Raw genomic sequence first — 51,894 nt, forward strand, 5'->3', positions numbered from 1 at the left:
AAATTAGTGGTTCGGAACTGTATCTGAAAGCCGGGACAACCCTGGATTTTGCTACTAAGTCCAGTTATGACGTAACAGTAGAGGTGGATGACACCACAGTGGGTGCGACTCCCGATGCGACGACGGCTTATAGTTTGGGCGTTACGGAAGTGGCGACGAATAATGCGCCAGTTGTCCAGACTCAGATAGCTGACCAAAGTCTGGAAACTGGGAACAGTTTCAGTCTGGATGTTTCTGGGAATTTCAGCGATCCTGATGCTGGGGATACCTTAACTTATAGTGCAACATTGGCTAATGGCTCGCCGTTGCCCGGTTGGTTAAGTTTCGATAGTGTAACAGGGCAATTCAGCGGCACTCCGACTGATAGCCATTCTGGTGAGTTCGGGGTTCAAGTTACGGCCACAGACAGCAGCGGGGAAAGCATTAGCGATTCGTTTGGGGTGGGTGTTCAAGCGGCAGTGCCAACTCCCACACCAACTCCCACACCAACTTCCACACCCATACTACCTCCAGGACTGGCAAATTCTATAACAGTCACACACCCATCAGGCTCCACCATCACATCATTCACAGACCCATCAGGCAACACCTTCAGGTCAGCCACATACCCATCAGGCCGCACCATCACATCAGCCACAGACCCATCAGGCCGCACCATCACATCAGCCACAGACCCATCAGGCCGCACCATCAGTTCAGTCACAGACCCATCAGGCTTCACCTTCACATTAGGCTTCACCTCCCTCTTGCGCGCCCGCCAGCACTCCCGCAAGCGCTCCTTGCGCTACTTCAGGATAACCTTGGGCGACATGGTAAGGTACAAATTAACCGGCACAAGAAACTTAGGCCCCGGGGGAGGACAGCCAATCCGGTGGTACTTCGACCGCTCGCGCATGAGCAGTCAAGACGGCCCCATTGCTGGAGCCACCGCCTTCCTGGATACCAACTTCAACGACATCCAAGACAGCGATGAACCGGGTGCAACCACCGATGATGCGGGCAACTTCACCCTGAATATCTCCGGCGACTTAGACCTCAACGGCAATGGTACGCTCGACTTCGATGAAGGACAATATGTGGTCGTCGGCGGAACTGATGCCATCACTGGCCAACCCTTTAGCGGTACACTACGGTCACTTCCGGGTTCCACTGTGGTGACTCCCCTAACGACTCTCGTTTCTGCCCTGGTAGACCAAGGACTCAGCCCAGAAGTGGCACAAACCCAGGTGAAAACCGCCCTGGGACTCCCCAGCAACATCGACTTATCCACGTTTGACCCCATCGCAGCAGCCCAAGCGGGTTCCAGCGAAGGGTTGCAGGTGTTAGCTGCCCAGGTAGCGGTGCAAACCCTGATTAGCCAAGTCAGCAACGTCATAGGAACCAGCCTCGGTATCACAGGCAATGGCTTAGATGCCCTGGTGACTGCTAACTTAGCCATTGTTTTAGAATCGGGTAGTTTCAATCTGGGCGACTCCAGCGCTATCCAAAGCCTGGTCAATAGCACCGCCAATATCTTTACTGTGTTTGATGAGACCTTAAACGTTGAATCAATCACCAACAACTCGGCACAACTAGCGCAAGTCATTGCCGCTAGTAACGAGCAAATTCTCACCGCCACCAGTGCCGAGGACATCTTCCAAGCGCAAAAAGTGGCTCAAACCAGCGTCACCGAAGACCTAAGCGCCGCCTTCAGTGGCACGAAATCCTTTGACGAAGTGGTTGCCGAAAATACTGGAGACGCTTTAACGGCGCAAATTGATGCCGCCACGATTAACACTTCCGTCCTCACGGAAAACCAGAGTTTCTCCTCCTTATTCTTTGACTCGGACTACTACCTAGTCAAAAACCCCGATGTGGCCGCAGCAGTCGAAAACGGCACTTTTGCCAGTGGTTTAGAACATTTCGGCTTATTCGGCGCTAAAGAAGGCCGGACTCCGAGTTACTTCTTCGGGGAAACCTATTTATTCGACAACCCCGATGTAGCCGCAGCGGTTTCCGAGGGGGCCTTTTCCAGTGCGGTGGAACACTTCCTCCAATACGGATACAAGGAAAATCGCTTCCCCAGCGACAAGTTGGCGGACTTCGAGACCTTCTATCTGTCCCAAAATGCCGATGCTGCCGCAATGGTGGCTAATGGCACTTATGGCAACGTCCTGGAATATCTGATGACCGAGGGATTGTCCCAAGGAGAAACTCTACTATCCCAATTCGATGTCGTTGCCGAAACCTTTAACTCGGAAGACTATCTGGCCAAAAATCTCGATGTGGCTGAGGCTGTCACTAACGGTCTCTTCCCAAATGCCTTAGAACACTTTATATATTATGGAATGTCCGAGGGTCGCGACCCCGGCGAGAAATTCAGCAATGGCGACTATCTCACCGAAAATGCTGATGTGGCCGTAGCGGTCGAGGGTGGGGCATTCCGTAGCGCTTACGAGCATTATATGATGTACGGCTTCAAAGAAGGTCGCCCGGGGACGGTTGAATATGACCGACTCACGGGTGAACCGGGAGTCGTGGATACTTTCACTCTCAATCTTGAGAGCGAGAAAGATTATACGATGATTTCTAATTTTGATGCCGCTGAAGATATCATTCAGTTGCCCGGTACTGCCGCTGACTATCAGCTTGCTGCGTCTCCCGCAGGGTTGCCTCCGGGAACGGCGATTTATCGGCTAGATGGGGAGTTAAGTGACCTGGTTGGATTGGTTCGGGATGTTTCGTCTTTGAGTTTAGGAGAGGGTTATTTTAGTTTCGGGTAATCCCCCCAACCCCCCTTGGAAAGGGGGGCTGTTTCATTGAACCCTTGGGCTGTAAAGCTTACGGTGCAAGGAAAATTTTAGAATGAAACAGCCCTACCCTTGTCAAGAGGGGCTAGGGGGGATCGATATAGATGTACCTCATGGATGTGAAAATTGCTAGAAGAAACCGGGCCCCTGCGACAAAAGCGAAAATCGTAGAGAGAAACCTGGTTTCTCCAGAAATAAGACATTGGGTTTGTGCGTTTGAGGCTGGAACTGCGCGATCGGCTTGCGCTTCCTGGGCGCTGCACTGCGGGGAATCCCTTGCACATTAGCACTAATCACCTCAGCGACCTATTCACAATCAATCGCCGAACTGAAGCAATAGAACCTGCTAGTCGATATTGTTGTCAATCTGCAATATCTCTCTCATCCCCTAACGCCACCGGGAATCTCCTCAGTCTTGATACTGTTGTTAACATACAATCGCAAATCTCAAGGTTGCAATCCGGAGAAATTACCCCAATTGCCTACATCCAGCGGTGAATTCCTCCAGTCTTGATACTGTTGTTAACATACAATCGCAAATCTCAATATTGCAACTCTATAACCACCCCCCAATCCACCGAAAGATTAGCCCAATCGCGCAAATCCATAGAAAACTATTAAATCTTTAAATCAAAAACCCTGAATTTCCCTAAAAATTGCCAAAATTGAGCAACGCAGTGACAAGGGTTATAGGCTATAATCAGAGGTGGAAACCAAGGGCTTATTGTGTCTAATTTCAGGAAGACACCGATCGCAACAGCCAAAACCCTTGAAAAATCGTTGTCCAATCCTCGGCAACCGCAACCATTCCACTCCCTGCCATCCCTCGGCTTGCACCAATTTTTGAAGCAGTCCCAATCCCCCACTTGACAAATCTCCATAACTATGATATGGGAAGACCAGAGAACCAGGGACAACCCTTTCCAGGGACAAAAGAACCCTCTAAAATAGAGGAGATTGGCGCATAGCAGCGATCGCGAAAGTCGAGACTTGTTGTTTGAGGGGAACCCGTGTTTTTTAGCATCATTATTCCAACCTATAATCGCCGACCGATTTTAGAGAAATGCCTGCGAGCATTAGAACAGCAAAAACTCAGAGACCCGAGTCAAATTAGCGGCTATGAAGTTATTGTCATCGATGATGGTTCAACCGATCGCACCTTAGAATGGTTAGGGGAAAATCGGGAAGAGTTTCCTCATGTGCGGTGGTTGGAACAAGCGCATCAAGGACCGGCAACGGCGAGAAACCGAGGGATAGAAGCAGCCCAAGGGGAGATAATTATTTTTATTGATAGTGATTTAGTGGTGACTGAGAATTTCCTCCAAGCTCATGCCGATGGGTTGAGGGAGGGAGAGGAGAAAATAGGAAGCGATCGCCTGTTTACTTATGGTCATGTGATTAATACCTGCAATTTTGATAATCCCACGGCAGAACCCTATAAAATCACTGATTTTTCTGCTGCTTATTTTGCTACAGGCAACGTGGCGATCGCCCGCAAATGGTTGCAGCAAGCGGGAGGATTTGACCCTTCCTTTTCCCTGTATGGGTGGGAAGACTTAGAATTGGGAGTTCGCCTGAAGAAATTAGGCTTAAAATTGATAAAATGTCCCCAAGCTGCCGGATATCATTGGCATCCGCCCTTTACCTTGGATGATTTACCTCGGGCGATTAACCGAGAAATTGAACGGGGGAAAATGGGAGTGATATTCTACAAAAAACATCCGACTTGGGAAGTGCGGATGATGATTCAGATGACTGGATTGCATCGAATCTTGTGGGGAATGCTGTCCTTGGGGGGAAGATTAAATGAACGGACAATGGCTGGATTGTTGCAGTGGTTAATCAACCAAGGAAAATCCCAGTTTGCTTTAGAAGTATCCCGAATTTTTTTGAATTGGTACAATGTTCAAGCGGTTTATGCGGCAGCGAATGGAGAGGGGAAAAAGTAACGGTTGAAGAGGCGATCGGGATAAAGCAAAAATCCGCGATGAAGAGAAATTTAAAGTATTGCACCCGTCCTAAAAATGAGTGGCAGTCAGTAGGAAACTGCGGATAGCCCGAGGGACCTGATAGAGGGGCCAGTTGGTACTAGACCTCTTGCAAAAAAAAGGATTGATCCCCCCAACCCCCCTTAAGAAGGGGGGCTTTAAAGAATGAGGCAAGAGGTCTACTCAATCCGGTTGATAAAAGCATTAAAAATTGTAGGCCCTTCGACGAAGCTCAGGAGGCATTGCCCACCTCGATTCGGTGGGAGCATCTCAATTTCGCCTCAAAGGGGAATTTATACGTCTTGCTCCCCCTTCCCTCGTAGGGAAGGGGGCTGGGGGGTTAGGTCTCTTTGCCTTCTTGAGATGCTCCCGATTCGGTGGGCAATGCCCACCCTACAATTGCTCAACTTGTTTTTCAAGACCTATTCCAACCGCATTCCGTATGAGACCCTGGAGACGGGTAAAAATTAGAACGGTGGAAAAGGCAAGATCGTGTTATTCTAGTAAAGTTGTCTAATCTCGCACATCCGGGGTTTCGGGTGTTTCCAAGGCGCGATCGCGACCTAGAAATCCGCTCGGATGGAGGATTAACCCGAATCAGGAGAAAAAAATGGGAGTAGTTTCGCTGGCTCAACTGTTAGAGTCAGGGGTTCACTTTGGGCATCAGACCCGACGCTGGAACCCCAAAATGTCGCAGTATATCTTCACCGAACGCAACGGCGTCCATATCATTGACCTGGTGCAGACCGCCCAGTTAATGGAAGAAGCCTACGACTATATGAGAACAGCCTCAGAGCGTGGGGAAAAAGTCCTATTTGTCGGAACCAAGCGTCAAGCTGCCGGAATTATTGCCCAAGAAGCCTCCCGTTGTGGGGCTTACTACGTCAACCAACGGTGGTTGGGTGGAATGCTGACCAACTGGACGACGATCAAGACCCGAGCCGATCGCCTCAAAGAATTAGAACGCATGGAAGACACCGGCGCAATGGATCGGCGTCCGAAAAAAGAAGCCTCCATGTTGCGGCGAGAACTGAGCAAGCTGCAAAAATATCTAGGCGGCATCAAAAACATGAGAAAGATCCCCGACATCGTAGTGATCGTGGATCAGCGCCGAGAATATAACGCAGTCCAGGAATGCCAGAAACTAGATATTCCCATCGTCTCCCTGTTGGATACCAACTGCGACCCCGATTTTACCGATATTCCGATTCCTGGTAACGATGATGCCATTCGGTCGATTAAATTAATCGTCGGAAAACTTGCCGATGCCATCTACGAAGGTCGTCATGGAGAAGTCGATTCCAGTGGTCAAGACGAAGAGTTTGACTACGACAGCCTAGAGGGTGAGTACGACGATGAAGAAGGGGAAGAAGCCTATCAACCCGATAGCGAAGCAGAAGGAAGCGACGAGAAATAAGAGCGATCGCCCAGAACAGCTTGATTAACTAAGCAGCAACTTCACCGATAGGGTCAAGAGTAAACCCGGGAGATTAACCCGCAATCCTCTCCTATCGCTGAAGTTGCACAAAAAGCTGAAAATAAAGTGTTCCGGCGAGACTTCAATCGTCTATTCTAAGGCTAAAGGCAGATGGCGAAACCCCAGAATTCTGGGACAGTGTAAATCGAGAAAAACGAAGAGAAAATGGCGGACATATCTGCAAAAGTGGTCAAAGAACTGCGCGAAAAAACCGGCGCAGGCATGATGGACTGCAAAAAAGCGCTCAAAGAAAACGACGGGGACATGAACAAAGCCGTAGAATGGCTACGGCAGAAAGGGATTACCTCTGCGGAGAAAAAAGCAGGACGCTTGGCAGCCGAGGGACTGGTGGATAGCTACATTCACACCGGAGGTCGAATTGGCGTCCTGGTGGAAGTCAACTGTGAAACCGACTTCGTAGCGCGTCGTGAAGAATTCCATGCGCTGGTTCGCAATATTGCCATGCAAGTTGCAGCCTGTCCCAACGTCGAATACGTCAGCATCGAAGATATCCCCGAACACTTAGTCGAAAGCGAAAAGGCGATCGAAATGGGACGGGACGATTTAGGCAACAAGCCGGATAACATCAAAGAAAAAATCGTCCAAGGACGGATCGATAAGCGCCTGAAAGAACTGACCCTGCTGGATCAGCCTTACATTCGCGATCAGAATATCACCGTCGCCGAGTTAATCAAACAGGTGATCGCCCAATTGGGTGAAAACATTCGGGTTCGTCGCTTTACCCGCTTCGTTTTGGGTGAAGGGATTGAAAAAGAAGAAACCAACTTTGCCGACGAAGTAGCCGCGCAAACCGGCGCAAAATAGCCCCGGTTTAGAGTGGGGGTGGTATCCCCTCATTCCGGCTTTCTCCCGAGAGATGAAAAAAGACTGCTAGAGACAGGGGCAGGTCAAACCATAGCATGACCTGTCTTCTGTTTTTCTAGCCGCTATCGTTAGAAAAGACCTTCATATTGCTATCGGATCCAAATCATAGGCTATGGCCAGACCCCTCGAACTCATTGACCAGGACATTGCAGAGCTAGAACAGGCAGCGCAAGACTTGGCGGGACAATTTCAGAAGACCTACAGCCATTATTTGACGGCCTTGGGACAAGCGGTGCGACAGCAGATGATCTTAGCCGGATATCATATTTGTACCCAAGGATATCCCGAGCATTTTCTGGACTTATCCTTAACCCAGAAACAAGAACTGCAATCCCAACTCCGGTCCATCGTCAAGAAAGCAGAAGCGGAGGCGATCGCCCTCGTGGAAGACCCCAAACCCGAAGACAGCCCAGTGGTCCTCGTTGTCGAAGGACTTTCCGATGAGGGAACCCCGGCGCAGGACATTAGCCTCGTCGAAGAGGAACTCACTCCCCTCGAAGAAATTGCCGACCCCGAAAATTTAGCCAAGTGGCAAGATCGGATAGAATCGGGAATTGTTAAACTGTTGCAACAAGTCTCCCATGAAACCAACCAGGTCCTACACGCTGCTGGAATCGGGTCTAAAAACGTTCCCCCTATGTTGCTAGAAGCTGCGGAAAAACTGCCCAATAACGAGGCGATCGGAGGGCCACCGAATCTAGTCACCCTGACCTTAGAAGCTCAAGGGACCGAAGATTTACCCCAGATGCCCGGTTTAGCCTCCCTGCTCAAAGGGCCGGTTCATATCATGGCCGTTCATTTAAGATTAACGGATCTGGAATTTGCCGACTCCCGTCTGAGTGCATCCCGAGGACAAATTCGCACCCTCTCAGGACGGTTAAATTCACTCAAACGAGACTATCATCAAAAACAACGGGAACGAGCGATCGCCCAAGCAGAATCTGCATGGCGTGCAAGCTGGTTTGAAGATTAATCAGGTAGGGGGGAAACCGTGAACGCAGAATCATTAGATTGGGGTCGATTGCAAAAAGCCTTGTCTGTCGAAGCACAACGCGGATTTACCGATGTTGTCGGGAGTCAATATCGCTTTAGCGAATTTCTTCAAATTAGTTTACAAAACTCCCCTGCCAATCTCGTATCGGCAGATCTGCGCCGTTGGCAAAGCATAGCGGCAGAATTTGGACGCTATCCAGAACTGAACCTCGAAAAGCGACAAGCCTTGGTGTCACATACTCGCTTGTTTCTTCTGGATATGGAACGAATTTGTACAAACACACCACCCCCTCAAAACGGCACCGGGAAACAACACAGACTGGTAGAACAACCCCCCACATCAGGGATGCGATCGCCTAGCATCTCCCCCAGAGAAACCCTCTCAACCACCCAATTTAACACCACCCGTTCCACTTCCCCAGTCTCCCTCAACCAAGCCTTAAGCCAAGTTAGCGGCATTGGAACACGCAACGCCGACAAGTTAGCCAAATTGGGGCTTTATACTATCTACGACCTCCTCTACAACTTCCCTCGGGACCATGTTGATTATGCCCGCCAGGTGAATATCAAAGAACTCGAAGCGGGAGAAACGGTCACCATTATTGGTACTGTCAAACGATGTGATTGTTTTAGCAGTCCACGCAATAAGAAATTAACTATTTTAAATCTGGTTATTAAAGATAATACCGGGCAAATCAAACTAAGTCGATTTTTTGCCGGACGCCAAAGCAATCGCGGGTGGCAAGAAATCCAAAAGCGAATGTATCCGACAGGTGCAGTAGTTGCCGCCTCCGGGTTAGTCAAAACTAGCAAATATGGCGTATCCTTGGATAATCCCCAAATCGAAGTGCTAGATGAAAGCGGCACTATCGAATCCCTCAACGTCGGACGAGTTGTTCCCATTTATGCCTTAACCGAAGGAGTCACCGCTGATATTGTGAGAAAAGCGGTCAAGAGTGTGATACCTCATGTCGGCTTATTGGGCGACCCTCTGCCGGACAGCCTGCGATCGCGCTATCAGTTAATGGGATTACAGGAAGCAGTTTCTCAAATCCACTTTCCGGGCGATCGGGACATCCTCGAAGAAGCCCGTCGCCGCCTCGTCTTCGATGAATTCTTCTACCTACAACTCGGACTCCTCCACCGTCGCCAAGGACTCCGAGAAACCCAAACCGGCGCAGTCTTATCCGGCAAAGGCAAACTCATCAATAAATTTTATAAACTCCTCCCCTTTAAACTCACTAATGCTCAACAGCGAGTCATTGCGGAAATCCTGGAAGACTTGCAAAAACCCAAACCCATGAATCGACTCGTCCAAGGGGATGTGGGTGCCGGTAAAACCGTCGTAGCCGTCGTCGCCATCTTAGCCGCCATTCAAGCCGGATATCAAGCCGCATTCATGGCACCCACGGAAGTTTTAGCCGAACAACATTATAAAAAATTAGTCAGTTGGTTTAACCTCCTACATCTCCCCGTCGAACTCCTCACCGGGTCAACTAAAACCGCCAAACGAAAACAAATTCTTCCCCAATTAGAAACCGGAGAATTGCCCGTTTTAGTGGGAACCCATGCCTTAATTCAAGACCCGGTAAACTTCCACAAACTCGGACTAATCGTCATCGATGAACAGCATCGATTTGGAGTCGGACAACGGGCAAAACTGCAACAAAAAGGCGAAGACCCCCATGTTTTAACCATGACGGCAACCCCCATTCCCCGAACCCTGGCACTTACCTTACATGGGGATTTAGATGTCAGTCAAATCGATGAATTGCCTCCCGGGAGACAAGCGATTCAAACCACCATTTTTTCTGGCAAAGAACGCACCCATGCTTATGATTTAATTAAGCGAGAAGTGGTGCAAGGGAGACAGGTTTATGTGGTGTTGCCATTAGTGGAAGAATCGGAGAAATTAGATTTAAAATCGGCAATAGAAGAATATCAAAGACTGCAAGAGGTGATTTTTCCAGAATTTAAGGTGGGATTGCTGCATGGGAGGATGTCATCAGGGGAAAAAGAAGAGGCGATCGGGCTGTTTCGCGATGGACATACCCAAATTTTAGTCTCCACCACCGTAGTTGAAGTGGGAGTAGACGTTCCCAATGCCAGTGTCATGCTCATCGAAAATGCCGAACGATTTGGATTATCGCAATTGCACCAATTGCGAGGAAGAGTCGGACGGGGTGCAGACAAATCCTATTGTATCTTAATGACCCATCCTAAAGCCACTACCGATGCGCGCGATCGGCTCAATGTCATGGAACAATCACAAGATGGGTTTTTCATTGCCGAAATGGACATGAGATTGCGCGGACCCGGGGAAGTCATGGGAACGAAACAATCGGGCGTCCCAGATTTTGTGTTAGCGAGTTTAGTTGAGGATAAAGAGATATTAATTTTAGCGCGGGATGCGGCAGAAAAGGTGATTAAGAAAGACCCAACTTTGGAGAGATGGCCGGTATTAAAGAGTGAGTTAGATAAGCGGTATCAGAAGTTATTGGGTGGGGCGATTTTGACGTAGAAGAAAAGAAATGGGGGAGGAGGGCGATTAAGCTCTCCTCCTCCCTTAACTTTCAAAATTCTAGAACCCCTTATTATTCCTCAGTTTCAACGGTCTTGAGAATTGCCACTTTTTATGGTTTCGGGGTACGTGGTGTATCTATACCACCCGGCGAGGGGGCAGGTGGTGTATCTATCCCACCAGGCGAGGGGGGACCATCAATCGGATTGCCCATCATCATAACATCCTGTGAGTTCTGCATCAGAATAGTATCGATTGTCGGACCAGAGCCTGATCGAGGAATGATAATTTGGGGCTGTGATGCCTCTGGACAATCAAGTGGGTTTGGGCATTCTTTTGAAGGATAAATTTGTAATTGGAACGTTGATTCCCCTTCTAAAAGATTTAATGATTCCTGTGTTCCTTCCCCTAACTTGTATTGGAATCCTTCTGGTCCTATGATTTTTACGCTTTTGATGCTTGAAATTACCATCAGGGATAAAGCTGGCAACTGATTAATACCTGGAGAAGAGTCTTCTAAGGTCTGACTAAATTTCTCCATAATTCGGTTGGTGACCACTTCATCTATTGCCTCGTCTTCTAGTAATTCATGAAGTAGCGCAATGGCTACCGTTTTGCTGATATAATCTTGAACGGGAATCGTGTCAACGGAAGGATTAAATGAATCAGGCATGATTTTAGTCCTTATTTTTATGAGAGTGTGAACGGAACTGACAATCGAAAGGGAAATTATCTTGTGTTACTTCTATTCGGTTCTACCTCATGATTTTCAGGATACTAGAACAGAGATTTTTGTCTTCTGCCCTAACCGAGGGGTTATGCTGTAGATAGTCCTGTAGTTCTGCACAACCGGACTGAATTAACGTAGAGAGAGTCGCTGACTCCACATTTTGCCAATTCCACAGAATTATCGTTCTGTCTTGACTGGCCGATGCTAGGGTCTGACCGTCACCACTGAAACTTAAGCTATAGACACTTTCTTCATGCTTGGCAAGAATCTGGTACGGACTCTCTTCCCACTTTTCAGAATCCAATTCGCGACGCCATAATGAGATCGTACCATCCTGGTGAGCTGAGACAAGAGTGCGATCGCCCGGACTAAAGATGGCATCATACACCGCCACATTCGTAGTATTTAAAGTTTGAATCAAGGTACCATCTCGCCGCCAAAGTTTAATGGTTGTATCTGCACTAGCTGTCGCAATCCACTGACCATCGTGGCTAAAACTAATGCTATTAATTCTTTGACTATGCCCATCAAGTATTGCGAGTCGCTTGCCATCCAGTTGCCAAAGGCTAACCTCATTTCCACTACCGACAGCTAGGATCTGACTATCGGGACTGAAATTCACGACGGAAACAACCTCACTAAAATCCTTCAAGGTCAGCATCAAGTTGCCGTCCCTTTGCCAAATTTTTACAGTTTTATCATAACCAGCAGACGCAATTCGTTGCCCATCAGGACTGAAACTGACACTCTGGATTACTCCTTTATGACCTTCTAATGTTTTAATCAGCGTTCCGTCTCGCTTCCATAACTTTATCTTTTCATCATAACTCCCAGACGCAATCATTTCATTATCAGGACTGAAACTGACGCTAGAAATTTCTTTATTATGAGCAGGAATTTCTAGCCGAGAATTGCCGTCTCGGTCCCAAATCCGGAGAGTTTTGTCATAACTACCAGAAGCAATTAATGTACTATCAGTGCTAAAACTAACACTGGTCACTCCATTAGTATGTCCTGCCAGGATTTTTAACCAGGGACTGTCGAGTCGCCAAAGTTTGATAGTGCGATCGCTACTCGCAGAAGCTAGGGTATTTCCATCCGGACTGAAACGGACATCCCACCCAAAACCATCGTGTGCTTTTATAGTTGAGCGTAAGATGCCAAATTGTGTGTCCCATAGATTCACAGTTCTGTCATTACTGGCAGAGGCAAGGGTTTTTCCATCGGGACTGAAGCTGATACTATTGACTCTATCCCGATGGCCTGCCAGAGTCGTGATAAGTGTCCCATCAGACTTCCATATTTTAATGGTTTGATCCATACTGGCGGAAGCTATTTGCTGACCATCTGGACTGAAAATTATCTGATAAATGCGATCATTATGCCCTTGAAAAGTTTGACGTAAAGTTCCATCTACTCGCCAAAGTTTAATCACTCCACTATAATCCGCAGACACTAACGTTTGTCCATCAGGGCTGAAACTACTATCCGTCACCCAATTTTTATGTCCTTCCAGGGTGCGAATTAAAGTACCATCCTCCGTTCGCCAGAGTTTAATTCGATTAGTAAACGAGGTCGTTGCTACTACTATCTGGCTGTTAGGACTAAAACTCACACTGTTGAAAACCTCCTTTTCTCCAGCCATCGAATTCACTAACGTCCCATCGGGTTTCCAGAGTTTGATTGTTCCATCAAAGCTGGCCGAGGCGATTTGTTGACCATTAGGACTAAAGCTAACATCAGTGACTGAATTAGTGTGTCCTCTAAAAGTATTAATTATAGTCCCATCCAGTCTCCACAGTTTGATAGTTTTATCAATACTCGCAGAAGCCAAACTCTGGCCGTCAGGACTGAAACTGAGCCGTATAACTCCATCTTTATGTCCGACTAGAGTATTTCCTAATTGAATGTCAGTCAAAACTATCTTTTGGAGTTGCTGGAAGATTTCTTGTTTAAGATTATCTGGCAAGGCTTTTGTTTGTAAAACTATTTGGCTTGCATTGATACTTGCTATTAAGGCTCGAACGCGATCATTTGATAGCAATAGTGCCTTTGATTCAGAATTGAGGGATTGAATCTGTGCACGTTCAGCTTCTTGCATGACTGTAAACAAGAAGGTTCCAGCGCCCAGGGATATGAGTGCAAATCCAATTAGCCCTAATCGGACTATTCGTCTTGCTTTCTTGTGTGCTTCAGCTAATATCTGATTGGCCTGTTGTAAAAGTAGTAGACGTTCTTCACTTTGCTTTCTTTTGGTCCGCTCCTCTTCTAGTTCTTTCTTAGCTTGCTTCCCTTGATTTTGGCGGATAAAAGCCACAACATAATCATGGACTAATTGATACCGATCGCTCGGACATTCTGGCAACAAAAACACTAACCCCGAATTCACCAAAACATAAAGAACTAAATCCACTCGTTCGGGTTCGTTCAGTACATCAGTCACTAAAACTTTCAGGTCCGTTTCTAAGTCGGTCCGAGTTTTCAGAGGCCGGGTATTATTCTCATCGGTGAGCAAATACAAAATCAGTTCGGCTAACTCTTTGTTCTGAGGGCCACAATCGGCGACAACTTCTTCTAAATAAGCACGGACCAATTGCTCTTTAGGTTGGGGTCCGAGTTCTCGATACTCGGCTAGGGTATTAATATTATCCGTTTGCAGTTGTGCGCCGACAATTTGTAACTCAATCGGACGCACGGCGTTTAAATTTTCGGCTAAATCGGTGACTACTGCCTGAATTAATTCCGGTTCTAAGGGAAAATGCGCCCGATCGCTCAAACTGCGAATAATATCCACCGCATCTGCCGATGAAAAATTCCCAACGGCATACAGCGTATTCTTACTCAGGATATCCGAGTCGATCGCCCCAAATCCAGGCAAGGAATTATACGCCAACAAATAATGGATATAATCCTCACGCAAGGATAGCACCACCTTCACAAAACTAATCTGAAAACAATCCCCCAAAAACTCAAAGAACTTTAAGCGCTTTTCCGGTTCCTTACAAACAAAGAAAAACTCTTCAAATTGGTCAAAAATTAACACAGTTCGCAAATAGCTGGCTTCATTTTGACGCAACCGTTCCAGGACCTTATCCACCGAATCGGGAATAGTATCTACTTTGATACCCCGTTCTGCTAAAGCCTCACTTAATAATTGACCCAAAGTTTTCGCCCAATCGGTGTATAGGCGTTGAGCCACAGGTAACAGATCCCGATCGCCAATAATAGTTTTCTTCAATGCTGGCAGTAATCCCGCTTGCACCAAAGAACTTTTCCCCACCCCTGACTGACCGTGAATCACCGTCAGTTTGTATTGATTCGTGCCGATCCGTTCAATTAACCGTTCCACATCTTTTTGCCGTCCCGAGGCGAGAATCTCTCGGGCGATGCTTCCCTGAGATTCCGTTGGCGTCGGTTGCGATCGCGCTTGTCGTTGGGATTCCAACCGTCCCGCACCAATGAACGCCCGTAAGCCAAACTGCTGCTCAATCGACAGTCTTTCTTGCTTCCGATTAAAGGCTTTCGCATACTGGGATTGCTCGTAGTATAGCGATCGCAACTCCTCCAAAACCTCAATATATAACTGCGGATTATCCTCCGGGTCACCCTTCGCCGCCTCTTCCAGGCGATCAATGGCCTCCCCAGTCTCCCCTAACTGGTGCAAACTCCGCGCCAACAGCAGCAAATATAATCCCTGATGCTGTTGTTCTTGTTGGGGGTCAGTGGCTAAAATTTCCAGAGCCTTTTCTGCAAGTTCTTGCGCATGGTTCCACTCCTGTTGATGGAGGGCCACCTGTGCTAAAAATCCATAATCTCGGGCTAAGAGTACCGGATTCCCTGATTTTTCATGTAATTTTATGGCAGTTTGTGCCAGGTCCTGCAAGCTGGAATAGTCATTCAACTGCCGTAACGTTTCCCCAAGCTGACCGATAAATTGGGCCACCAAATCTGGTCTTCCCGCTGCCTCAAAAGACTCTAGGCACTGTTGGAACGCAGACTGGGCTTGCTTCCAGAACCCTTCACTATTCCCTCGGTCCAGTTCCGCCTTGCGAGCGTAACATAATCCAATGTGATAAATCACTGCTGCCGCACATTCGCGCACCCCTTCGGCATCCAGTTTCTGCCACAATTCTAAGCTGTGGTGATAGTAGCCTAATGCCTCTTCCATGCGATCGCAGGTATAAGCCTCACGACCCCAGACAAACGGCAAGGTTGCGTCCAACTCCGGGGTCAACCGTTGACCCGCCTTTTCCAAATCCTGCAACGCTAAGGTCATTTCAAACGGATAGCGCTTTCCAAAAATCTCTTTATTGCTCACAAAGCGCTGATTTCCAGCGGCGAACACCTCTGCAAATAGGTGTTCGCTCTCCTCATTGAGGGCCGAAAGTAAATCAGTAGGGACGATCGCAAATTGAGTCAAACTCGCCCAACTCTCAAAATCCGGGGCTAATCGGGTTAACTGTACCGACACTTCGTCATTGATCCAAAACACCACCGGAAAGGGGTAGTTCTTTCTAAATTCATCTCGCACTTGATTCAGGGAAGTGAGTACCGCATCCAAGGCCGTTACCGAATCCAACCCAAATACCATCAAGGCATCTGGAGTTTCCCCACCCAGGCGATCGCCCAAGGTGGAATACACCTGTTTAACCTTGGGTTCTAGGACCATTTCCCGAATATTCAACGAACAGTCTCGATGCAATTGTTGCACCAACATATCGCGCAATGTGTCATAATTACACCGCACCAACATCAGCTTAAATTGTCCCTGGGACATTTCCATCGCCCAGATCAGTTCAGCCAATGTCCGCTGATTTTGATTCATGACATCCGCATCAGATATATTCTCACTCATGAGTTTCACTCCTTTGCTTATGCCAAAATTGGATTAATATCGAACCAAGACCCGGCGGCATCTCGATACTCGTAGACGAACATACTCCGAATTAGGGTGTGATAGCCGTCGTCTCCCGCCACCTTTTTTCGTTCCATAACCAGCCGGAGTAATTCCCACTCTTCATCGGTTACGGCTAAAGTGCGTTCGTTGCGATAGGCGCAAATCACCTCTTCTAGAGTTTGACGGGCGATGGGGAGTCCCCGTTGCTTTTTAATGCTATCGTTGAGCATTCGCAAAATATTACGGACATGACCCCCACTGACTTGGCACAAGCGGTCAAGAGTCTGTGCATCTTCAAAGAGTGCGGTAATTTTTTCCAGGCGCTGTTCTGGCTTTAACTCAGGAAAAGCTCGGGCGAGGACCATTTGGCGCAGGAGTTCCATGCCTTCAGTGTTCTCACTCCCATCTCGACACTGCACCGGGACCATCGGCAGCATCTGGGGTTTGATCAGAAAGCGTTCCATCAGGGTGCCGAAGTCGTTGGAGAAGCGCAACGCCAGAGGCATGGTATAAACCAGGTGGCAGTGGAGCGATCGCAACTGTTCACCGCGATCGACAAAGAGGTACTCTTGTTGAAGACGGCCCCAAGGTTTGCGCGAACTATCCACCTTGTCCAGATTATCCACGATCGCCACCAATCCTTTTTTGCCATGCTCTTTTAGCTTGGCGATCGCCGGTTCGAGGATTTCTTTATTAATCGCCTCAATAATCCCATTGGTTTGGGGTTCCAGATATCCTCTTAATTTACTGCGCAGATCGGGACTGGCTTTCACCTTGGCGGTAATTTTAGCAATCCCCATTGCTACAACCGTAACCCCTTCTTTACCTGCGCTGAATTGATTGCCAAAGCTATCAACCGTTATCCCTTCTTTACTGGCGCTAAATTTATTGCCCAAAGCTTCGAGTTCAAACTTGTCAAACTCCATTTCTGTTTGTAATAGTTTGGCTGCGCCTTGGAGGATGCTTTTCAGGCGTTTGGGTTCTTCTAGGGTGAGGCGATCGAGACTTTCACTGACTCGTTTGGCGATCGCCAGTAAAATATCTCCCACATCCACATCGCCCATTTCCAAATCTTTGGAGGACTCAAAATAGACCACGTGAAAGCCTTCCCGTTCTAATTCCGCCTTGAGACGCAGTAACTCCGTGGACTTTCCGCAGCCAATATGTCCGGTGAACAGTTGACAGGTGGGTTGTTCTGGGGACCAGAGGGTAATGTTATCCCTTAAATCCTCAATAATTTTGCCCCCACGCACGGAGGAAAAATCAATATAATATTGCTGATCCAATTCCGAATCTTCGACAAATAGAGTCTTACTCGGATTGGTCGCATCAAAGAATTGCTTTAAATTAACCATCATAATGCTGGCCCTGTTAATGAGGGATGAAACCCGCCTGATGCGGGTTAGGGGCTAGATGCCGACCTGATGGTTATTTCAGCCTGATGTCTGAGTCTTCGGGAGAGTTTAAATTAGATTAATTTAAACTTTTGTATGTTTCTGTCTTACTCGATTCCCACTCCAATTGTCAAGAGCTAAATGAATAAGTTTTAATAAAAATAAGCGGAGTGAATGCGGTGAGAAAAAGCAGTTTTCAGATGAGATATTGTATCAAATCCAGACCCGGTAAAGATTCTCCAGAGGCGGAACCTGAACAACGGGCGGAATTGAAATGTGAAGAATGGATAAAGCCCTGACACGGGTCTCCTCAGCCCTAAAACAGTTAGGGGCCAAAGACTAAGAATTATGGTTTAGGTTGCCACAACTTCCCAGACTCTAGCCCCTAACTTCAGGGATGAGGGAATTACCTTGCTCAAGAGAGCAAACTGCAATTACTTCTTACGGGGAACCAGCGCTTCGTAATTCAGATTGAACGTAGAAACGCGGCTGGGGGGGTTACCTTTCCCGTTGTTGAGGTTACGCGCCATATCCAGATAGAGGGACGGATCGCCTGCACGAGCCACCTTGTCTTGGGGAACGTAGCGACGCACTTGGCTTTGCCAGATGATTTGTGGGAAGCCCAACTGCGAACGGTGGTACTCACCATAACGGGGAGTCTTCAGGTTAAAGGGAGTTTCGCCTTTAGCCTGTTGGGGTAGAATCCGGCGACGCTGATAGGGAACCGTATTGTACCCAAAGTTGTTTAGGTACTCTTCGCTATCGAGCACAGCACTGATAAACCCTTCGACACCCTTGGTGGCGATCACGATGGACCATGCAATTTTTTCGCGTTCGTTGTAAACGTCGCGGCCTAAAATGCGCTGGACGCAGATTTCGGCGAAACGGTAGTTGCTGTTGGTCTCGTAGTTGAGCCGCATGAAGGCATCCGAAGTAGCCAAAGCGCGAATGAAATCGCGAACCGTGATTTGACCGTATCTCAGTTGAGATTCCGAGAAGGTTTGGCGGTTGCTCTTGAGGATTTGGTGTTCGCTGAAAATTTGGCGATAGGCTGCCCAAATCACCTCATCCATCTCGGTGGGAGAGGGAAGGTTTTCGGTGGTATAGATTTTGGGTTGCTCATCGCTTCCCACTTCATATCCAGCAACCCGCTGGTTTTGGCTCTTAGGAGCGTACTGTAACAAAGGTAATGCCACGTCAGAATCTCCGTAAGTTCAAATTTTAACTTCTGCTTTCAGTGGCAGATGCAGCGAATTGGCCCTTAAGGTATGGGAACCCCCTAGAAAGACAAATTGGGTCTGTTCTAGGGATGGCTTGAACCCGTAGCGCTCAACGGTCACTGCTACCGACTGACTGCCGATTTCAATAAATAGACATCCTTCAGATTACGGGATGACGGTCAGATCAGTCTCATTTTTCTCACCGAACGCAACAATCTGTAATATTTCGCCACAAAAAGTATTATCCGTTACCTCGCCAAAAGGCTAGGGGTTCAGGAGTTGCGTCACAGTGTGGCCAATTTCTTAACATCTGATCCATTGCCCTCTCATCCATGCCTGTGGCATTCGGGGGTTCAAGTCCCAGTCCCAAACACAGATGAGTCAGGACCTCCAGGAGTCGGGCGTTATGTCCTGGGGAACTCAAATAGGCATGAGCATATTCATGGACGACAATGCTTAACCAGTCCTGGGGTGCAGTCCGACCCACATCAATGACGATCGCCACCGGATCCACCAGGATATTGCAGAGGGCATCAATCCCATATTCCGGGGCGATCGGGGCGGCAAAAATCACGACCTCCCGCCGTTCAGATGCTGGGAAACACTGATGGCAGGCTTCCAGATACTCCCCCAGTTGTTGGTTAATGGTTTCGATATGCTCTCCAATCCAGGTACAGACTTGGATCCGCTCGATAATATCCTCCCCGGACCAAATGGTGCTCGGGTCGATCGCAATCTGACGCACCGCATTTAGATAATCAGACCCCCGGACCAAGGGGTCGGACATGATGGGGGGGATGGGGGAGGTGGGGGGGATGGGGGGGATGGGGGGGATGGGGGAGTTTTCGGGACTCCCCGGGTCTTCCTTTTGATTACCAGCCGAAGGCGGATTGGAATTGGGGGGTGGTTCTGGCATTCTCTTCCGAGTCAGAGGGGGAATCACTGCTACTGGAGTTGGATTCGACCTGGATCCGGCTTTCGCTACAGAATGAAGCTGTGCTAAATCCCCCAAACCGGGTGACGGTGCTCGTTCGCAGTCGCAGATCCGGGCTGGCAAACCAGAACCGTTCTACGACACTCATGGTTTCATATTCCGTCACTAGAATCAGACCTTCTTCCTCATCCATTTCATACAAACCCGCCACGGGCACGATCTCGGCATAACCCCGCTCTCTGAGGAGTTTTCCAGCTTTGGGGTTATCCTCTTCCGGGACCAAGGCAAACACGGTGGAGCCAGCGTGATTTTCATCATTCTGGTCCCATTCCATGGAACCCGCCCAGGAGACCAGGGCCCCCCCGACTGCCCGTTGCGGATCGATTTGATGTAACTCGCAGATTCCGACAACTTGGGGATGATCCTTGTCTAAGGTTTCCACCAGGATTTCTGAATCTCCTAGTTCGGCTCGTCGGAAAGCAAGGTGATGGGTCGTGCGCTGCGATCGCCACTTCCCTGCACTCCGGCGAAAAAACTCCATTGCGTCCATTAGGCTTATCTCCGTTGGCTGATGTTTCCGCGCTTTTTCCCTTTTATAATAAGGCTTACAGGGCTTTGATAAACTTTTGTAGCGAAAATAAATCTTAAACTGTACAGTTTGGACAGTTTGTCAAGCAAACTTAATGATAATTTACAATTACCAGGACCAAACCAAACGGATCACCCGTCTATTCCTGTAGTAAATAAAAATAACCAACGAAACCACCAGGAGCAAACCTATGGATATGCCAACAAATTTGAGCTTGGAACAAGAATTTAAACTCCAACTCTTGAAAGAACAAGTCAGGGGCCTAACTCAAGAGCAAGCCCAGGAATATTTACTCGAAGTCCTACGGCAAAATATGGTCAAGGACAATATGTTCAAATACCTGCTCAAAAAGTCAGCGTAGTGCAGAGCATCACCAGGGAAACTCCCCTGTTCACCGATGTTCTAACTCTTTCAGGGTCTAAATCTACCTGTCATTTTGCCAGCAACACCCGGGTGATCGCCAATTTCAATAGAGTATCTTCCTGTTAATGATTAAACCTTGAGAATTTCCCTAGGGAGGTGAGGTTGCACTTCATAATTTTTTCTTCCACACCGCTTGTCCCCAGGCCGTAATTTATCTTGATTGGTCATGGGTTAGGGTGACAACCCGAATCGTTAATTATTCACCCCTAAAAATAGTGCCTTAACCCATGATTACCAAAATCCACTCGAAAACGGTAAAGCCCCGATGGTAAAATGCCAGAACTTCAGGAACTGTCATAGAAGGGCTGAAAGTGGTTCAAGCACCCGTATCCAAAAATTCCCATCCATCCGCAGCAGTGGCCGAGGATGACGCCGCCAGAGGGACAATCGAAACCCTGGGCGAGTCCCTCAAGCAACTGGCCGATCGCATTATTGCTGGGCATCGCCTCACCCGAGAAGAAGCGATCGCCCTGACCCATATTGAAGGTCAAGACTCCATCCTGCTGCTGTGCGAAGCCGCAGATGCCGTCCGTCAAGCCTGCTGCGGCAATACCGTTGATTTATGTAGCATTATCAACGTCAAATCCGGCAATTGCTCTGAAAACTGTGGCTTTTGCTCCCAATCCGTGCATCATCCGGGCACGGATTCGCCTATTTATGGACTCAAACCCCGGGACGAAATTCTCGCCCAAGCCAAAGCCGCCGAATCCGCTGGTGCCAGCCGGTTTTGCCTAGTTTCCCAAGGCAGAGGACCCAAATACAGCAGTCCCAAATCCAAAGAATTTGAAGAGATTTTGGCAACGGTGCGCCAGATTATTGAGGAGACCAATGTCAAACCCTGCTGTGCCTTGGGTGAAGTGACTCCAGAACAAGCTAAAGCCTTAGCGGAAGCTGGTGTGACGCGCTATAACCATAACTTAGAATCCTCAGAAAACTTTTACCCAGAAATTGTCACGACTCATGCTTGGGGCGATCGCGTCGCTACCATCAAAAATCTCAAAGCCGCAGGCATCCAAGCCTGTAGCGGAGGGATTATTGGCATGGGAGAAAGCTGGGAGGACCGGATTGATTTAGCCTTAGCGGCGCGGGAATTGGAAGTTGAATCCGTCCCCCTCAACCTGCTCAATCCCCGGTCCGATACGCCTTTGGGCAATCTCCCCAAACTTGATCCCTACGAAGCCTTAAAAGCGATCGCCATCTTCCGTCTCATCCTCCCCGAGCAAATTATTCGCTATGCTGGAGGACGGGAATCGGTCATGGGCGAACTCCAACATTTAGGACTCAAAGCGGGCATCAACGCCATGTTAATTGGTCACTATCTGACCACCCTAGGTCAACCCCCCGACCAAGACCGTGCCATGCTCGAACAACTGGGACTACAAGGCAATGAAGCCCCAGTTCCCAAGGGAAAGACTAACGGTTAGGAAGGAGGTTCGTAGTAACGACTTCAGTCGTTTCCGGGAGAAGAAAGCGATCGCCTTCTTCTCGCCCCTGGGGAGGCTTAAAATCCAGTCCCCAAACAGGCGGTTAATCTGCTCTAGTGTCATGGCTTCAGCCATGACACTAGAGCAACGACTGAAGTCGTTACTACGAACATTGCCCCCAACAAAGGACCAATGACCAACGACCAATGACCAATGACCAATGACCAATGACCACCGTGTCTGCTCCACTTGAACTGATCTGGGCTTTGATTGGCCTCTTGCTGACCATTGGTGGCACCTTTTTAGAAGCCTCAATTGCTAGTCCTTCCTGGAATGGAGTCCAGGCGGGTATCCCGATCCATTCCTTGGGTGTCACCTATCAAATTGGAGCCGTTCTCCTGGTGGGATGTCTGGGGGGTAAAAATGCTGGTGCCTTGTCTCAAATTGCTTATGTGGCTCTGGGATTGATGTGGTTGCCGGTGTTTACCGAAGGGGGTGGACTGGACTACATCAATCAGCCGACCTTTGGCTATTTACTCGGATTCATTCCGGGGGCCTGGGTTTGTGGTTGGCTGGCCTTTAGAATGGCCCTGCGGCTGGAAAGTTTGGCCTTTAGCTGTGTCTGTGGATTACTCAGCGTTCATGCGATCGGGCTAATTTACCTGGCGATTAACTTACACTCAGATGCTCAAACCCTGATTGATGGAGTTTTTAAATATTCCGTCTATCCCTTACCTGGACAATTAGCGGTAGTTTGTGCCGTCACTGTCTTGGCGTTCATCCTGCGAAGGCTGATGTTTTATTGATTGGTCAGTGGTTAGCTGTCCCTGACTTTTAGCAGAAAGCACAGAAGATGGGTAACGCTTGTCCACTTGACTCTCCATTGTTGGTAATGAAATTCAAAAACAACTCGTTATTCTGGATTGCTAGTGCTATTAGTGTAATTTTCGACCAACTGACGAAATATTGGGTCGTCCAAAATTTTGAGTTCAAAGAATCTTGGCCCTTATGGGAAGGGGTCTTTCATTTTACTTATGTGACGAATACGGGAGCAGCCTTTAGCTTATTTAGCAATAATGGATCTTGGTTGCGATGGCTGTCCTTGGCAGTCAGTTTGGGGTTAATCGCATTAGCCTGGTTTGGCCCCAGGATGAACCGATGGGAAGAGGTCGGGTTTGGCTTAATTTTAGGTGGTGCAGTTGGCAATGGGATTGACCGATTTCTGTTAGGGGAAGTGACTGATTTTCTGGATTTTCGCTTAATTAATTTTCCCGTTTTTAATATCGCGGATGTCTCCATTAATATTGGAATTATTTGTCTGTTGATTGTGATGTTGCGACCCTCTCCCCCTCCCCCTCGGAATGAGGGGCCTAGCAGTCCTTGAGGGAGGGATTACGGGGAAGGTTGATAGCCTCCGATCCGGGAGAGAACAACTAAACTATAAAGAAGATGATTTTTCCGAGACAGAGGTCTAACTAGGTACTCGGGTCCTTGGGGCCGATCGCCCCCAAGGTTCGGGAAAAGCTAGTCCCTGAGTTGTAGTTCCCTTCACATTCCCTAAGCCATCAGTTCAGTAACGGTCAGACAAACCGGGTTTCTTGACACAATCTCTGTTCCCTTGGCCACAAATTAACCATAAAGAACCCGTTAAAGGTCCTCTTGATTCAATATTGTCCTTGGTTATCGATTAAGCGCACAAGCAGAGCATAATGAGTCCACCGCAGCCCCCCCAACAGCCCAAAACTCTCCTGGGTACGATTACCCAAGTGACCCAGACAGTTTTGGCCAAGGTTCATTTTTCCCGACTGGCCCTCAAACCCAATGCCAGAGTGCCAGAACTTTGGGTTCAAGATGCGGGTAGCCCGAAACCCGAGGTTTATCCCCTGTTGGGCGATCGCTATATCATTGGGCGATCGTCCAAAACCAGCGATATTGTCGTCCGCAATCCTGTGGTGAGTCAGACTCATGCCTCCCTCTCCCGGGATACCAATCGTCGCAATACTCCCTTCTATCTCAAAGACGAAAACTCCACCAACGGCATCTTTCGCGGTAAGCGTCGCATTACCTCCACCCCCATCCGCCACCGTCAAACCTTTACCCTCGGTCCCCCGGAACTCGCCGATTGCGTTCAGGTCCAGTACATTGACCCGCCCCCCTGGTATGTCCGCGCTGCAAGATGGACCTTTTATACCAGCAGTGGAGTGGCAGGTTTGGCGGCGGTTTTTCTCGCGGTGGAATGGCAAAAATTTCAAGTGCGCCCTTTCCCCATTTCTATGCAGGGTCCCGTGGTTGTCTATGCCAGAGATGGATCTACCCCCCTGCGTCCGCCCTTTAATAACGCTCACCGGGAACTGAATCAGTTATCAGAATTTTCCCCTTATCTGCCTAATGCTCTAGTTGCCTCAGAAGATAGTCGTTATTATTGGCATTTTGGGGTTGACCCAATCGGGACCCTGCGGGCGTTGAGTGTGAATTTACGCGGAGGCAGTCTCCAAGGGGGCAGCACCCTCACCCAACAACTCGCCCGCAGTTTGTTTCGGGATTATGTGGGAACAGAAGACTCGGCGGGTCGCAAAATTCGCGAGGCGATCGTCTCTTTAAAATTAGAAACGTTTTATAACAAAGATGATCTGCTATTAACTTACTTAAACCGGGTCTATTTAGGCATTGACCTCTTTGGGTTTGAAGATGCGGCCCGCTTTTATTTTGCGAAGTCTGCTGCGGATTTGACCTTATCGGAAGCGGCAACTTTGGTGGGGATTTTGCCGGCCCCCAATGCCTTTAATCCGGTGCAAAATTATGAACTCGCGGTGAAATACCGCGATGGGGTAATCTATCGGATGCGGCGGTTGGGGATGGTGACTCAGGAAGAGGCCGATCGCGCAAGGCGATCGCGCATTGAGGTTAATCCCCGCGCTGTGGAAATTCTCGGCAGTACGATCGCCCCCTATTTTTATAGTCATGTTTTTGCCGAACTCGAAGAATTATTAGGGGAACAACTGGCCCGCGAAGGGAATTTTATCGTGGAAACCTCCCTAGATCCGGCGATTCAAACTGAGTCAGAAAAGGCGTTACAAAATGCGGTGCAGAATGCCGGTACTCAATTTGGATTCTCCCAAGGGGCGATCGTCACCCTGGATTCCCGGACTGGGGAAATTTTAGCCATGACTGGCGGGGTTGACTATCGCGAAAGTCAGTTTAATCGCGCCACCCAAGCGTTACGTCAACCGGGTTCCACCTTTAAAGTGTTTGCATACAGTGCGGCCCTCGATCGCGGAGTCTCCCCGGGTCAGACTTTTTCCTGTGAACCCCTGAGTTGGTCCGGGCAATCTTTTAGGGGGTGCGAACGCAGTAGCGGTGCGATTGATATGTATCAAGGCATGGCGCAATCGGAAAATTCCGTGGCGTTGCGAATTGCCCGAGAGGCGGGGTTGGATCGGGTGGTCCAAATGGCCCGTCGTCTGGGGATTCAGTCCGAACTGAAGGCGGTTCCCGGGTTGGTCCTGGGTCAGAGTGAGGTGACGGTCCTAGAGTTGACTGGCGCTTTTGGGGCGATCGCCAATCGGGGCGTTCGCAACCGTCCTCATGGGATTCAGCGGATTTTTGATAGCAGTGATTGCAGCGATCGCGATGACTTGAGTACCTGTCGGGTGATTTACGATTATCAGAGCGATCGCACCGCGAATAATGTAGATGTTCTCTCTGGGGAAGTCTCTGATACTCTCACAGTTTTATTGCAAGGGGTGATTCGCAGCGGAACCGGCACCAATGCTTCCCTCGGTTTAGACGAAGCGGGGAAAACCGGGACGACTAATGATAATGTAGACCTGTGGTTTGTCGGTTATGTCCCCTCTCAAGAATTAGTGACCGGAGTTTGGTTGGGAAATGACGATAATACTCCCACTGCCGGGAGTAGCGCTCAAGCCGCCCAGCTTTGGCGGGAGTATATGCGTCAAATCGTTCCTTAGTTAATGTTTTCGTCGGGTCTCACTCACCTGAGATTGTTAAATCAGGCCGCCGCCAAAAATTTTTCTTTTTTTCAAGATAAATTACTGAATTTATGTTATTATATGTGATAATGGGAGTATTTGCCAAAATTTTAAAATTGCCACTATTTCCATTATAAGAGAATTTTAACAAAAGTCAAGAGAAAGCGCAAGACCTTTGAAAAAAAAGTCGCCAAAATTTCAAATTGCAGCTTAGAAACAGAGTTGGGTATATTAGAAAAAGAGGCTCCCATTCGGGAACCTCATAACAGAGAAAATTAAGGATTTGTTAAAAAGCGACTGGCTAATTGGAGAGCATCGCTGATATTCACCTCACCATCATTATTGGCATCTAAAAATTGATTGAGAACCGGGTTAGAACCCGTTTGAGGATGTTCAGAACTAGCCCCGGTTTGTAACAACTGGAGAACCACCGGGATTAACAAGGGTAGCATGGATTGGATTTGCTGAGGATCTAAGCCCGTGCGCGAGGCGATCGCCGAAATCATTTCATTGAGTTGAGGGATAGAAAACAAAGCTGCGATCGCCGCAGAATTAGCACTGGTCCCGCTAAACTGGCTCACCAAAGATTGGACTAAATCATTCCCGCCAGTGGCCCGTTTTTCCTGTAAAGAAGACCGGACAAAATGGCTGACAATTGATAGCATAGATTGAGTCGTTCCGGGGTCGGTATGGTAAGTTTGACTCAGTTGTTGTACCGCATTGATCGCACTGCCAATTTGATTGGTACTGGCTTGTTGGCTCGGATTACTGATGGCACTCACGATTTGATTAAATAGTTCCATGAATTGTGACTCCAAAAGAATTGAACAAAAAAATCGAGAACCCAATGGCAGCAAGCCGCCAGGTAGGTCACTCTACTATTAAGATAGTCGAAATCAGGCAGATTGGCTGAAGGAAGAGAAAGGGCCTGAAAAGATGGGGGCCTCCCGAGTCCAGGAAAGTAGACCCAACTAGGGTGTAGAGTCTCAGGTGCGATCGCCACCCAAGGGAAAAATTCGCAGAAAATTCCCGCGTTCCAATTCCAAGTGCTACATTGTAGACAATCACTATTCGCAAGCCAGATGAATTATTTCTTAAACCGAGTAAATCCTCCAGAATTGTCTGATGTTGGGATGCGTACATTCTGCCTAAATCAGCGAAATGGGTTGAAAATTTCTGTTGCGATCGCCTGTGTAAGTTTTTTCTATACCCTCACCAGTCCAGCCGAGGCGCAAGTCTTTCCCGATAGCACCCTTCCCAATCCTAGTGTCGTTACAAATGAGGGAACAATTCAGAGGATTACCGGCGGGACAGAAATTGGCGCAAGCCTCTTGCATAGCTTCCAGGAATTTTCTCTGATGACCGGGAATACCGCCTTGTTTGAAAATGCATTAACCGTAGAAAATATTTTAACTCGAATTACAGGAGTCAACCCTTCCCTGATTGATGGAATTATCCGCGCCAATGGCAGTGCTAACCTCTATTTAATCAATCCTAACGGGATTGTTTTCGGTCCCAATGCTCAACTGAATATTGGAGGTTCATTTTTTGCCAGTACCGCCGAGAGTATAGTTTTGGCAGATGGGAATCTATTTAGTGCAACCAACCCACAAGCCCCCCCATTGCTAACGGTCAACGTGCCAGTGGGGTTACAATTTGGGGAAAATCCGGGGAACATTGGGGTCCAAACCCAAGGGATAGACAGTAGCGGGGAAGTGAGTGGATTGCAAGTATTTCCGGGGCAAACCGTGGGATTATTTGGGGGGAATGTGCTCCTAGATGGGGGACAAGTGCGATCGCCCGGAGGACGGATAGAAATAGGCAGCGTGGGAGGTAATAGCCGGATCAGCCTGACTCCGACAGAACGGGGAATGAGAGCGGGATACGAAGGCGTGGAGAGTTTCCAGGATATTCAACTCACCCAACGCAGTGGGATCAACAGCAGTGGGGATGGGGGAGGAACCATTCACCTGCAAGGACGGCGAATTGCCGTAGGGGAAGGGTCTCTGGTCCTGGCAGTCAATGTCGGGGTGCTACCAGGGGGAGGGGTGAATTTCAAAGCGAGCGAATTAGTAGCGATTACCGGCGCTGACCCGGATAATTTTACCGCAGTCGTCAGCGATACGCGGGGAGTGGGGACCGGGGGAGACTTAACTATCGAAACCGGACAATTTTTACTCCAGGGGACCGGATTAGTCTCTGCCAGCACCTTTGGACTGGGGTCCGGAGGAAATTTTACCATAAAGGCCGCCGATTCGATTACCCTGATTGGGGTAGGATTTGAGCCATTAGAGTTATTAATTGGGGGAGCATTAACCGGACAACTGCAACCGGAAGATCGCATCCCGGGGTTGGTAACGGGCACTGTGGGAGAAGCAGACACGGGGAATATGACCTTAGAAGCCGGGAATGCGATCGGGTTGTATAATGGGACGTTAATTTATAGACCGACCTTTGGGGATGGGGCAGGGGGTAACCTCCAGATGAGGGCGGGAAACAAGATAGAAGCGATCGCCGCTGGAGTGTTATCCAATACCGCCTTTGGGAGTAACGCCTCCGCCGGGGATATTACCATTGAAACTCGCAACCTGATTATCACCGATGGCACCGTCATTTCCAGTGGAACTCTGGGGAATGGTCCCGGGGGGAATATTAGCGTCAATGCCTCAGAGATGGTGGAAATTAGCCGAACCGTACCGGGAAATGTCTTACCGACGGGAATTTTAAATAATACCCTATTTGGGACGGGGACTGGGGGTGACGTGACGATTAAAACCGCCCGGTTAATTAATCGCGGGGGTGCATTGATTTCTGCCAATAGTGGTGGGGGGAATATTAGCAGTGGATTGGTGACATTGGGGGGAGTCGGAGGGAATATTAACATTGAAGCGAGTGAGTCGATTGAGATAGCGGGCGTGTCCCCGGATGGGCGAGTCACCAGTGGTCCGGGAACGACGACCTTTAGTGAGAATCCGGCGGGGAATTTAACGATTTCCACGGGGAAGTTAACCATTAGCGAGGGGGCGATCGTGTCCTCCGCGACGTTTAATAGTGGGGATGGGGGGACCCTAACCGTGAATGCTTCAGAAGGGATTGAGATTTCTGGGCAGTCGCCGATTACCGGATTACCCAGTACCTTAGTGTCCTCCTCGGGACGGGCGGATATTCCAGATTTGGACGTCACCGGATCCGGGGGAAACTTGCGGGTGAATACCGGAGAATTAGTGGTTCGAGATGGAGCAACCTTAGATGTGAGGAGTATTGGGGCGGGCAATGCTGGGATTTTACAAATTGTTGCCGACTCCGTGCGGGTCGATACTGGGGGGAGTTTGAATGCCGCAACAGTTTCTGGTGCCGGGGGTAACATTCAACTGAGATCGCCCACCCTGCTGTTACGTCGCGGGGGCAATATTACCACCAATGCCGGGAACACCGATGGAGGGAACATTGCGATCGATACCCAAATTTTAACCGCCCTGGATAATAGTGATATTACCGCTAATGCCCTAGCGGGACGGGGGGGGACGAGTCAGCATCAGTGCCGAGGGGATTTTTGGTACCGAATTTCGCGAAGCGGAAACCCCGCGCAGTGATATTACCGCCACCTCGGACCTGGGCCCCGAGTTTAGCGGCACCGTTGAACTGAACACCCCCGATGCCGATTCCAGCTTGGGAGTGGTGACCCTGCAAGACAATTTTGTGAATGCCGATCAACTGATTGCTCAGAACTTCTGTGCCACCGGAGACGTGAGTAGCTTTACGGTGACGGGACGGGGAGGGTTGCCCGACTCTCCCACGGAACTGCTGAATTCTACAGTGATTTTAGATGATTTGCGCCTCGTCCAGACCGGGGGAACAGCAGTCCAGGGTCAATCTAATCCAGGTGGGGAGAACACCGGAGAGAAAATAGCTCAAACACCTCCCCTGGTGGAAGCCCAAGGTTGGACTGTGAACCCAGAGGGGGCCGTGGTTCTGGTGACCCAAGCGCCCCAGGTTACCCCGCACAGTTCTTGGGTGAAGCAACAGAATTGTGGAGATTAAAAGGGAAATGAATTTGTAGGGTGGTCAGGGGAGATTTCGGACATCCGGTTGAAAATTGAGTGGGGCGATCGCTCATTTTGTGCTACAACCCTGGTGGAGTTCGCGAAGAAACCATTAGAGGAAAAATCGCCCACTCTTTTCCTTTTAAAACCGTTAAAATGAATGATTCATTTCAACCGAGTCAATTATCACCCATTTATCCGATTGTTTCCTAAGTTATTTTGCCTAAAGCCCTGCCCGGTTATCACCCTTTCAGGCTTGCTAATCCTGTGGAGTGGGTCATGGGGATGGGTGGGCAAAGCAGGGGCACAAATCATTCCTGATGCCAGCTTGAATAACCCCACCCTGGTTACCCCCGAGGGCACGACTTACCGAATTACCGGAGGCACAGAAATTGGCGGAAATCTTTTCCATAGTTTCCAGGAATTTTCTCTGATGACGGGGGATACGGCGCAGTTTGAGAATGCCTTGAGGGTAGAAAATATCCTCACCCGGATTACGGGAGAAAGTCCTTCCAGCATTGATGGAATTATCCGCGCCAATGGCAGTGCAAATCTTTATTTAATGAATCCGAACGGGATTGTTTTCGGTCCCAATGCTCAACTCAATATTGGCGGTTCATTTTTGGCGAGTACCGCCGAGAGTATAGTCCTGGCGGATGGGACTTTATTTAGTGCGATCAACCCAGAATCACCCCCATTGCTGACGGTTAACGTGCCTGTGGGGTTACAATTTGGCCCAAATCCGGGGACGATGGTGGTGCAATCTCAAGGGAGAGACGGGACCGGAGAAACTGGGGGATTGCAAGGGGGACCGGGGCAAACCTTGGGATTATTTGGGGGGAATGTGTTCCTAGAGGGGGGAGACGTACGATCGCCTGGGGGACGGATTGAAATCGGGAGTGTAGCAGGCAACAGCCGGATCCGTTTGATCCCCACAGCACGGGGAATTCAAGCGGGATATGAAGCCGTAGAGAGCTTTCAAGACCTTCAACTCAGCCAACAGAGTCGCATCAATACCAGTGGAGAGGGGGGAGGAACCATTCACCTACAAGGACGGCAAATTAGTATTTCCGAAGGGTCTCAGGTATTGGCCCTGAATACGGGTTCCCAACCCGGGGGACCTGTGAAGATCGCAGCCACGGAGTTAGTCGCACTCACCGGCGCTGATCCGGAGAATTTTAGTGTAATAGTGACTGATAGTCAGGGAGTGGGAACCGGGGGAGACTTGACGATTGAAACCGGACAATTTTTACTCCAAGGCACGGCCTTTTTATCCGCGAGTAGCTTTGGATCCGGTGCTGGGGGAAATCTCCGCATTGATGCCGCAGATTCCATGACCCTGATTGGGGTAGGATTTGGGCCGTTAGAACAGGTGACGGGGGGTGCATTAACGGGACAATTGCAACCGGACGCTCGCATTGGCGGATTGTTTGCGGGGACCAGCGGGTTGGCTCCGGCGGGCAATATCACCTTAGAGGCGGGGAATGCGATTAGATTGTATAATGGGGCGCTCGTATTCACCCCCACCTTTGGGGCAGCATCCAGCGGGGAAATTCAGATGCGGGCCAATCATCGTATTGAGGCGATCGCCAGTGGAATTTTTGCCACGACTGCCCTCGGGAGTGCCGGTTCAGCCGGAAATATTGAGATTGAGACGGGTTACCTCAGTATTCAAGACGGGAGCATCATTTCAAGCTCGACCTTAGGAAGTGGACCCGGTGCAGATATTATGATTCAGGCATCAGAGGGAGTAGAAATCACCGGCACCCGACCGGAAAATCTCCTCCCCACGGGCATCTTGAATAACACCATCTTTGGATCGGGGACCGGGGGAGATATTAAAATTACCACGGGACAGTTGAGGATTCGGGAGGGAGCATTAATTGTCACCAGTACCGGAACCGGTCCCAACGTCGGTTCCCTCGCTGCTGGCGGACCCGGGGGGAATATTCAGATCGAGGCGAAGGAGTCGATAGAAATCGTGGGAGTCTCTCCAGATGGGACGGTGACCAGTAGTATTGCCACCAGTACCTTTGGTGACCCTCCGTCGGGTAATCTCACTATTTCTACCCAGCAGTTAACCCTAACGGACGGGGGAATCGTCTCCACCGGGACCTTTGGATCCGGGAGTGGCGGAACCCTAACGGTGAATGCCACAGAAGGGATGGATATTTCCGGAAAATCGCCGATTACGGGACTACCGACGGGATTGGATTCCTCTTCAGGACGTGCGGATTTTGAGAATCAGGAGATTAGCGGAGCTGCTGGGGACCTGCGCATCAATACCGGACGGTTACGGGTTCGAGATGGGGCGAATATAGATGTGAGGAGTTTGGGACCGGGAAATGCGGGGACCCTAGAAATTGTGGCTGAGTCGGTCCATCTGGATATGGGAGGGAGTCTCAATGCCACCACCGTTTCCGGTGCAGGGGGTGATATTAAACTGCGATCGCCAGATATATTACTCTCTCGCGGCAGTAATATCACCACCAACGCCGGGAATACCAATGGCGGAAATATTACACTCCAGACCCGAGTCTTGACCGCCTTGGGAAATAGTGACATTACCGCCAATGCCCTAGCTGGACGGGGTGGACGAGTTAGTATTAATGCTGAAGGCATCTTCGGGACAGACTTTCGAGAGATACTCACCGCCAGCAGTGACATTACCGCCACCTCTGAACTGGGACCGGAGTTTAGCGGTTCCGTCGAACTGAATACTCCAGATACGGATTCGAGTTTAGGAATTGTGCCATTGCAAGAGAATTTTGTAGATGCGGCCCAACTGATTGCCCAAAACTTCTGCGCCAAGGGTCAAGGAAGTAGCTTTACCCTTACGGGACGGGGGGGTTTGCCTGCTTCTCCCTCGGAACCCCTGAATGCGTCAGTCATTTTAGATGATTTGCGCCTCGTTCCCACTGGCGGAACGCCGGTTCAGGGTCAACTCAGGTCAGAAGAGAGCCTTACTGGGGGACAACAACCCCAAAACCTGCCCTTAGTGGAGGCCCAAGGCTGGCGGTTGAATCCAGGGGGGACGGTGGTTCTGGTCACTGACACCCCCCGAGTCAGTCCTCATAGTTCTTGGATGAGGTCCGGGGTAGATTGTAGGGACAATACCTTCGCCAAAAAAGGGAGGGCCCACGTAGTACACTTGTTGTTTACCAAAACTACAAATGACATCTACATTAGCCCATGAAAGACATCTTACCACTTTTACAATGCCTCAGCCCAGTGGTAGGGGCCACAACTGTCCGTCAATTAAGCCGGATTGCTTCTTCCATACTGGCAATGGAGGGCCGAGTGACCATGTTGGGGATTTCTCGTTGGACCCCAGTCGGGGGCAGTTATCGCACGGTACAACGATTCTTTTACACGATTTTACCTTGGGCAACAATGTTGTGGGTATTTTTTCGTCCTTCATTTATTCAAAAAAGATGACATTTATTTGCTCGTTGGCGATGAAGTGGTTGTCACCAAATCTGGAAAAGAAACTCATGGTATTGAGCGATTTTTTCCAGCTTATACGGCAAGCCAGTGCCGGGTTTATCTTTCTTTGCTTTGTCTTTAGTTAGCGTTCAACAGAGAAATTTTTTCCCATTCACATCGAACAAACCCTGAAAACTCCAGAAGAAAAGGCAGCAGCTTTAGAGAGAAAGCTGGCTAAATACAAGAAAAAAAATCAGGAAAAATTCTCAATCATGCTTTTCTGATAACCGGAGCTTTCAGAGTAATAGTAAGGGGGATAAGGCTCCAGTCATAAACAAAGGAGGCCGACCGAAAGGGAGCAAAAATAAAGACAAAACTCAAGTAAATTTTACCCCAGATTTATTGCAAATCAAGGCAGCAATTGCCCGATTGTTGGGCTATGTAAATCCATGACTTCCTTTGACGTATTTATTGTTGGATGGTCATTTTGGAAATAAAAACGCATTGCAAATGGCTCGTCAATTGAAACTTCATTTGATTTCTAAATTGCGCCAAGACTCTGCTTTATACCTTATGAATCTTCCAATTCAGAAGAAAAAACTAACGCTAAGTATGGACCCAGGCTAAAAGTTGGTCACATTCCCGCCAAATATAAAAAAAAAGACAACGGACAAAAACAAAATCACGACGGAAATTTATCAAGCCACTCTGCTTCACAAAGAATTTGCCCAATCTTTGAATGTGGTGATTATAGTCAAGACAAACCATCGGACTTCAAGCCAAAGCCATGTCATTTTATTTTCCAGGGATGTAAAATTAAGTTATGAGACAATCATTGATTATTATGGACTGCGATTTCAAATAGAATTTAACTTTAGAGATGCCAAACAATTTAGGGGACTAGAAGACTTTATGAATATTCAGGAGACCGGGGTGACTAATTCCGCCAATCTTTCCTTCTTTATGGTGAATTTATCCCATTATCTCTTAAAGGTTACCCAGAAGGGGCCTCTTTGCAGTGTTCGGGATCTCAAAAGTCAATTTAGAGGGTACCGTTATGCAGAAGAAACCATAAAACTGCTTAAGGAAAAACCTGACCCAGTTTTATTGGGTCAGATTTTGAAACGCTTATCCAGTCGGTCGGCTGTATCCATCAACATTCCGAAGAGGCCAGTGACCATTAAATTGGCGAAGGTATTGACTCTCATTTGGGCTTTGGCGCTCTCTAGTCTCAGAACCGAGGTAGGATCATCTGTTACGGCTCGGGTTGCTTTTTGGTCGGGTTACTGCTCATACCAGTCAGTCGCGGCCCTACAAGTACCAGTTTGCTTAAGACCCTCAGTCTGCGCGAGCAAACCCCTACAAGATTAGCCCAGGGAAGGGGGCTGGGGGGTTAGGTCTCTTTCCTCAATTAGCGGACAGTTCCCTGGCTTAGACCCCAGGGAAGAGACCTCTCCGGTGGCCCTCTCCTACAAGGAGAGGGAGAATCAGGAATAAATGTTTGTTGACTCAAGGTCTCTGCGGCCCCCCTTCCCTCCGAGGGAAGGGGGCTGGGGGGTTAGGTCTCTTTCCCCCCTTGATAGCACTCCCCCTTGCCCTTTTTCATGTTTTAATAAAAGACGGTAGGGTGGGCGATCGCCATCCGATGGCCTAGATCGTACAATTTGAGGTAAAGAACTTGTCGCTTGTTCGGGGTGAATTCACATCGCTTGACCGAAAAATGGTGGTAAAGACTGCTCCGAAACCACTACGGTGGCAACGCTCTAACTATTCTTTGCTAGGGCGTCAGCTTGATATTTTTAGCTCCGCTGCCCAGTTCATGTTCTACCTGTGGTGGGATAACAAAGTGGCTCGCAATGCCCCCCATCACCGCTATCGTCGGGCGGAATGGTTAGTCGGAACCCTCCTGGATTTAGGCCCAACTTTTATTAAAATCGGTCAGGCCCTCTCCACCCGCGCCGATATCCTCCCCAAAGAATACGTTAAAGCCTTGGCAACCTTGCAGGATCAGGTCCCGGAATTTAGTTCCGTTGAGGCGATCGCTGTCATTGAATCCGAACTCGGCAACTCCCTTTACTCCCTCTTTCGCGATTTTGATGAATTCCCCATTGCTGCTGCCAGTCTCGGCCAAGTCCACAAAGCTCGTCTCCATACCGGGGAAGATGTGGTCATCAAAGTCCAGCGTCCCGGGTTAGAAAAATTATTTCAACTCGATTTTCAAGCCTTGCAAGACTTGGTGAACATTTGCAATCGCTTTTTCCCCTGGACTCGCAAATACGAACTCCAAGAAATCTATCAAGAATTCGCTAATTTTCTCTCTCAAGAAATCGATTACGTTCAAGAAGGGAAAAACGCCGACCGCTTCCGGGACAACTTTCGAGATTATCCCAACATCCTGGTTCCTAAAATCTATTGGCGCTACACGAGTCGGAAGATTTTGGCGATGGAATATTTACCAGGCATCAAAATTAACGATCGCCAAACGTTAGAGTCCTGCGGCATTGATGTCAAGCAAGTCAATGTCCTGGGGATTTGCTGCTATCTCAAACAACTCCTAGAAGATGGTTTCTTTCAAGCTGACCCCCATCCGGGGAATATGGCAGTCAATCGCGAAGGCAGTATCATCTTTTACGATTTTGGCATGATGGCTGAAATGAAATCTCTGGCCAAAGACCGGATGATTCGGACGTTCTTTGCCGTCTTAAGAAAAGATACAGAAGCGGTTCTGGCAAGCTTAATTGAAATGGGGTTAGTCGTCCCGGTTCCGGATATGAAACCCGTGCGCCGGATGATTACTTTTTTATTAGAAAATTTCACAGAAAAACCCTTAGAAATTAAGGCATTACGGGAACTGCGAAGCGAGTTGTATGCGATGTTTCAGCAGCAACCGTTTCGCTTACCGGCCCAAATGACGTTTATTCTCAAATCCCTCACCACCCTAGATGGCATCGCCCGGACTTTAGACCCTCAATACAATCCCGTTGCCTGTGCTAAACCGTTCATCCGTCGGGTGACGACTTCCCGAGGTAAAACCAGTCTGATTAGCGGACTAACTCAACAGGCGCGAGAGTTTGTTAAATATCGATTACAACAACCCCGCCAAGGGGAAATTCTCCGCCGGATGGAACAACGGATTGAACGGGGGGAGGTGGAATTTCGCGTCCGGTCCTTGGAAAGCGATCGCCTCCTCAAACGCATGAATCTAGGGATTAAAAGTTTGATTTATGCCTGCGTGAGTGGCTTTTTTCTGGTGGCGGGTGCAATCCTCTTTGTGGGAACTTATCTAGGAGGGGCGATCGCCTTTTTTACCCTCTCCGGTTTCACGTTTCTGATTTTCCTGCACTCTCTACTCAAACTATCGGTTCAGGAAAAGTTTGATAACCTCTCGGAATAATCCCTGAAATTGCGGCTGATTTTCCCCCAAGGTTGAATCGGGGGACTTCACCCGATCGCATTAAAAAAGACACCCCATTTAACATGAGATGTCTTTTTAATGAATCCTGCCGCTCTGCGGTATAATACCCCCAGGGGAATTCGAATCCCCGTCGCCTCCGTGAAAGGGAGGTGTCCTAGGCCTCTAGACGATGGGGGCAGGTAGTTCGTGCTTTGTTGAGGTCGTCTTGGCGTTTTTGTCGCTTTCCCTCAGCACCTTTTATATATTAACCAGGTCGCCTAGTATTGTCAACCCTTTTTTCAAAAAAAATTTAGAGATTTTAGAATAAGTGCTACAAAGTCTTGCATAGCAAGGGTTTCACGGTTTATTTTTTTAATTTAGCCCCGATTCGGCCATGACGGGGGTTCAATCACGAGATGGGACCTGATGAATCTCCCATCCCAGGGCATCCCGATCGGGGTTATTCCTGGAGACAGTACCGTTGGAGAATGCGAATGCAGTTGGCGATCGCCCCTATATGAGCTATCTCATAGCCGTGGGTATTCTGGGTGGGAAAGCCCAAACAGGCGGCCCGGGCGACATGGCCCAATTTCATGGCGATGGAGGCATCACTGCCAAATCCGCTAATCGTTGCCAGTTGCAAGGCGACTGCCCCTTGTTCTGCCGCCTGCCGAATTTCCCGATTCAACCCTTCATCGTAAATCCCATATCCATCCTGAGACAGCAACACGGGCACTTCCCCCTCGGCGATCGGATATTCCGGGGCCACCGGACAAATTTCTAAAGCAATTAAAGCATCCAACTGTTGGCGGTTGGTAAAATACAAGGCCCCTACTGCCCCGACTTCTTCCTTCGCCGATGCCACCCAATAAATATCCCCCGGAGGATTCTTAACGGTTTCCGCTAGGGCTAACAAAATGGCCACCGATGCTTTATTGTCCAGGGTGTAACTGGCGATATAATCCCCCATGCGAATGGGTTTTTTACGATGTTTGCCCACCACCATTCGGGTTCCTGGGCGTACTCCTGCCTCTGCTAATGCTTCCGGAGTGCATTTGGTTTCCACCCAAACATCTTCCCAATTGAGGGGTTTATCTTTCTGGAATGCCTGTTGGGGGGATTCGTGGGAGATGTGACGGGACCCAAAACTGAGGATGCCACTGACAACCTGGCGATCGCCTAACAAATCCACCACCCCCTCCCCATAAATCCAAGGGAACGAACCCCCCAATTTGCGAACTTGCACTCGTCCCGTGGGTTCGATAGTTTTGACGATCGCCCCGATTTCATCCTTATGTGCCGTAATCGCCAGGGACTTCCCCCCTGGGCGTCCCGGAGTTTTGGCAATCACATTTCCTGCGGCATCCTGCCACACCTCCACCCCAATTTCCTGAAATCGATTCAATAACCAGCGATCGATTTCCCCCTCATCCCCACTGGGTGAATGATGCAACACTAAGGTTTCAATGGTTTCAAATAAGCGATCGTACTCTAACAGTGACATGATTAAGCTCACAGATGCATTTAAACTGGATAATTGTAGCGAGCAAGATGCTCGCACTCCAAGGGATTGATGATTTTCTACTCTCTTTAGGGAGATAGGGAACCGCTTATTTTCCTGTAACATCGAGTCCTTAAATGTAGAGGCGATTCGCGAATCGCCTCTACATTTAAGGTGGGCCCTCCAAAAATGCGTCAGTCCTGCCTAGACTTTCCCCACCTATTTTCCTCCAGTTACAGCTCACTCTTGAAAAGTTGGTTTCCCGAAAACTTAGGGTAAATTGGGATTGAGATCCGCCCCAGAATAGCCCGTAAAGATCCATAAAATGGAACGCAAGCAGTCGCGAAAAACTCGTTTGGGGGACTCCGGGGGAAATCCCACAGAAGGTACGGCTATCGGGGTGACGATCATCCCGCGACTGCCAAACACGAAAAAGGCGATCGCCCAGGACCGGCGAATATGATAATCCGACGTGATTAAATAGACATGGCGCAGACCCCGGGCGACCAACTCAGCACGCATCTCGGTAAAATTTTTCACTGTATCGGTCGATCGCACTTCAAAATACAGTTGGGATTCCGGGACTCCCGCGTTCTGGAAAATCTGACGATAGCCCGGATTATCCACCCCAACTCCCGACAGCCAGATATCTAAATCGGTCTGCTGCTGCCAAAACTGGGCTGCAAAGGTCATCCGATGGGGATGTCCTCCTAAAACGACGATCGCTTCAGGAAGCGGGACGAACAGGCGGGCGATCGCAATGTGCACGGGAATCCATCCCACCAAAATCACCAGTACCGTAGTGAGGAATAACCTCCAAAATTTTTGACCGACTGATAAACGCTGGCTCACTTTTATCCTAAACCGTTCCAAGGTATCTATCTCAGAAAGAGGGTAATTCTCCTCCGTCAATTTCATCTGTTCGGGCATTTTGAGAGTACCCCAGATGCGCTCCTATACCGCCTTTACGGTGCCACGGGAGTGGAATTTTTCATGGCATCCGGGACCGTTAGTCCTTCTCCGGGTACCCCAAAGAACCACAAGGCGGCAGCCGCTTCAGCCCGCGTTACCTCTTTTTTGGGTTGAAATAAGGTGGTATAACCAAAAGCACGACGAATATTTGAGCGATCGCCATTCTGATAATCGGCATACACCGCCCGCAATGCATTGGGGTCAATTTTACCGGCATCTTGGAACCCCCAGCTTTCCTTAATTGCATCCACGGATGCGCTGGGTAAATTCCTCCGCATATCTAACGGCACTTTCCACACCAGCAATTGTTCTCGGGTGACAATGGCATCGGGACGAAATGTAGTCGCGCTAGTATCCCCACTCAAGGCACTGGGAATAATTCCCGCTTCCGCCAATCCTTGAATCACGGCGAAATCGGGATGATTAGAGTTCACGTCGGAAAAGGCTGGGTTAGCGGTGGTAGGTGCTAATCGGACTTGTTTTCCCGGTTGGTTGGCATAGATTTTATTATTGACTTCTAACAACCATCGGGCAAATTGCTTGCGAGTAATCCCTTGGTTGAGATCCACGGTAGATGCTGTGGCATTGGCGCTGGTATTCCCGGAGGGTTGGGCGATCGCAATGCCAACGTTTTCTAAGTCGCGCAGATAGGGGCGCAACTGTTCCGGAACCTGTTCTATTGCCGTGGGGGTGACGGGTGTTGCCGAGGGTTCCGACGGGGGTTGAGATACCGGGGTGGCAGTTTCAATGGCGATCGTATTGGGGGGTTGATCTGCGGAGGTTTCTCCGCTGGTTTCAGCGGGATTGGAGCGCACGTAACTAATCAGAAATTCTACCCGCTCTGGAGGAGTTTCCCCCATCTCGATTTGCGGTTCGACGTCAATATTCACCAGCAAATCCAGTCCTTGACGCGCTATTAAACTCGGCTGGAGTCCAGTTTGATTCAGTTGGGGGACGATTTCCCAATTCGGCTGATTAAACTGTTGTTCATAAAAGTCCAGCACTTGTTCGGCAGTGTCGGAAGTTTGCCAGAGGGTTAAAACCCCCGCATCCGCTTCTGTGGATTCGGGAGTCTCATTTGGGGCGATCGTCCGGATAAATTCGGCATTGGGATAGGGGGGAATGGTTTCCGGGAAATCCTGGGGAAGTTCAGAGGAACCTTCCACTCCCTCCAAGGCGGGACCCGGAGGCGGTGGCGGTTCCCCCGGAATCTCCCCATTCTCTTCCAGGACCGGATCCGCAGCAAAGGTCCGTTCTAAGGTTTCGCTATTCGGACTGTTGGCACAGGCACTCAATCCGATCAGTAGGGCGATCGCCGTCAGGGATACCGATACAGGTTTTAAGAACATCACGGTTCAATAGGAGAAAAAATATACGCTATTTTAACCCTAACGTAGTTTCCCAAAATTGAAGGGGGGCGATCGCGACGGACTCAGGGGGAGAATTACCCGACGCTAACCCATTCCCTTTACAGTCTCGGGGTCAAATGTCTGCGAATGGCAAAACTTAGGAGTCTGCCTGGAACACTTGACTTTTTCAGAACCGGCAACCGAATATATCGTCCCGTTACTAAACGCCCGATGCCTTTTAGACGTGCCTTGAGTCGGACTCCCCGCAACTTTAAACTCCCCTCCTGATTTTCGGCAGCATACATCGGTAAAAAGGCTAGTTTTCCATAAAGAACGTCCGCACGATGGCTGGAACTGAGTTGATTTTGACGATGTTCGGGATTGGGACGTCCCCCATGTTCTCCATAATTACGAAATGGAACGTAATTCTTAAAGTTGTGTTGGCGCAGAAACGCATCAATTCTGGAATCCCAAGCGGAGTAATTCTTCGGCCCAATTTCATCGGTGATTCGATCCACCAGTTGTATTAAATACTCAGCGCTATGATTCGTGATGATATAAGCCACCATTGCAGTAGAAAATCCATCAGCATAGCCTTCTTGAGAAACGCTATAAATTTGAGGCGCACAGGTATAAAGCCACGCAATTCCCAAGTCGGTGCGATCGCCAGGAAAAGATAACGGCAGTTGTCCCAATCCCTGCACCGGCACAAAATCTGCTTCGACAATTAAGGTAGGTTGCGATTCATTCAAGGCTCTTTCCCAGGCTGAACGATGATTAAGCAGACAGCGATAACTCGGGGAAAAGTCCTGCATCGCTGGATTTTCTGCCTGTCGCACCACTTCCGGGGTTAACCCTTCCTCGCGCAATGTCTTCTCCAGCAAATCCGTCGGTTCTTTGTACGCAATAATCAAAACCTTGCCAATGCGATCGCCCAGTCGATTGGGACTATTCTGCTGTTCCATCGTTTTGCCAATAGGTTGACCTTTATAGTTTACCTTGGAATCGAGATGCTCTTGCTCCTATCTTGGCGCGATGTTTTGGGGAAATATCGCCCAATTTTCCGCCCCATTCCTCATGGTTTTGTCCGTCTTGTAGGAGAGTCTCAATTACCGAGTGAGATTTTCAATCGCCTCGATCGCATCTTGGTATTTTGCAGCCAATCCTTGTTGTTGATACAGTTGCGCCGCTTGTCGAAAATCCGCCCGGGCTGATTGTGAGTCCCCCATCCGTTGGTAAGTCAGCCCCCGATTATAATAGGCTTCTCCTAAGCTGGGATTAAACCGAATGGCTTGGGTATAGTCGGCGATCGCATCGGGAAATTCTTCCAATAACGCATAAGCCACCCCCCGATTCAAGTAGGAATTCGCATCGGTCCGATTGATTTCTAGGGCTTTTGTATAATCCGCGATCGCCCCGCGATAATCTTCCAACCGCCGTCGGGTAATCCCCCGATTATAATAGGCTTGCGCTAAAGTCGGGTCCAGTTCTAAGGCTTTCTCGTAATCCGCAAGGGCGGCTTCACTTTCCCCTATATCGTCATACGCATTTCCCCGAAACACATAAGCAAGGGCATCATTGGCATCGAGTTCAATCACCCGATTAAAATCTTCGATACTTCCGGGATAATCCCCACTCCGGGCGCGACTTTGCCCTCGTCTTCTATAAAAGGTGGGGTTATCCGGTGACAGTTCGATCGCCCGGTTATAATCTCGAAGCGCTCTCTGAAACTGCCTCAGTTCCGTCTGTGCCTCTGCCCTGAGCATATACGCATCGGCATCATCCGGATTCTCCTCAATCACCCGATTCAAATCGGCGATCGCTGCCTGATATTCTCGCAAGTATAAATAATCTAAAGCCCGTAACCCATGAATTTGAGTATTTTCAGGCTGGATTTCCAGCACTTGCGTAAAATCTTCCACTGCCCCCACATAGTCCTCACTCCGGTGACGGGCAATTCCTCGGGCTGTATAAGCCTCCACCAATGTCGGATCTAACTCGATCGCCCGAGTCAAATCGGCGATCGCTCCCTCGTAGTCTTCCGCCTCCAATTTCTGCACCCCCTCCGTCAGGAAATCTTCAGGGCGAGTTTGGGCAACTGCCTCCGGGACCGCCAAAATTGGCAAAATTCCCGGACCTCCCATCAGGGCGATCGTCAGTCCCAAAGCAGGAAAAGCAGCATTTAGAGTTCGGTTCATCACGATTTTAAGAGAGACTGCAACCCTTCCACAAGTCGCTCACAGTGAGCCTTTTCGTGAGTTGCCATCACCGTCACCCGAATCCGACTGGTTGGGACCGTCGGGGGACGCACAGCACCCACTAAAATACCGGCAGCTTTCAGTCCCTCTCCCACGGCTAAAACCGTTTGAGCATCAGGGACTTGCAAACACAGAATCGGGGACTCTGAGGGCAGTAACCGCGATGCCACCGAGGGTACACTCTCTGCCAGCAACTGTTTAAGGTACTTGACATTTTGCCACAATTTCGCCCGTCGTTGCGGTTCCTGATTCACAATGGCGATCGCCCCTAACCCCGCTGCCGTATCTGCCGGGGAAAGTCCCGTGGTATAAATCCAACTCCCCGCCCGATTTCGCAAAAAATCAACTAACGCCGCACTTCCTGCCACATATCCCCCCAAACTCCCTAACGCCTTACTTAGAGTTCCCATCTGAATCAACCCGCGCCCCGTACATCCCAAATATTCCACCACCCCCGCACCCGTTTCTCCGAACACCCCAGTTCCATGCGCCTCATCCACTAACAGCATACAGCCATAAGTTTCCGCTACCTCCAATATCTCCGGCAAAGCACATAAATCCCCATCCATACTAAACACCGTATCGGTCAAAATCAAACAGCGCCGATAAGCATTTCGATGGGATTCCAACAACAATTTCAACCCCTCCACATCCCCATGTTCATACTCTAAAACTGTCGCACCACTCAAAATTGCACCATTTTTCAAACTCGCATGATTATATTGGTCCGACAGAATTAAATCCCGCTTTCCCACCAAAGCCGAAATCGCCCCCAAATTCGCTAAATAACCCGAACTAAACACAATCGCATCCTCCGTTTGTTTCAGGGATGCCACTGCCCGTTCCAACTCCCCATGAATCGGACGATGCCCCGTAATCAACCGCGAACCCGTCGCCCCCGTCCCATACAATTGAGTTGCTTCTATTGACCCAGCAATCACCCGACTATCCCCCGCCAAACCCAGATAATCATTACTCGCAAAATTAATCAACTCTTGCCCATCTATCCGGACAACCGCACCCGGAAGACCCCTAATTTCTTGCACCGAACGATACCAATTCGCCCGATGAATCGTCCTGAGCGATTCTTCTATCCAACCATAAGGATTTGTTGACATCATTCATCCAATTCAAACAACAATACACCCCCACAACCCTCGTTCCTAGGCAGAGCCTAGGAATGCCCAATTGGAGGCTCTGCCTCCTCCCAAAAACCCCAAAACCCGCCCCCAATTCTCGTTCCTAGGCTCTGCCTAGGAATGCTCAATTGGAGGCTCTGCCTCCTGTTTCATTCATCCAAATTAACTACAACCCATTACCCTCTCCCGGTTCATCCGGTGGAGATTGCTGTTCCGCCTTCCCCGCCTTCCCCCGTTCCGGATAAACTCTATCCACTAACCCCATTTCAAACGCCACATCCGGCAATTGTCCCACCGGATAAAGTCCTGGATACAAGACACCCGTGCTAGTGAAACAAGGCTGCTTCAGTTCAACAATCTCAGTAGCCGCAAAAATATCCCGAGACATTCGCCGTTCAATTCCCATCAATTTTCTCCCCAATTTATAGAAAAAATTAACTATTTATGACAGTTAGATTTAAGAGCAATCTACTCCTTAAAATCCTTCAGAGTCCTGTCGTAATCAATAGCCTGCATCCTCCTATCAGCGCAGCTTACTCACCAGCCGTCGCCAGCACCTCCCGATAAAGCTTTGGACTAATCCTTTTCCCACCGGCAATCAGAGCATCTAATAATTCTTTCACATTTAGAATCAATCCCCTATCTTTGGCAAATAACAGTGTGCCGATTGTCCCTGTTACCGGGATATCACGAGACTGCGCCACTCGTCGCCCATCTAAATCATCAATTAAAACCCAGGTAACATCCAATTCCTCAGCCAGAATAATTGCAGCAGCCTCTCCTAAATCAATACCTGTTGATGCTTGTAGGGCAGAGATTTTATGAGAATCCCTGACAGAACGTACCTCAATCCAATCCACTAAAGGCACTTGAGTGGCGGCTGGATGCGTACCTGTGGTTAGTTCATCATACACTTCTTGCGGAATAATGATTTTCCCAAACAAATCAGGCAGTAAATTTAACCGTCCAATTTTCGCTAATTCACTGAGGGGGGTTGTATTTGAAACCACTATCATTTCTGTTCCTGCTCAAAACTCCGCTTGAGTGCCTCAACTTCACGTTCCAACTCCTCCCTGGTTTGCATTGGAAATGGAGAAATATCATACAAACTCATCAACTCAATCACCTCCAAACGAGGAATTCCCAGAAGTCTGGCAGCACGTCCACTACTGATATCCGCGTGTTTGAGGAGAGTCATTACATAGGCTTCTTTGGCTTTACGTTCGGCTTCTACCCGGTGAATTTCCGGTAATTCTGGCAGGATTTCCAAGGTGAATTTGACCTCGGTTTTAGGATGGGGGTTCTCCATAAGTTGAACATCTCCTCAATGGGCTAAGGTTCTTCTAAAACATTATAAATCAGTTCAGCCGCCAGTTCTAACATATCCCGTTTCGTGAGTGCCTCCAAATCCACCGTGGCGATCGCTCTCACATCCTGGGGCGATCGCACAGCCGGTGCAGCAAACGCGCGTTTCTGAGATTTACCACCCTCCGGCAACGCCCAAGAATCGTAGAATGAATCGATCGCCTGACCATACACTGCCGCTAATGCCGGTAATTCCCGTTCCGCATCCACCTTGCGCTTGCCATTTTCAATCGAGGACATCGCTTGTTGGCTGAGACTCACCCCATAGCGAATCTCTAGCTGTTCGATCACCTGTTCCTGAGTCAACCCGAGAGACTCGCGGGTAGCCTTGAGACGCTTGCCGAGGGAGAAGGCCATATCAGAAAATCATGTAAACTACACGAAAGTCTTACATTCTCCAGAGTCCCGGGAGTATCCGATAAAACTGTGCAATTCCAATAATCATGTATGGCCCCCGGAGGAGCCACTCAGAACCGCTACGAATTGAGGAAAACTTGATGCAGGAGGGCGATCGCCAAATGAAATTTCTCCTCCGGGGTCAGAGACTGTAAATCACCCCCAGACACCGAGGGAGCCTCCACTACTGCGGGGAGAGTCCAGGACTGGTAAAACGAATCGATCGCCTGACCATATACTGCCGCTAATGCCGGTAATTCCCGTTCCGCATCAATCTTCCGCTTCCCATGTTCAATACAGGAGAGCGCCTGTTGACTCATCGTGACACCATAGCAGTCTTTAAGCTGTTCGATAACCTGTTCCTGAGTTAAACCAAGTCGTTGCCGGGTGGCACGCAGCCGATGACCGAGGGAAAACTCCATGTAATTTATCAAAAATTCATGTATTTACACGAATATTATATATTTCTGCCAGAGAAAATTCAAGGGTTTTCCCAAATATTAGAAAATCAAATTGACTTAGGATATTGAGATAAAGAGGGGGAGTTTCCTAGAGCAAACAGAGGACCGCCCGGGTTGAAAAAGGGAAGTGGGTCCAGAGGGCAATGGGAGTCAACCTCATCCCGCTTGAACGAACTTTCTGGATAAGTAAGCCCGGAAAATTACCATCGCAGAGGTTGTGGCTTATCGAACATTGACCCGTCTGAATGGGGTAAAATAGAAGCAATAAATGCTGCCCCTAGTGAAGCAATAGGAGACGATGATGCAACTCGAAGATTACTTCAACTTTTTGGCTCCGAATGATATCCGGCTGAAAGGCTCACGGATTGGAATAGAAACAATTTTATACGACTATATTTATCGCGATCGCACCCCGGAAGAAATCGCCAAAATTTACACATCCCTGACTTTAGAACAAGTTTATGCCACCATTTTGTATTATTTACATAATCAAGAATCTGTCAGTCAATATATAGCCGATTGGCTGGAGTGGGGACATCAGCAACGACAAGCCCAAGCCCGGAACCCCCATCCCGCAGCAGCCCGACTCCAGAAACTCCGAGAACAACAAAAAGCCGAGAAAAAGGGTTATGAACCTCAAGTATCTCATGGATGAAAATGTCGATCCGGTTTATGCAGCACAATTGCGACGCCAGCGATCGGATCTCATCGTTTGGACTGTAGGAGAACCGAATACTCCCAACAGAGGTACATTAGATCCAGAGATTTTGTGATGGTGTGAAAAACAGGGTTTTATTTTAGTCACAAATAACCGCCGTTCCATGCCGGTTCATTTAAGAGATCACCTTGCCGATGGCGGTCATATTCCGGGTATTTTTATCCTAAATCCTACCCTAAGCATCGGGAACACGATTGAAGAGTTAATATTGATTGCCGAAGGGTCATTGGAGGATGAATATCGTAACCAAATTATTCACCTACCCCTCGTTGGAATATAGCAGTCTGAATCCCAGTTGATTGACAACCCAGATCGGCACATCCTCCAGCCAAAAACCAAGGGCTGCATTTTGTCTTAGAACCCGGGTACAGTCTGAAATTCAGAAGTCCAGAAGCCGGGTTTCTGACCCCGATTGCGGCAGATTGTCATCAATTTTTGACAGAAACCCGGTTTCTCAGTTTTGTACCAGAGCCCCTAAGTGGTTTTCAGTTTTGCAAACACCCATTCCTGAGTGCAATCAAGTCGTTTCGCGATCGCACCCCCTGACATAGAGGATAGTTGATGATAGATATCAGAAAAATGGGTGTTCACCGGAAGAAATGATAAATTTTGTAAAGAGAGGTTGAAAACTCCGCTCAAATACTCAATAATTAGATTGACTTCTAATAATCAGGTAAAATTGGGAGGCAATACAGAGAATAGAGGGACTCCCAAGAGCGGGGTTTTTGAAAGCAGACGGGATACCAGCGTTTTATAGCTGGGTTCATGGCTAACATAGGCGATCGGCTGCTTATCATTCTTGTCGGAGGCGGAAATCTACGAAAAATGTGGACTCCGCGCCCCTAAACCCCGGTATAGCCAAGAAATTAAGCGTGTCTTCTGACGAAGGATTTTCTGCAATGAATACAAACAACCCAAACCAAGGGAATAATCACAGCCATCAACCCCGATCGCCGGAAAATATAGCGCAAGAGGTTGAAAAAGACCAATCGTATTACGATCTCTATGAAGATGAAGAAGACTTGCTACCCTATCCCCCAGGCGAAGCTTACGATGCCTATTGCGAAAATCCCACATATAATAATGCCATAGAGGCAGCAGAAGAAATTTGGGGGATTCCCGATCCGAGGCTAATTGGCTTAGATTAAACCCCGTCACTAACGAGAGGAAAATTGTAAACTCCCGTAGCCAACATCCAGGAATAGTGAGCATTACAGGACTTTAACAAAGCTCTAAGGCTTGTAACCTGGGTACTGTGTAAAGCGCGCGCTTGTCCTTGGCAATCGGTTTCGCTAGACATATTTACTTGACATTTTGCTCGCTTTCTTAATGACCAATTCATTTAAACTCGCTCCATTCAAAATATAAAGGAACATGAACATCACCCTCTCAGCTACTTTTCCCAATCAATCTTCATTACAAGATTTTGTAAACAGGCTTAAATTTAACTTTTCTGATTATAAATTTACCGAAAATATTGATTCATATGACCAAGGGGATGAGATTATTTTAGAAATAAAAAACGTGCCGAAAGAATTAGAAAAGAACATTCAAGAGATTGTGATGAACTGTGGAGGCAGGAATAGGGTCGGATAAATTACATCTAGCTTTTTAAGCATAGTCCAGTTATCGCTGACGAACGGAATACCCTTTTTGAGAGCCTGCGGCCCAACCAATCACCGAGGGTTTTCCTAATCGATATACATGGCTCCAGTAAACTATTTGATAAGACCTACCGTAAACTTAAATTATGTTTGATGTAGAACTAGCCTGGAATAAACCCGCCAAAACTTGGAATCAATCGACTGATCATGTATTAAGGGTACAAATTCGTCCCCAATCGAATACAGTAGGATTGCCCTTAAGGATGGCGATCGCCTTAGATACTAGCAGTTCCATGCAAGGGGAAAAACTAACAGCAGCCAAAGAAACCTGCTGTTCTGTTGTGGCTCAATTGCGCAAGATAGATCGCCTAGAGTTGGCTAGTTTCTCGACTCAAGTACAGCCTCTGCTCAAATCTCTTGCTGGGGGTTCAGAAGCCTTAGATGCTGCAAATACAGCCATCACGAAGCTGCAAGCGTCTGGCGTCACTCGTACAGATATGGCATTAGAGTGGATCCAGAAGACTTTACCAGAGGAAAAAGGCGTTGTTCGTGTAGGAATTTTGATTACCGATGGTCACGCCACAACTTCTCAAGGAGCTATTCTCAGTGATGTGACTGCCTTGCTGGATCAATCTGCTGAACTGAGCAAATCAGGGATTTTAATTTATCCAGTAGGTTTGGGAAATGCGAGTAACTTTAACAACGTCTTTCTGATTGATTTAGGTAATCGAGGACAAGGGGAGTTTATCTATGCCGAAACTCCATCAGAACTCCAGCCTAAGTTAAGAGAAAGGCTAACCGCAAGCCAAGCGATCGCCATTGATGATGCCCAGATTCAATTTACTCCCAAATCTGAAGTTACCCTCAAAGCCTTCTGTCGATTCAGACCTGATTACTTGCCATTAGAAGAAACAGCCAAGGGAAGGCTAAATATTGGCGTGATTCGGACCGATACTCCAACGGATATACTGGTCAAAGTGGAAATCCCCAAATTAGGTGTCGGGGAATCTTTAGGTAGCCGTGAGTTGCTGCAAGTTGAGTTAACCGCTACCAATTTATCTAAGGTCAGTGGAAAAGCCTCTATTCTTTACACTAAATCGGCCACAGAAGCGGAACAGCTTAACAATGATGTAGACAACAACCGCAAGCTTTGGGAAATTAAGGAGAATATGAACAGCTTGATTCGAGAAAACGATCCCAAACGGACGAGGCAGTTATTGGATCGACTAGAAATAGATACCTTACAAGATGGGTTAAGCGAACTGGCGGAACAAGTTGCTCAATTAAAAAACGACCTGGAAAAAACTGGTAAAGTGGATGAAGGTCGCAAGACGAGAGCTTGGGAAAACGTCCAAAAATCGTAATAGCAGACATAGTAATTAAAGATGTCAGATAAGCAAGTGAGCCAGCTAAGGTTGGTTTATGATCAGAAAACCAACAAGGGCCAAGTACGAAAAGTTAACGAAGACGCTAAGTTTGTCAAGCCTTGGCCCGATAAATCAGCGCTTTTAGCCGTTGTTGCTGATGGAATGGGGGGACAACGAGGAGGGAAAGAGGCGGCTAAAATTGCCATTGATACTTTCAAAGAACTATTAAAGCAGCCTTTACCTGCAACACCAGAAGAACGCTATCATTTCCTCTTGCAGGGTTTTCATGCTGCTGACCAAGCAATTCGAGAGCAAGCATCGCAAGACTTTGGCTTGATGAAAATGGGGGCGACAGTTGTGGCCGCTATTATTACACAGAGTGAATGTTTACATCTGTATGCTGGAGACTGTCGTTTCTATCATTTTAGTGGTGATACTTCCCCTTATGTAACATCGGACCATACACCCATCAGCGTCCTCTTGAAACTAGGCGAAATTACTCCGGAAGAATCGGTTAATCACCCTATGCGTTCTGTTGTCATGTCCTGTTTAGGCGGTGGGGAAAAAGCTAAATTATCAGTTGACCCTAAATGGAATGATCCTAACTCCCCTGTTCTTCGAGAATTGCATCCTGGGGATGTGTTAGTTTTATGCAGTGACGGCTTGCATGGAGAAATGAGTGATTCTGAGTTGCAAGATTTTGTTAAAATTTCTAAAAAATCTCCAGCACAGCTAACCCAAAGTTGTGTAGATTACGCATTGAAACAAGGAGGTAAAGATAACATCAGTATGGTTGCTATTGTAGTTCAGGAGGAAGATAAATTATGAACGGAATATGGGGATTACTAAGAGGACAGAAAATTGACAACTATAGGCTAGAAGAAATATTGGGGGTAGGAGGAGAAGGATGCGTTTTTCGCGCCAACCAGATTATAGGAGACCATATACTAACACAACAATATGCTCTAAAACTTCGACCCACTGATACAGAAAACTTTTATCGGGGTTTTCAGGAACTAGATGCGGCAACTAGGCTAAGTCACCCTAACATATTACGTGCTTCACATGTAGGTGAAGGGAAAATAAACAATCACCAGTTTTTGTATCTGGTGATGGATCTGGCAAACGGAACGTTACACGATCGCGTAAGCCCAAATTCTCCTTTATCCAAAACAGAAGTGTTAGAGATAGTCAAAAGTCTAGCCTCAGCACTGGAGTATATGCACGGTCAGACGCCTCCTATTGTACATCGAGATTTGAAGCCCGGAAATGTAATGCGAATGGGCGAAGAGTGGAAAATCGGCGATTTTGGTATAGCGCGGGAGACAAATTCCCAAGGAGTTCGTCTTACCCGTGCAATGGGTACTAGAGAATATGCTCCACCTGAATCTTACAAAGGAATTATTTCATTACCTTGGGATTTATGGTCTTTAGGTGTGATGATTATAGAAATGCTTACTGGAAAATTGCCATTTAATACGGATACAGAGCAAGTTTTACAGGCCGAAATTACAGAAGCTGATGGGATTAAATTAGCTAAAAATCTGCCTGCACCTTTTGATGAAATTGTGCGGGGGTGTTTGAGTAAAGACCCGAAACAGCGTTGGACAGCAACGCAAGTATTAGACGTACTCTCTATTGAACCCCC

Annotated in this window: 42 protein-coding genes and 1 tRNA gene; 24 read left to right on the forward strand and 19 right to left on the reverse strand. The window is 48.4% G+C overall.

Annotation, left to right across the window (positions count from 1 at the left end):
* From NG833_RS02945 to recG, 6 genes are all read left to right on the forward strand, one after another.
* On the forward strand, nt 1–2,762 hold a 2,762-nt coding region (locus NG833_RS02945), incomplete at its 5' end, for a putative Ig domain-containing protein (RefSeq protein ID WP_254563841.1).
* A 1,037-nt stretch (nt 2,763–3,799) separates the two neighbouring features.
* Nucleotides 3,800–4,738, forward strand: a complete 939-nt coding sequence (locus NG833_RS02950; RefSeq protein ID WP_254563842.1) for a glycosyltransferase family 2 protein — start codon at nt 3,800–3,802, stop codon at nt 4,736–4,738.
* Between the two features lie 649 nt (nt 4,739–5,387).
* Nucleotides 5,388–6,194 (forward strand): 30S ribosomal protein S2, encoded by an 807-nt coding sequence (rpsB, locus tag NG833_RS02955; RefSeq protein ID WP_254563843.1) that lies wholly within the window; start codon nt 5,388–5,390, stop codon nt 6,192–6,194.
* A gap of 225 nt (nt 6,195–6,419) precedes the next feature.
* The gene (gene tsf / locus NG833_RS02960; protein WP_254563844.1) at nt 6,420–7,079 is read left to right on the forward strand and encodes a translation elongation factor Ts; all 660 of its coding nucleotides are present in this window, start codon (nt 6,420–6,422) and stop codon (nt 7,077–7,079) included.
* Nucleotides 7,080–7,251: 172 nt separating this feature from the next.
* Nucleotides 7,252–8,112: a hypothetical protein gene (locus NG833_RS02965; protein ID WP_254563845.1), complete on the forward strand. Its 861-nt coding sequence runs from the start codon at nt 7,252–7,254 to the stop codon at nt 8,110–8,112.
* Between the two features lie 18 nt (nt 8,113–8,130).
* Entirely contained in the window at nt 8,131–10,653 is a 2,523-nt protein-coding gene (gene recG, locus NG833_RS02970; protein WP_254563846.1) for an ATP-dependent DNA helicase RecG, read from the forward strand.
* A 112-nt stretch (nt 10,654–10,765) separates the two neighbouring features.
* Here the strand turns inward: recG and NG833_RS02975 are convergent, their stop codons facing one another.
* The 6 genes from NG833_RS02975 to NG833_RS03000 form a co-directional block, all read right to left on the reverse strand.
* Nucleotides 10,766–11,326 (reverse strand): hypothetical protein, encoded by a 561-nt coding sequence (locus tag NG833_RS02975; RefSeq protein ID WP_015147501.1) that lies wholly within the window; start codon nt 11,324–11,326, stop codon nt 10,766–10,768.
* 82 nt (nt 11,327–11,408) lie between these two features.
* Nucleotides 11,409–16,238 (reverse strand): hypothetical protein, encoded by a 4,830-nt coding sequence (locus NG833_RS02980; protein ID WP_254563847.1) that lies wholly within the window; start codon nt 16,236–16,238, stop codon nt 11,409–11,411.
* A gap of 17 nt (nt 16,239–16,255) precedes the next feature.
* A complete protein-coding gene (locus tag NG833_RS02985; RefSeq protein WP_254563848.1) occupies nt 16,256–17,638 on the reverse strand; it encodes an AAA family ATPase in 1,383 nt (460 codons plus the stop codon).
* 470 nt (nt 17,639–18,108) lie between these two features.
* Nucleotides 18,109–18,870, reverse strand: a complete 762-nt coding sequence (locus tag NG833_RS02990; protein WP_254563849.1) for a phycobilisome rod-core linker polypeptide — start codon at nt 18,868–18,870, stop codon at nt 18,109–18,111.
* Nucleotides 18,871–19,135: 265 nt separating this feature from the next.
* Nucleotides 19,136–19,810, reverse strand: a complete 675-nt coding sequence (locus tag NG833_RS02995) for a hypothetical protein (RefSeq protein ID WP_254563850.1) — start codon at nt 19,808–19,810, stop codon at nt 19,136–19,138.
* Nucleotides 19,767–20,378, reverse strand: coding sequence for a phycobiliprotein lyase (locus tag NG833_RS03000; RefSeq protein ID WP_254563851.1), 612 nt, complete (start codon nt 20,376–20,378; stop codon nt 19,767–19,769). Before NG833_RS03000 ends, NG833_RS02995 begins: the two co-directional genes overlap by 44 nt.
* Before the next feature lie 229 nt (nt 20,379–20,607).
* Between NG833_RS03000 and NG833_RS03005 the strand changes: the two genes are divergently transcribed.
* From NG833_RS03005 to NG833_RS03025, 5 genes are all read left to right on the forward strand, one after another.
* Nucleotides 20,608–20,778 (forward strand): NblA/ycf18 family protein, encoded by a 171-nt coding sequence (locus tag NG833_RS03005; protein WP_015147507.1) that lies wholly within the window; start codon nt 20,608–20,610, stop codon nt 20,776–20,778.
* Nucleotides 20,779–21,196: 418 nt separating this feature from the next.
* Nucleotides 21,197–22,264 carry a biotin synthase BioB gene (gene bioB / locus NG833_RS03010; protein WP_254563874.1) on the forward strand — a complete coding sequence of 356 codons (1,068 nt, stop codon included), beginning with the start codon at nt 21,197–21,199 and terminating at the stop codon, nt 22,262–22,264.
* Between the two features lie 236 nt (nt 22,265–22,500).
* Nucleotides 22,501–23,070: a biotin transporter BioY gene (locus NG833_RS03015; RefSeq protein ID WP_254563875.1), complete on the forward strand. Its 570-nt coding sequence runs from the start codon at nt 22,501–22,503 to the stop codon at nt 23,068–23,070.
* An 86-nt stretch (nt 23,071–23,156) separates the two neighbouring features.
* Nucleotides 23,157–23,648, forward strand: a complete 492-nt coding sequence (gene lspA / locus NG833_RS03020) for a signal peptidase II (RefSeq protein WP_254563852.1) — start codon at nt 23,157–23,159, stop codon at nt 23,646–23,648.
* A 325-nt stretch (nt 23,649–23,973) separates the two neighbouring features.
* Complete coding sequence (locus NG833_RS03025) at nt 23,974–26,232, forward strand: transglycosylase domain-containing protein (protein ID WP_254563853.1); 2,259 nt, start codon at nt 23,974–23,976, stop codon at nt 26,230–26,232.
* A 296-nt stretch (nt 26,233–26,528) separates the two neighbouring features.
* On the opposite strand, the gene NG833_RS03030 is transcribed toward NG833_RS03025, so the two are convergent.
* Entirely contained in the window at nt 26,529–27,056 is a 528-nt protein-coding gene (locus tag NG833_RS03030) for a DUF937 domain-containing protein (RefSeq protein WP_254563854.1), read from the reverse strand.
* Between the two features lie 279 nt (nt 27,057–27,335).
* Here NG833_RS03030 and NG833_RS03035 point away from each other — a divergent pair, with 279 nt between their 5' ends.
* The 6 genes from NG833_RS03035 (at nt 27,336) to NG833_RS03055 (ending at nt 37,116) form a co-directional block, all read left to right on the forward strand.
* On the forward strand, nt 27,336–29,846 hold the full coding sequence (locus NG833_RS03035) for a filamentous hemagglutinin N-terminal domain-containing protein (RefSeq protein ID WP_254563855.1): 2,511 nt from the start codon (nt 27,336–27,338) through the stop codon (nt 29,844–29,846).
* Nucleotides 29,847–29,931: 85 nt separating this feature from the next.
* Nucleotides 29,932–30,294 (forward strand): hypothetical protein, encoded by a 363-nt coding sequence (locus NG833_RS03040; RefSeq protein WP_254563856.1) that lies wholly within the window; start codon nt 29,932–29,934, stop codon nt 30,292–30,294.
* A gap of 291 nt (nt 30,295–30,585) precedes the next feature.
* Entirely contained in the window at nt 30,586–33,492 is a 2,907-nt protein-coding gene (locus tag NG833_RS03045) for an S-layer family protein (protein WP_254563857.1), read from the forward strand.
* Nucleotides 33,489–33,734 carry a hypothetical protein gene (locus NG833_RS30920; RefSeq protein ID WP_375293873.1) on the forward strand — a complete coding sequence of 82 codons (246 nt, stop codon included), beginning with the start codon at nt 33,489–33,491 and terminating at the stop codon, nt 33,732–33,734. Before NG833_RS03045 ends, NG833_RS30920 begins: the two co-directional genes overlap by 4 nt.
* 447 nt (nt 33,735–34,181) lie before the next feature.
* Nucleotides 34,182–34,349 (forward strand): transposase, encoded by a 168-nt coding sequence (locus tag NG833_RS30925; protein WP_375293874.1) that lies wholly within the window; start codon nt 34,182–34,184, stop codon nt 34,347–34,349.
* Nucleotides 34,350–35,442: 1,093 nt separating this feature from the next.
* Nucleotides 35,443–37,116, forward strand: coding sequence for an AarF/ABC1/UbiB kinase family protein (locus NG833_RS03055; protein ID WP_254563858.1), 1,674 nt, complete (start codon nt 35,443–35,445; stop codon nt 37,114–37,116).
* Between the two features lie 125 nt (nt 37,117–37,241).
* On the opposite strand, the gene NG833_RS03060 is transcribed toward NG833_RS03055, so the two are convergent.
* The 12 genes from NG833_RS03060 to NG833_RS03115 all read right to left on the reverse strand — a co-directional run bounded on the left by NG833_RS03060 (nt 37,242) and on the right by NG833_RS03115 (nt 46,530).
* Nucleotides 37,242–37,314: transfer RNA gene (locus NG833_RS03060), tRNA-Glu, on the reverse strand.
* A 262-nt stretch (nt 37,315–37,576) separates the two neighbouring features.
* On the reverse strand, nt 37,577–38,620 hold the full coding sequence (locus NG833_RS03065; RefSeq protein WP_254563859.1) for a M42 family metallopeptidase: 1,044 nt from the start codon (nt 38,618–38,620) through the stop codon (nt 37,577–37,579).
* A 267-nt stretch (nt 38,621–38,887) separates the two neighbouring features.
* Nucleotides 38,888–39,469: a YdcF family protein gene (locus NG833_RS03070; RefSeq protein WP_254563860.1), complete on the reverse strand. Its 582-nt coding sequence runs from the start codon at nt 39,467–39,469 to the stop codon at nt 38,888–38,890.
* Between the two features lie 113 nt (nt 39,470–39,582).
* Nucleotides 39,583–40,938 (reverse strand): S-layer homology domain-containing protein, encoded by a 1,356-nt coding sequence (locus tag NG833_RS03075; protein WP_254563861.1) that lies wholly within the window; start codon nt 40,936–40,938, stop codon nt 39,583–39,585.
* A 119-nt stretch (nt 40,939–41,057) separates the two neighbouring features.
* A complete protein-coding gene (locus NG833_RS03080) occupies nt 41,058–41,903 on the reverse strand; it encodes an LPS biosynthesis glycosyltransferase (RefSeq protein ID WP_254563862.1) in 846 nt (281 codons plus the stop codon).
* A 144-nt stretch (nt 41,904–42,047) separates the two neighbouring features.
* Nucleotides 42,048–43,136: a tetratricopeptide repeat protein gene (locus NG833_RS03085; protein ID WP_254563863.1), complete on the reverse strand. Its 1,089-nt coding sequence runs from the start codon at nt 43,134–43,136 to the stop codon at nt 42,048–42,050.
* A complete protein-coding gene (gene bioF / locus NG833_RS03090) occupies nt 43,136–44,314 on the reverse strand; it encodes an 8-amino-7-oxononanoate synthase (protein ID WP_254563876.1) in 1,179 nt (392 codons plus the stop codon). The genes NG833_RS03085 and bioF overlap by 1 nt, the downstream gene beginning before the upstream one ends.
* Before the next feature lie 187 nt (nt 44,315–44,501).
* Entirely contained in the window at nt 44,502–44,741 is a 240-nt protein-coding gene (locus tag NG833_RS03095) for a hypothetical protein (protein ID WP_254563864.1), read from the reverse strand.
* A 127-nt stretch (nt 44,742–44,868) separates the two neighbouring features.
* Entirely contained in the window at nt 44,869–45,351 is a 483-nt protein-coding gene (locus NG833_RS03100; protein ID WP_254563865.1) for a DUF3368 domain-containing protein, read from the reverse strand.
* Nucleotides 45,348–45,644, reverse strand: coding sequence for a UPF0175 family protein (locus NG833_RS03105; RefSeq protein ID WP_254563866.1), 297 nt, complete (start codon nt 45,642–45,644; stop codon nt 45,348–45,350). Before NG833_RS03105 ends, NG833_RS03100 begins: the two co-directional genes overlap by 4 nt.
* A gap of 23 nt (nt 45,645–45,667) precedes the next feature.
* Complete coding sequence (locus NG833_RS03110; RefSeq protein WP_254563867.1) at nt 45,668–46,057, reverse strand: helix-turn-helix transcriptional regulator; 390 nt, start codon at nt 46,055–46,057, stop codon at nt 45,668–45,670.
* 119 nt (nt 46,058–46,176) lie between these two features.
* Nucleotides 46,177–46,530, reverse strand: coding sequence for a helix-turn-helix domain-containing protein (locus tag NG833_RS03115; RefSeq protein WP_232251413.1), 354 nt, complete (start codon nt 46,528–46,530; stop codon nt 46,177–46,179).
* A 328-nt stretch (nt 46,531–46,858) separates the two neighbouring features.
* On the opposite strand from NG833_RS03115, the gene NG833_RS03120 reads away from it, so the two are divergent.
* The 7 genes from NG833_RS03120 to NG833_RS03150 all read left to right on the forward strand — a co-directional run.
* Nucleotides 46,859–47,212, forward strand: a complete 354-nt coding sequence (locus NG833_RS03120) for a DUF433 domain-containing protein (RefSeq protein ID WP_254563877.1) — start codon at nt 46,859–46,861, stop codon at nt 47,210–47,212.
* A complete protein-coding gene (locus NG833_RS03125) occupies nt 47,187–47,330 on the forward strand; it encodes a hypothetical protein (RefSeq protein WP_254563868.1) in 144 nt (47 codons plus the stop codon). Before NG833_RS03120 ends, NG833_RS03125 begins: the two co-directional genes overlap by 26 nt.
* 844 nt (nt 47,331–48,174) lie before the next feature.
* Nucleotides 48,175–48,423 carry a hypothetical protein gene (locus NG833_RS03130; RefSeq protein ID WP_254563869.1) on the forward strand — a complete coding sequence of 83 codons (249 nt, stop codon included), beginning with the start codon at nt 48,175–48,177 and terminating at the stop codon, nt 48,421–48,423.
* 226 nt (nt 48,424–48,649) lie between these two features.
* The gene (locus tag NG833_RS03135; protein WP_254563870.1) at nt 48,650–48,871 is read left to right on the forward strand and encodes a hypothetical protein; all 222 of its coding nucleotides are present in this window, start codon (nt 48,650–48,652) and stop codon (nt 48,869–48,871) included.
* A 154-nt stretch (nt 48,872–49,025) separates the two neighbouring features.
* Nucleotides 49,026–50,243: a VWA domain-containing protein gene (locus tag NG833_RS03140; RefSeq protein WP_254563871.1), complete on the forward strand. Its 1,218-nt coding sequence runs from the start codon at nt 49,026–49,028 to the stop codon at nt 50,241–50,243.
* Between the two features lie 21 nt (nt 50,244–50,264).
* The gene (locus NG833_RS03145) at nt 50,265–51,074 is read left to right on the forward strand and encodes a PP2C family serine/threonine-protein phosphatase (RefSeq protein WP_254563872.1); all 810 of its coding nucleotides are present in this window, start codon (nt 50,265–50,267) and stop codon (nt 51,072–51,074) included.
* Nucleotides 51,071–51,894 (forward strand): serine/threonine-protein kinase (locus NG833_RS03150; protein ID WP_254563873.1); only part of this gene is annotated, 824 nt, incomplete at its 3' end. The genes NG833_RS03145 and NG833_RS03150, both read left to right, overlap by 4 nt.

It is taken from the genome of Oscillatoria sp. HE19RPO (assembly GCF_024220515.1).
Classification (GTDB): domain Bacteria; phylum Cyanobacteriota; class Cyanobacteriia; order Cyanobacteriales; family Laspinemataceae; genus Laspinema.

Excerpts from the sequence above, each read along its gene's own strand:
- rpsB (WP_254563843.1), top strand. The coding sequence starts at position 5,388 with ATGGGAGTAGTTTCGCTGGCTCAACTGTTAGAGTCAGGGGTTCACTTT.
- tsf (WP_254563844.1), top strand. The coding sequence starts at position 6,420 with ATGGCGGACATATCTGCAAAAGTGGTCAAAGAACTGCGCGAAAAAACC.
- NG833_RS02965 (WP_254563845.1), top strand. The coding sequence starts at position 7,252 with ATGGCCAGACCCCTCGAACTCATTGACCAGGACATTGCAGAGCTAGAA.
- NG833_RS02975 (WP_015147501.1), bottom strand. The coding sequence starts at position 11,326 with ATGCCTGATTCATTTAATCCTTCCGTTGACACGATTCCCGTTCAAGAT.
- NG833_RS02980 (WP_254563847.1), bottom strand. The coding sequence starts at position 16,238 with ATGAGTGAGAATATATCTGATGCGGATGTCATGAATCAAAATCAGCGG.
- NG833_RS02985 (WP_254563848.1), bottom strand. The coding sequence starts at position 17,638 with ATGATGGTTAATTTAAAGCAATTCTTTGATGCGACCAATCCGAGTAAG.
- NG833_RS02995 (WP_254563850.1), bottom strand. The coding sequence starts at position 19,810 with ATGCCAGAACCACCCCCCAATTCCAATCCGCCTTCGGCTGGTAATCAA.
- NG833_RS03000 (WP_254563851.1), bottom strand. The coding sequence starts at position 20,378 with ATGGACGCAATGGAGTTTTTTCGCCGGAGTGCAGGGAAGTGGCGATCG.
- NG833_RS03005 (WP_015147507.1), top strand. The coding sequence starts at position 20,608 with ATGGATATGCCAACAAATTTGAGCTTGGAACAAGAATTTAAACTCCAA.
- lspA (WP_254563852.1), top strand. The coding sequence starts at position 23,157 with ATGAAATTCAAAAACAACTCGTTATTCTGGATTGCTAGTGCTATTAGT.
- NG833_RS03025 (WP_254563853.1), top strand. The coding sequence starts at position 23,974 with ATGAGTCCACCGCAGCCCCCCCAACAGCCCAAAACTCTCCTGGGTACG.
- NG833_RS03030 (WP_254563854.1), bottom strand. The coding sequence starts at position 27,056 with ATGGAACTATTTAATCAAATCGTGAGTGCCATCAGTAATCCGAGCCAA.
- NG833_RS03035 (WP_254563855.1), top strand. The coding sequence starts at position 27,336 with ATGAATTATTTCTTAAACCGAGTAAATCCTCCAGAATTGTCTGATGTT.
- NG833_RS30920 (WP_375293873.1), top strand. The coding sequence starts at position 33,489 with ATGAAAGACATCTTACCACTTTTACAATGCCTCAGCCCAGTGGTAGGG.
- NG833_RS03055 (WP_254563858.1), top strand. The coding sequence starts at position 35,443 with ATGGTGGTAAAGACTGCTCCGAAACCACTACGGTGGCAACGCTCTAAC.
- NG833_RS03065 (WP_254563859.1), bottom strand. The coding sequence starts at position 38,620 with ATGTCACTGTTAGAGTACGATCGCTTATTTGAAACCATTGAAACCTTA.
- NG833_RS03075 (WP_254563861.1), bottom strand. The coding sequence starts at position 40,938 with ATGTTCTTAAAACCTGTATCGGTATCCCTGACGGCGATCGCCCTACTG.
- NG833_RS03080 (WP_254563862.1), bottom strand. The coding sequence starts at position 41,903 with ATGGAACAGCAGAATAGTCCCAATCGACTGGGCGATCGCATTGGCAAG.
- NG833_RS03085 (WP_254563863.1), bottom strand. The coding sequence starts at position 43,136 with ATGAACCGAACTCTAAATGCTGCTTTTCCTGCTTTGGGACTGACGATC.
- bioF (WP_254563876.1), bottom strand. The coding sequence starts at position 44,314 with ATGTCAACAAATCCTTATGGTTGGATAGAAGAATCGCTCAGGACGATT.
- NG833_RS03095 (WP_254563864.1), bottom strand. The coding sequence starts at position 44,741 with ATGGGAATTGAACGGCGAATGTCTCGGGATATTTTTGCGGCTACTGAG.
- NG833_RS03100 (WP_254563865.1), bottom strand. The coding sequence starts at position 45,351 with ATGATAGTGGTTTCAAATACAACCCCCCTCAGTGAATTAGCGAAAATT.
- NG833_RS03105 (WP_254563866.1), bottom strand. The coding sequence starts at position 45,644 with ATGGAGAACCCCCATCCTAAAACCGAGGTCAAATTCACCTTGGAAATC.
- NG833_RS03110 (WP_254563867.1), bottom strand. The coding sequence starts at position 46,057 with ATGGCCTTCTCCCTCGGCAAGCGTCTCAAGGCTACCCGCGAGTCTCTC.
- NG833_RS03120 (WP_254563877.1), top strand. The coding sequence starts at position 46,859 with ATGCAACTCGAAGATTACTTCAACTTTTTGGCTCCGAATGATATCCGG.
- NG833_RS03125 (WP_254563868.1), top strand. The coding sequence starts at position 47,187 with ATGAACCTCAAGTATCTCATGGATGAAAATGTCGATCCGGTTTATGCA.
- NG833_RS03130 (WP_254563869.1), top strand. The coding sequence starts at position 48,175 with ATGAATACAAACAACCCAAACCAAGGGAATAATCACAGCCATCAACCC.
- NG833_RS03135 (WP_254563870.1), top strand. The coding sequence starts at position 48,650 with ATGAACATCACCCTCTCAGCTACTTTTCCCAATCAATCTTCATTACAA.
- NG833_RS03140 (WP_254563871.1), top strand. The coding sequence starts at position 49,026 with ATGTTTGATGTAGAACTAGCCTGGAATAAACCCGCCAAAACTTGGAAT.
- NG833_RS03145 (WP_254563872.1), top strand. The coding sequence starts at position 50,265 with ATGTCAGATAAGCAAGTGAGCCAGCTAAGGTTGGTTTATGATCAGAAA.